Annotated in this window: 47 protein-coding genes and 1 tRNA gene (2 of these 48 only partly in view); 24 read left to right on the top strand and 24 right to left on the bottom strand. The window is 66.4% G+C overall.

The features are described 5' to 3' along the window. From B0I08_RS14075 to B0I08_RS14065, 3 genes are all read left to right on the top strand, one after another. Positions 1 to 307: the 3' portion of an acid phosphatase gene (locus B0I08_RS14075; RefSeq protein WP_106213907.1), read on the top strand. The gene continues 1,082 nt to the left of window position 1, outside the view; 307 of the gene's 1,389 nt are visible here — the last part of the coding sequence; its start codon lies off the left edge, out of view; it ends in the stop codon at positions 305 to 307. A gap of 181 nt (positions 308 to 488) precedes the next feature. Then, positions 489 to 1,037: a molybdenum cofactor biosysynthesis protein gene (locus tag B0I08_RS14070; protein ID WP_106213905.1), complete on the top strand. Its 549-nt coding sequence runs from the start codon at positions 489 to 491 to the stop codon at positions 1,035 to 1,037. 12 nt (positions 1,038 to 1,049) lie between these two features. After that, complete coding sequence (locus tag B0I08_RS14065) at positions 1,050 to 2,105, top strand: NAD-dependent epimerase/dehydratase family protein (protein ID WP_106213903.1); 1,056 nt, start codon at positions 1,050 to 1,052, stop codon at positions 2,103 to 2,105. A 56-nt stretch (positions 2,106 to 2,161) separates the two neighbouring features. Here B0I08_RS14065 and B0I08_RS14060 read toward each other — a convergent pair whose 3' ends face one another. Next, complete coding sequence (locus B0I08_RS14060; protein ID WP_245884819.1) at positions 2,162 to 3,796, bottom strand: molybdopterin-dependent oxidoreductase; 1,635 nt, start codon at positions 3,794 to 3,796, stop codon at positions 2,162 to 2,164. A 129-nt stretch (positions 3,797 to 3,925) separates the two neighbouring features. Between B0I08_RS14060 and B0I08_RS14055 the strand changes: the two genes are divergently transcribed. The 4 genes from B0I08_RS14055 to B0I08_RS14040 all read left to right on the top strand — a co-directional run bounded on the left by B0I08_RS14055 (position 3,926) and on the right by B0I08_RS14040 (position 6,837). Further along, positions 3,926 to 3,999 (top strand) — tRNA-Met (locus B0I08_RS14055). A gap of 601 nt (positions 4,000 to 4,600) precedes the next feature. Next, on the top strand, positions 4,601 to 5,275 hold the full coding sequence (locus B0I08_RS14050; RefSeq protein ID WP_106213901.1) for a glycosyltransferase family 2 protein: 675 nt from the start codon (positions 4,601 to 4,603) through the stop codon (positions 5,273 to 5,275). Between the two features lie 162 nt (positions 5,276 to 5,437). Further along, entirely contained in the window at positions 5,438 to 6,115 is a 678-nt protein-coding gene (locus tag B0I08_RS14045; protein ID WP_106213899.1) for a TIGR04282 family arsenosugar biosynthesis glycosyltransferase, read from the top strand. Beyond that, positions 6,115 to 6,837 carry a class I SAM-dependent methyltransferase gene (locus tag B0I08_RS14040; RefSeq protein WP_106213897.1) on the top strand — a complete coding sequence of 241 codons (723 nt, stop codon included), beginning with the start codon at positions 6,115 to 6,117 and terminating at the stop codon, positions 6,835 to 6,837. The genes B0I08_RS14045 and B0I08_RS14040 overlap by 1 nt, the downstream gene beginning before the upstream one ends. A gap of 37 nt (positions 6,838 to 6,874) precedes the next feature. Here B0I08_RS14040 and B0I08_RS14035 read toward each other — a convergent pair whose 3' ends face one another. From B0I08_RS14035 to B0I08_RS14005, 6 genes are all read right to left on the bottom strand, one after another. Continuing rightward, entirely contained in the window at positions 6,875 to 7,243 is a 369-nt protein-coding gene (locus B0I08_RS14035; protein WP_106213895.1) for a hypothetical protein, read from the bottom strand. A 13-nt stretch (positions 7,244 to 7,256) separates the two neighbouring features. Then, a complete protein-coding gene (locus B0I08_RS14030) occupies positions 7,257 to 8,411 on the bottom strand; it encodes a lactonase family protein (RefSeq protein WP_106213893.1) in 1,155 nt (384 codons plus the stop codon). Between the two features lie 160 nt (positions 8,412 to 8,571). After that, positions 8,572 to 10,938 (bottom strand): arylsulfatase, encoded by a 2,367-nt coding sequence (locus B0I08_RS14025; RefSeq protein ID WP_106213891.1) that lies wholly within the window; start codon positions 10,936 to 10,938, stop codon positions 8,572 to 8,574. A gap of 107 nt (positions 10,939 to 11,045) precedes the next feature. Then, a complete protein-coding gene (locus tag B0I08_RS14020; RefSeq protein ID WP_146134431.1) occupies positions 11,046 to 11,762 on the bottom strand; it encodes a hypothetical protein in 717 nt (238 codons plus the stop codon). A gap of 78 nt (positions 11,763 to 11,840) precedes the next feature. Next, positions 11,841 to 12,350: a hypothetical protein gene (locus tag B0I08_RS14010; RefSeq protein ID WP_106213885.1), complete on the bottom strand. Its 510-nt coding sequence runs from the start codon at positions 12,348 to 12,350 to the stop codon at positions 11,841 to 11,843. Further along, positions 12,350 to 13,594 (bottom strand): molybdopterin-dependent oxidoreductase, encoded by a 1,245-nt coding sequence (locus B0I08_RS14005; RefSeq protein WP_245884818.1) that lies wholly within the window; start codon positions 13,592 to 13,594, stop codon positions 12,350 to 12,352. The genes B0I08_RS14010 and B0I08_RS14005 overlap by 1 nt, the downstream gene beginning before the upstream one ends. A gap of 87 nt (positions 13,595 to 13,681) precedes the next feature. On the opposite strand from B0I08_RS14005, the gene B0I08_RS14000 reads away from it, so the two are divergent. From B0I08_RS14000 to B0I08_RS13985, 4 genes are all read left to right on the top strand, one after another. Then, on the top strand, positions 13,682 to 15,076 hold the full coding sequence (locus B0I08_RS14000) for a glycosyltransferase family 87 protein (RefSeq protein ID WP_106213883.1): 1,395 nt from the start codon (positions 13,682 to 13,684) through the stop codon (positions 15,074 to 15,076). A 107-nt stretch (positions 15,077 to 15,183) separates the two neighbouring features. After that, entirely contained in the window at positions 15,184 to 15,870 is a 687-nt protein-coding gene (locus tag B0I08_RS13995) for a hypothetical protein (RefSeq protein ID WP_106213881.1), read from the top strand. Positions 15,871 to 16,088: 218 nt separating this feature from the next. Next, positions 16,089 to 16,919, top strand: coding sequence for a hypothetical protein (locus B0I08_RS13990; RefSeq protein ID WP_106213879.1), 831 nt, complete (start codon positions 16,089 to 16,091; stop codon positions 16,917 to 16,919). Positions 16,920 to 17,055: 136 nt separating this feature from the next. Further along, a complete protein-coding gene (locus B0I08_RS13985; RefSeq protein ID WP_106213877.1) occupies positions 17,056 to 18,633 on the top strand; it encodes a glycosyltransferase family 39 protein in 1,578 nt (525 codons plus the stop codon). A gap of 60 nt (positions 18,634 to 18,693) precedes the next feature. On the opposite strand, the gene B0I08_RS13980 is transcribed toward B0I08_RS13985, so the two are convergent. Then, positions 18,694 to 19,629 (bottom strand): 4-(cytidine 5'-diphospho)-2-C-methyl-D-erythritol kinase, encoded by a 936-nt coding sequence (locus tag B0I08_RS13980; RefSeq protein WP_106213875.1) that lies wholly within the window; start codon positions 19,627 to 19,629, stop codon positions 18,694 to 18,696. A gap of 261 nt (positions 19,630 to 19,890) precedes the next feature. Here B0I08_RS13980 and B0I08_RS13975 point away from each other — a divergent pair, with 261 nt between their 5' ends. Then, entirely contained in the window at positions 19,891 to 20,550 is a 660-nt protein-coding gene (locus tag B0I08_RS13975) for a hypothetical protein (RefSeq protein ID WP_106213873.1), read from the top strand. Here the strand turns inward: B0I08_RS13975 and B0I08_RS13970 are convergent. The 6 genes from B0I08_RS13970 to metG form a co-directional block, all read right to left on the bottom strand. Continuing rightward, complete coding sequence (locus B0I08_RS13970; RefSeq protein ID WP_106213871.1) at positions 20,507 to 21,829, bottom strand: glycosyltransferase; 1,323 nt, start codon at positions 21,827 to 21,829, stop codon at positions 20,507 to 20,509. The two genes, B0I08_RS13975 and B0I08_RS13970, sit on opposite strands and share 44 nt — an antisense overlap. Then, entirely contained in the window at positions 21,826 to 24,024 is a 2,199-nt protein-coding gene (locus B0I08_RS13965) for a glycosyltransferase (RefSeq protein ID WP_106213869.1), read from the bottom strand. Before B0I08_RS13965 ends, B0I08_RS13970 begins: the two co-directional genes overlap by 4 nt. 198 nt (positions 24,025 to 24,222) lie before the next feature. Beyond that, complete coding sequence (locus B0I08_RS13960) at positions 24,223 to 24,717, bottom strand: CarD family transcriptional regulator (RefSeq protein ID WP_106213867.1); 495 nt, start codon at positions 24,715 to 24,717, stop codon at positions 24,223 to 24,225. Positions 24,718 to 24,777: 60 nt separating this feature from the next. Next, positions 24,778 to 25,608, bottom strand: coding sequence for a 16S rRNA (adenine(1518)-N(6)/adenine(1519)-N(6))-dimethyltransferase RsmA (rsmA, locus tag B0I08_RS13955; RefSeq protein ID WP_245884817.1), 831 nt, complete (start codon positions 25,606 to 25,608; stop codon positions 24,778 to 24,780). Next, on the bottom strand, positions 25,605 to 26,588 hold the full coding sequence (locus B0I08_RS13950) for a TatD family hydrolase (RefSeq protein ID WP_106213863.1): 984 nt from the start codon (positions 26,586 to 26,588) through the stop codon (positions 25,605 to 25,607). Before B0I08_RS13950 ends, rsmA begins: the two co-directional genes overlap by 4 nt. A 34-nt stretch (positions 26,589 to 26,622) precedes the next feature. After that, positions 26,623 to 28,212, bottom strand: a complete 1,590-nt coding sequence (gene metG / locus B0I08_RS13945; protein ID WP_106213861.1) for a methionine--tRNA ligase — start codon at positions 28,210 to 28,212, stop codon at positions 26,623 to 26,625. Positions 28,213 to 28,364: 152 nt separating this feature from the next. On the opposite strand from metG, the gene B0I08_RS13940 reads away from it, so the two are divergent. Then, entirely contained in the window at positions 28,365 to 29,018 is a 654-nt protein-coding gene (locus B0I08_RS13940; RefSeq protein ID WP_106213859.1) for a hypothetical protein, read from the top strand. A 232-nt stretch (positions 29,019 to 29,250) separates the two neighbouring features. Here B0I08_RS13940 and rsmI read toward each other — a convergent pair whose 3' ends face one another. After that, positions 29,251 to 30,066 carry a 16S rRNA (cytidine(1402)-2'-O)-methyltransferase gene (gene rsmI, locus B0I08_RS13935; protein ID WP_106213857.1) on the bottom strand — a complete coding sequence of 272 codons (816 nt, stop codon included), beginning with the start codon at positions 30,064 to 30,066 and terminating at the stop codon, positions 29,251 to 29,253. Positions 30,067 to 30,099: 33 nt separating this feature from the next. Here rsmI and B0I08_RS13930 point away from each other — a divergent pair, with 33 nt between their 5' ends. The 5 genes from B0I08_RS13930 (at position 30,100) to B0I08_RS13910 (ending at position 37,321) form a co-directional block, all read left to right on the top strand. Continuing rightward, positions 30,100 to 31,815, top strand: a complete 1,716-nt coding sequence (locus B0I08_RS13930) for a dolichyl-phosphate-mannose--protein mannosyltransferase (protein ID WP_245884816.1) — start codon at positions 30,100 to 30,102, stop codon at positions 31,813 to 31,815. 166 nt (positions 31,816 to 31,981) lie between these two features. After that, a complete protein-coding gene (locus B0I08_RS13925) occupies positions 31,982 to 34,345 on the top strand; it encodes a hypothetical protein (protein WP_106213855.1) in 2,364 nt (787 codons plus the stop codon). Between the two features lie 80 nt (positions 34,346 to 34,425). Beyond that, a complete protein-coding gene (locus tag B0I08_RS13920; RefSeq protein ID WP_106213962.1) occupies positions 34,426 to 35,760 on the top strand; it encodes an O-acetylhomoserine aminocarboxypropyltransferase/cysteine synthase family protein in 1,335 nt (444 codons plus the stop codon). Positions 35,761 to 35,767: 7 nt separating this feature from the next. Continuing rightward, entirely contained in the window at positions 35,768 to 36,334 is a 567-nt protein-coding gene (locus B0I08_RS13915; RefSeq protein WP_106213853.1) for a CoA-binding protein, read from the top strand. Positions 36,335 to 36,424: 90 nt separating this feature from the next. Continuing rightward, complete coding sequence (locus tag B0I08_RS13910) at positions 36,425 to 37,321, top strand: sulfurtransferase (RefSeq protein ID WP_106213851.1); 897 nt, start codon at positions 36,425 to 36,427, stop codon at positions 37,319 to 37,321. A gap of 594 nt (positions 37,322 to 37,915) precedes the next feature. Here B0I08_RS13910 and B0I08_RS13905 read toward each other — a convergent pair. Both B0I08_RS13905 and ald read right to left on the bottom strand, forming a co-directional pair. Beyond that, positions 37,916 to 39,838 (bottom strand): thioredoxin domain-containing protein, encoded by a 1,923-nt coding sequence (locus B0I08_RS13905; protein WP_106213849.1) that lies wholly within the window; start codon positions 39,836 to 39,838, stop codon positions 37,916 to 37,918. Between the two features lie 166 nt (positions 39,839 to 40,004). Next, positions 40,005 to 41,111 (bottom strand): alanine dehydrogenase, encoded by a 1,107-nt coding sequence (gene ald, locus B0I08_RS13900; protein ID WP_106213848.1) that lies wholly within the window; start codon positions 41,109 to 41,111, stop codon positions 40,005 to 40,007. 159 nt (positions 41,112 to 41,270) lie between these two features. Here ald and B0I08_RS13895 point away from each other — a divergent pair, with 159 nt between their 5' ends. Beyond that, on the top strand, positions 41,271 to 41,753 hold the full coding sequence (locus tag B0I08_RS13895) for an Lrp/AsnC family transcriptional regulator (protein ID WP_106213846.1): 483 nt from the start codon (positions 41,271 to 41,273) through the stop codon (positions 41,751 to 41,753). Positions 41,754 to 41,800: 47 nt separating this feature from the next. Next, positions 41,801 to 43,471, top strand: a complete 1,671-nt coding sequence (locus B0I08_RS13890) for a dipeptide ABC transporter ATP-binding protein (protein ID WP_106213845.1) — start codon at positions 41,801 to 41,803, stop codon at positions 43,469 to 43,471. Positions 43,472 to 43,637: 166 nt separating this feature from the next. On the opposite strand, the gene B0I08_RS13885 is transcribed toward B0I08_RS13890, so the two are convergent. The 4 genes from B0I08_RS13885 to B0I08_RS13870 all read right to left on the bottom strand — a co-directional run bounded on the left by B0I08_RS13885 (position 43,638) and on the right by B0I08_RS13870 (position 48,530). Beyond that, complete coding sequence (locus tag B0I08_RS13885) at positions 43,638 to 44,513, bottom strand: ABC transporter permease (RefSeq protein WP_106213843.1); 876 nt, start codon at positions 44,511 to 44,513, stop codon at positions 43,638 to 43,640. Continuing rightward, positions 44,510 to 45,523 carry an ABC transporter permease gene (locus B0I08_RS13880; protein WP_106213841.1) on the bottom strand — a complete coding sequence of 338 codons (1,014 nt, stop codon included), beginning with the start codon at positions 45,521 to 45,523 and terminating at the stop codon, positions 44,510 to 44,512. The genes B0I08_RS13885 and B0I08_RS13880 overlap by 4 nt, the downstream gene beginning before the upstream one ends. A 63-nt stretch (positions 45,524 to 45,586) precedes the next feature. Beyond that, a complete protein-coding gene (locus B0I08_RS13875) occupies positions 45,587 to 47,206 on the bottom strand; it encodes an ABC transporter substrate-binding protein (RefSeq protein ID WP_106213839.1) in 1,620 nt (539 codons plus the stop codon). Positions 47,207 to 47,279: 73 nt separating this feature from the next. Next, positions 47,280 to 48,530, bottom strand: coding sequence for an aminotransferase class III-fold pyridoxal phosphate-dependent enzyme (locus B0I08_RS13870; RefSeq protein ID WP_106213837.1), 1,251 nt, complete (start codon positions 48,528 to 48,530; stop codon positions 47,280 to 47,282). Positions 48,531 to 48,695: 165 nt separating this feature from the next. Between B0I08_RS13870 and B0I08_RS13865 the strand changes: the two genes are divergently transcribed. The 3 genes from B0I08_RS13865 to B0I08_RS13855 all read left to right on the top strand — a co-directional run bounded on the left by B0I08_RS13865 (position 48,696) and on the right by B0I08_RS13855 (position 51,479). Beyond that, positions 48,696 to 49,286 (top strand): TetR/AcrR family transcriptional regulator, encoded by a 591-nt coding sequence (locus B0I08_RS13865; RefSeq protein ID WP_106213835.1) that lies wholly within the window; start codon positions 48,696 to 48,698, stop codon positions 49,284 to 49,286. A gap of 86 nt (positions 49,287 to 49,372) precedes the next feature. Next, positions 49,373 to 50,206 (top strand): aldo/keto reductase, encoded by an 834-nt coding sequence (locus tag B0I08_RS13860; protein ID WP_219905678.1) that lies wholly within the window; start codon positions 49,373 to 49,375, stop codon positions 50,204 to 50,206. 1 nt (position 50,207) lies between these two features. Further along, positions 50,208 to 51,479 (top strand): Bcr/CflA family efflux MFS transporter, encoded by a 1,272-nt coding sequence (locus B0I08_RS13855; RefSeq protein WP_106213831.1) that lies wholly within the window; start codon positions 50,208 to 50,210, stop codon positions 51,477 to 51,479. A gap of 68 nt (positions 51,480 to 51,547) precedes the next feature. On the opposite strand, the gene B0I08_RS13850 is transcribed toward B0I08_RS13855, so the two are convergent. After that, on the bottom strand, positions 51,548 to 52,387 hold the full coding sequence (locus tag B0I08_RS13850; RefSeq protein ID WP_106213829.1) for an aldo/keto reductase: 840 nt from the start codon (positions 52,385 to 52,387) through the stop codon (positions 51,548 to 51,550). An 85-nt stretch (positions 52,388 to 52,472) separates the two neighbouring features. Between B0I08_RS13850 and hrpA the strand changes: the two genes are divergently transcribed. Continuing rightward, positions 52,473 to 56,279 carry an ATP-dependent RNA helicase HrpA gene (gene hrpA / locus B0I08_RS13845; RefSeq protein ID WP_106213827.1) on the top strand — a complete coding sequence of 1,269 codons (3,807 nt, stop codon included), beginning with the start codon at positions 52,473 to 52,475 and terminating at the stop codon, positions 56,277 to 56,279. On the opposite strand, the gene B0I08_RS13840 is transcribed toward hrpA, so the two are convergent. Together B0I08_RS13840 and B0I08_RS13835 are read right to left on the bottom strand one after the other, a co-directional pair. Next, positions 56,276 to 56,632: a GntR family transcriptional regulator gene (locus tag B0I08_RS13840; RefSeq protein ID WP_106213825.1), complete on the bottom strand. Its 357-nt coding sequence runs from the start codon at positions 56,630 to 56,632 to the stop codon at positions 56,276 to 56,278. The two genes, hrpA and B0I08_RS13840, sit on opposite strands and share 4 nt — an antisense overlap. Next, a protein-coding gene (locus tag B0I08_RS13835; RefSeq protein ID WP_106213823.1) for a hypothetical protein crosses the window boundary here: on the bottom strand, positions 56,629 to 57,671 show its 3' portion. 67 nt of this gene lie beyond the right edge of the window; 1,043 of the gene's 1,110 nt are visible here — the last part of the coding sequence; its start codon lies beyond the right edge, outside the window — the gene reads right to left on this strand; the stop codon is at positions 56,629 to 56,631. Before B0I08_RS13835 ends, B0I08_RS13840 begins: the two co-directional genes overlap by 4 nt.

The following is a 57,671-nucleotide window of genomic DNA, read 5'->3' as shown; positions in this document are numbered from 1 at the left end:
TAACCTGTCTGCGGCCATGGCTGCTGACGTCGTTGTAAACGCCGACGGCACCGTGTCGTTCGCCGCTGACGTCGTCGTCCCCACGCCGACCACGCCCCCGACTGAGAACCCGGCCGTGGTTGTCCCCGTTGACGTCGTCACCCCCGGTGGCACCACCGTAAACGACACCGCCACCGGTGCTGCTGCCGACGGCGAACTCGCCGCTACCGGCACCGAGGTCGGCGGCGCTCTTGCCGCAGCCCTCGCGCTGCTCGTCGCCGGCGCCGCGGTCATGGTGCGTCGTCGCCGTATCACCGCTCGCAACTAGTAACCAGCAACTAGTAACAACGCCTCGCCGGGGTAACTCCCGGCGAGGCCAACTCACCGCTCCACGATTCGGGCGCCGGCATGCACCACCGCCGGCGCCCGAACTCGTTCCGGTGCGAACGCACCAGGCTTGAACGCACGGGCTTGAGCGCGCCACTACTCTGGCGGGATGACTGACAGGGATGGCTGACACCGCGGCGACGGAGCTCCTGCCCCACGCGCGCGAGGTGGAGATCGTGCTGTTGCTGGCCTCCGCGACATCCCGCTACGAAGGACGACCGGCAGATGGACCCCTGCCGCCGGTGGGACCCGAGTCGCGCACGTCGATCGAGATCCGCGCGGGCCTCGGGGTGGTCGGCGATCGCTACTTCGGCAAGCCCGCCCACGTGCGGGCCTCGGTCACGCTGATGGCCGCGGAGGTCTTCGACCTCGTGGCTGACGATCTCGGCATCCCCCACACGCTGAATATGGCAGCCGCCCGCCGCAATATCGTGCTGCGCGGGGTCGACATCGACGCGATGCGCGGGCAAAGCTTGAGCCTGGACACGGGAGACGGCCCCGTAGTGTTTCGTGCGAACCGGCCGGCGAACCCGTGCGCCTGGATGGACATCGTGCTCGCCCCCGGTGCCAACCGGGCGCTGCGCGGGCGCGGCGGCATGCGCTGCGAGCCGCTGAGCAGCGGACGCCTCACCCTCGGGCCGGCGATTCTGCGCACCGAGCTGGCGGGCTGAAAGACTGGACCCATGCAGACACTCCTCGTAACCGGCGGCGCCGGCTTCATCGGCGGCACCATCGTGACCGCTGCGCTGGAGCGCGGCTGGCAGGTGCGGGTCTTCGACTCGCTCCGCTCCGACGTGCACGGCGACGTGCCGCGGCTTGATCCCCGGGTCGAGTTCGTGCGCGGCGATGTACGTGATGCCGCCGCGGTGGCCGACGTGCTGACCGGAATCGACGTGGTCTGCCACCAGGCGGCGAAGGTGGGTCTCGGCGTGGACTTCGCCGATGCCCCGGACTACGTCGGTTCGAACGATCTCGGCACCGCCGTTCTGTTGGCCGCGATGGCTGCGGCCGGAAAGAAGCGACTCGTGGTCGCGAGCTCCATGGTCGTCTACGGCGAGGGCGCCTACCGCGGTCCCGGCGGGATGACCCGGCCCGCCCCCCGCCGCATCAGCGACCTCGACGCTGGCCTGTTCGACCCGCGCGACGACTCCGGGGGCCTGCTCGAGCCCGAACTCATCTCCGAAGACGCCCCGCTCGACCCGCGCAACGTCTACGCGATCACCAAACTCGGCCAGGAGCAGCTCGCCACCTCGTGGGCGCGCAGCACCGGTGGCGTCGCCGCAGCGCTGCGCTATCACAACGTCTACGGACCGGGCATGCCGCAGAACACGCCGTACGCGGGGGTCGCGTCGCTGTTTCGCTCGGCCCTGCAGCGCGGTGAGGCACCCCGCGTGTTTGAGGACGGCGCCCAGCGTCGCGATTTTGTGCATGTGCGGGATGTCGCCTCCGCCAACCTCGCGGCCATCGAATGGACCGCGACGGCCGAGGAGAGCACCTCCCGCCCGTTCAACGTCGGCAGTGGCACCGTGCACACCATCGGCGAGATGGCGGAGCAGCTCAGCCGTGCCTCGGGGGGTCCGGTGCCCGTCGTCACGGGCGAATACCGTCGCGGCGACGTGCGACATATCACCGCATCATCCGCTCGCCTGAAATCCGAACTCGGCTGGAAACCCTCGATCACCTTCGAGGAGGGCATGAGGGAATTCGCGACCGCGCCACTGCGGGCGGCAGTGCAGTAGCGGCTCCGCCAGCCGCAGCGTCAGCGTCAGTCGCAGCCGCAGCCGCAGCCGCAGCGTCAGTCGACGGAAACCGTGACCGTGTGCAGGCCCGTGGAGCCATCCGGGGCGGGCGGCGCTTCCGACGCGGTCTGCACGGTCCCGTCGCGGTCGGTCGCGCGCACCCGCACCTCGTGATCGCCGGAGGTGGCCTCCCACGCGTACGACCACTGCAGCCAGGTGTCCGCCGTCACGGCGGTGGCGAGGGTAGCGGCGCGCCACTGCCCTCCGTCGATGCTGACCTCGACGGCGGCGATGCCGGTGTGCTGGGCCCAGGCGACGCCGGCGATCGCGACCGTTCCCGCGGAGACCGGGGTACGGGACGAGGGCGTGTCGATGCGGGATGAGATCTTGATGGGGCCGCGTGCGGTCCAGCCACGGGATGTCCAGTAGCCCTCGTCCTGCTCGAACGTCGTGACCTTCAGCTCGGTCACCCACTTGGTCGCGGAAACGTACCCGTACAACCCGGGAACCACCATTCTCACCGGAAAGCCGTGCTCCAGCGGCAGCGGTTCACCGTTCATCCCGACGGCCAGCAGCGCGTCGGTGTTCTCATCCGTAAGCACCGCCAGGGGGGTACTCGCGGTGAATCCGTCCTGGCTGGTCGACAGCACCATGTCGGCGCCGCTGTCCGGCTTCGCTCGCGCCAGCAGCTCGCGAATCGGGTAGCCCAGCCACAGCGCGTTGCCGATGAGGTCGCCGCCCACCTCGTTGGAGACGCAGGTGAGGGTGATCCACCGCTCCTGCAGGGGCAGCGCGAGCAGCTCGTCGAAGGTGATCTCGAGCTCTTCCTCCACCATGCCGGTGATCTTCAGGGTCCAGCTGCTCGAATCGATCGCGGGAACCTGCAGCGCGGTGTCGATCCGATAAAAGTCCGCGTTCGCCGTCACGAAGGGCGAGATGCCGTCGACGTCGAGTGTTGCATCCGTGCCAATGAGGGGGCCGGGGGATGCCGCGGCGGGCAGTCGCAGCGACTCGCGCACAGTGTTGGCGGCGGTAGTAGCCGCACTCATCGCCCGGGCCGCAGCGGCCACCACAGCGCTCGCCACACCCGCGACGATCAGCGTGGTGAGGAACTGCCGCCGGGGCTGGCCCGCACCACCGAAGCTGATCGCCGTGGCATCCGGTGTTCGCATGCTCGTGCCAGCCGCGCTCCTCGCGCCAGCCGCGCTCTCCCATGCTTCGAGCCGGCGCACGAGCAGCCGCAAAACAATGACACCCGCCGCCACCCCGATCAGCACGGGGGCGCCGTCGATGGCCGTGGCCTCTGAGCGGGTGACCGACGCGACCAGCGCGATCAGCCCGACCACCAGCAGCAGGGTGATGCCGTAGGGCGGTTTGCGCAGCTGCACGATTCCGACCGCGACGGCGAGCGCCACAACAACCAGGCCGAGCACGACGAAGAGAAAAATCTTGTCGGCCGTGCCGAACACGTCGATGACCAGGGTCTTCAGGCCGCCCGGGGTGAGATCGATGACGAGAGAGCCGACGGAGAGGATCGGGTTGCCGCGCCCTCCGAGCAACAATGACACCACTTCGGCGACCGCGAGGGTAACGAGGGCCGTGACGACCCCGACCAGACCGGCGAACAGCGTGATGCGTGCGGGCGCGGGCGAGGATGTAGTTGCCTGCCGCGAGGGTTCGGTCGTCGTCACCGGCTCAGCATAAGCGCGGTTGTTGAGCAAATGCCGGGATCGTGCGTCAGCGCAGCACGGCGTAACCTGCCGCAAGCGTGCGTAACATCGTGTGCAATCCCGCGCCGCCGGCCGTAGTGTCTTCTCAATCGCGACGTACCCAAGTGGTCTAAGGGAACGGTCTCATAACCCGTTAATCGCAGGTTCGAATCCTGCCGCCGCGTCTACTGAAAACCCTCCGACAGCAGTGTCTCCGGCCCTACGGGCCGACTCCGATGAGAAGCGTTTGGCGAGACAGTGCTCGAGCCGTGGTGTCTGCTTCAGGCTCTGAAGCGCCACGTAGCCCGTCGGCACGTAATAGTCGGCGCCGGTGAGGTACCAATGCACAAAAATGCCGTTCTGCGGGTGAAAGGCTTCTATTTTGACGGCGGGACCGGCGGGGTCTTCAACGACTCGAACGCGGGTTTTCTCGAGAGATTCACCAAGAATCGAATGGCTGCTTGTTGGTTGCGCCTCGGTATAGAGCGTTTGGCCGACCAGCAATGTCGCCTTGCAACCCTTGGTGTGGGACTCAGTACTGGATGCGTTCGCCGGGGCGGCTGGCAGAATCAATAGAGCGGCCATTGCCACAGCAGCGAGGACATGACTCTTCTTCATGTCAGTTTTCTCTTCTCATGAGCGTGGTTGCAAACTGGACGGTTGCACGATGATCGCGCGGACATTCCCTACGGCCCATGATGAGCCATCCGCCAGCTACCCGCTACGGGTTAATCCCCCCGCCGCGTCTACGACGAACCCTCAGCCACGGGCGTCTACTGTCAAGGAGTGACAGAGCCCACCCCCACCGTCGACGTGATCTTCCCCTGCCTCAATGAGGAAGGCGCGCTGCCGTGGATTCTCGGACGGCTCCCCGAGGGATACCGCGCAATCGTCGTCGACAACGGCTCGACAGACCGTTCCGCCGACGTCGCGCGCGAGAATGGGGCCATCGTAGTGACGGAACCACGCCGCGGCTTTGGCTCCGCCGCCCACGCGGGTCTCCTCGCGGCCACCGCGCCCATCGTGGCATTCTGCGACGCGGACGCCTCCATGGACCCCCGCGACCTCCCCCGCGTCGTCGATCCGGTCAGAGCCGGCACCGTCGACCTGATGCTTGGCCGCCGCCGCCCCACCACCCGCGGCGCGTGGCCGCTGCACGCCCGGATGGCAAACCGCGCGCTGTCCATCCTGATGCGCCGCGCCACCAAGCTGAAACTCACCGACCTCGGACCGATGCGCGCGGTCGGCCGCCAGGCGATGCTCGACCTCGACCTGCAGGATCGGCGCAGCGGCTACCCGCTGGAGCTCGTGCTCCGGGGCAACGCCGTCGGCTGGCGGATCGCCGAGGTGGACACCCCCTACTCTCCGCGCGTCGGCCGGTCGAAGGTCACCGGCACCCTGCGCGGCACCATCGTCGCGATCAAGGACATGTCGCGTCTGCTGGGCGCCCAAAAGCACTGATAGCTTGCACTGCCAGCGGAGGCACAAGAACGCACCGCATCATTGGGGGCAGTCTGAACCGCAACTCAGAACGCTCGCCAGCAATCTGTTTGACGCTACGGATACGAACAGTGGGAAACGGCACATCCGTGCCGCGTCCCCCCAACCATCTGGAGCGCTCTTATGACAACCCTGGTGCTCATTGCAAAAGAGACGCTCCCCGGCAAGGTCAAAACCCGCCTGACCCCGGCCCTCACTCCCGAGCAGGCCGCGGAGCTCGCGGCCGCCTGCATCGGCGACACCCTGGCCGCCACCGCGACCCTGCCCGCGACCCGCCGCATCCTCGCCTTCGACGGCACCCGGGTGCCGGCCGGCGCCGAGACTTTCGAGGTGCTGCACCAGGTCGGTGGCACGTTGGACCAGCGCCTTGGCGCGATTTTCGATGAGGTGGATGGCCCGCTCGTGCTCATTGGGATGGACACACCCCAACTCGACCACGACGACCTCGCTCCGGCGTTCGACTCGTGGCCAGAGGGAGTGGACGCCTGGTTTGGACCCGCCACCGACGGCGGGTTCTGGGCGCTCGGCATGAACGCGCTGTCGGTGGACCAATTGCGCGGCACGACCCGAGGCGACCTGATCCGCGGGGTTCCCATGTCGCAGGATGACACGGGCCGCCGTCAACTCGAACGCCTGGTGAACGCCGGCCTGAACGTCACAATGCTGCCGGAACTGACCGACGTCGACACCATCGCAGACGCTCACGAGGTCGCCGAGATCGCTCCGCATGGATCTTTCGCCGCGACACTGGCAGGCTTCCGCCAGCTCACCGCCGCTGGCCCCGCGCGTTTCTCCCGCTGATGAGCATCGCCGAGCGGGCCACCAGCTCGCGACCCGCAGCAGCCGCTTCACCCCACGCTCTGTTTGGAGCCGGTGGCAGCGAGCCGTACGCCAGGGCCCTCCGCCGCAGCGAGCAATCACCGCTCGTTCTCCGCGAGTCGCAGCACGGCACCCTCACCAGTCGGATCACCATGGACGTCGACCGCTGGCACGCCGACGCAGACGCCACCGACCTCGCCCTGCTGGGAGCGGTGACCGGCCCGGTGCTCGACATCGGATGCGGCCCCGGCCGGATGGTGCGCGGAGCGGCAGCGCTCGGCCTCGATGTGCTCGGCATTGACGTGTCCCCCGCTGCGATCGAGGTGGCTCGAGCCTCCGGTCTGACCGTGGTCGAGGCATCCGTTTTCGAGGAAGTGCCGAATGCGGGCCGCTGGCACACCGCCCTGCTCGTCGACGGCAACATCGGCATCGGCGGCGACGTGATCGCCCTGCTCGAACGATGCCGCGAACTGATCACGCCGAGCGGCGAGATCGTGGTCGAGCTTCACGTCGACCCGACCACCGACCGAGAGTACATCGCGTCGTTGGTCGACTCGGACGGCGGCGCGAGTGAGCTCTTTCCCTGGGCTGAGGTCGGACTCGACCGGATCGCGCACCTCGCACCACAGCTCCGGCTGGCGCTTCGGCACGCCTGGGTTAGCGAGGGCCGCAGCTTCTGCCGCCTGGTCGCGACTTGCACGTAGCCCCGAGCGATTGGCCGCGGGCAGCCGTTCGAAGCCGTTAGATCGGAATAAACGCGCCCGTCCACAGTATGGGGAGCGATAGCAGTGCCAGAAAGACCGCCATCGCCAGCGTCACCGAATTCTTCGCCGAGAGCGCTTTGTTCTGCACGAAGACGATCACGGCGAGAACAAGGCTCGCGATCGCGGCGATTTCTATCGGAACCCAAAGAACCAAAAAGATAGGGAAGAGAACGAGCCACCCTTGCTGGTTGGCAACGAATACGGGTAGCCACATCAGACCAAACAGCGCGAGGAACGCGACTCCACTCCCGACGGCGCCCCACCAGGCGACTCGGGCGAGTGCTCCCTTTCCCGTAAAACCAAGTGTCGCAACCCGAGTTTTTGTCGAACTAGTGCGTTCACTCATAACCGAATAGTAGTCAGTTACGGGGGGATGCCGAGCTCCGGGGAGACACAGCCCACACCACGAACCCAAGTGCGAGCGCCAGTGCCGAGTTAACGCCCAGCGGAAGGAACCCGCGATCAGCGGGCCGATCCGCAACCACCATGACCGAGACGAGATCACGGGCAAAATCTGCGCTTCCGAGCGCGGCACCCGTGAAGTTGGGGGTGTATTCGGAGAACCGCTCCGTGTCGCCTGATTCCGTGTCCACCCACGAAAACGAGGACCGGTTGCCTTCAGGATCATCGCTGGTGTGTAGCAGAACTGACGTGTCGTCGCGCCACCCGATCGCCGTCCCGAACTCGATCCCCGTGAGAGGAATTGCACGGTGGACCGGTTGAGCCTCCGAAACGGCGACAATGTGTAGTTCGTTTCCGCTGAGGAATGCCAGTCGCTGACCGTTCGGTGACCAGGCGTCACCATCGATGTACGGGGCGTCGATCACGGGTACGTCGAGAAGCTGCGCGCTGCCGTCCGCCACGTCGACGAGGACGATCCCGTCCCCAGTGTCTGCGACGATTCTGGCACCGTCGGGTGACAACGCGGCCGAATTGACATCGGTAAGGGTGGCGTACTCCCGCACGGCACCGGTGTCCAGGTTCAGACTGACGAGGGCGCCGTGAAGCCGAAAGGTGTAGTCCGTGTACCGGCTCAGGCTCCCCGTGCTCACGAGAAGCAGCACCTGCTTCCCATCCGCTCTGATGCTGACAGGAACGGCTGCCCGGCCATTTCCGATGTCGAGCGACCGTTGGCTATTGTCCCGCAGTGTCGCGACAGTGACTTCGCTGCCACCTCCCGCATTGCCGACGACCACGAACGTGCCGTCGGGCGACAACACACTCGGCGCCGGATCACCCTGGTCGTCCGCGATAGTCAACTCCTCGGACACTCCCAGCCGACGGTATGTGCTCCCATCCGACGCCAGCACGACAGCTTGAGGCGCGTCAAAAAACTCGACGCCCACCCCGTTTCGGTACATAGCAATCGCGGCGTCCATCTCCGATGCGGACAGACCAGAAGTCCACCAGTCATAAGCGGCGACTGTGCTGGGGAAAATCGGTTCCGCGGTGCCCGGGTGCGGCGCTGACCACACGTAAGGAAGGGCCACCACCAGCAAGCCGATTGCTGTCACGATGACGGCGGGCAGCCGCCTTCGACGCCTGCTGTGTCCTCGAGATTCCGTGTCGTTCACTAAGACCCCCAGAGTCAGCCACAATGTCTGCTGCTGCCAATCTTTGTTGGCGCGCAGCCTTCCCTCTCTGAAGCTTGAGGGAAGTCTTCGCGAACATTCCCTATTGCCGCGCCATCGCGATCCGTAGGCGTTCGTCTCCGTCGATCAGGTGGTCGTGGTCGTCCTCGCCCGTGTCGATCTGTACCCAGTGGATCTTGCCGGAGAAGCGGCTGGTCTGGGGCGCGTAGTCGGGGCTCACGGCCGTGCCGGACTCGAAGCCGACATCCGTCGTCTCGTCGGCCGAGAAGATCAGCGGTTGCGTCGCTCCGACTCGGCCCGTACCCGCCAACACACCGTCGTAGTACAGGGTGACGTCACCGCCCTTCGCGAGGCCGCCACCGTCGTAGGCAAACTCCATGCGAGCCTGATGCTTGCCCGCCTGAAGCGGAGCGTCTGCGGACGTCGTGAAGGAGTGGATACCGAGCACGTTGTAGACGAATTTCGCCTTGCCCGCAGAGAAGTAGAAGGCCCACCCGCCGAACCTTCCGCCCTGCGCGATCACTACGCCCTCGGCTCCGGCTTCGGGCACGTCGATCTCGGCCGTCACCGAGAACGACTTGTTTTTGATGCTGATCACGCTGTTCTCGGACAGTCTTCCCATGCCGGAGTAAAAGAGCTGGGAGTTTCCGCGGATGAGGGTGGGGCGTCCCGCCATCTCCGCGTTCAGGCGCTCGGCCGTGCGGTCGTCGATCGGCAGCACGTTGTACTTGACGGCCTCGATGAGCCACAGGCGCTGCAGTTCATGGAGCTTGTCAGGTTGCTCAGCGGCGAGGTTGCGCGCCTGGCTGTAGTCCACCGCTCCGTTGTACAGCTCCCAGACGTCGTCGTCGAAAGCAGGCACGGTGCCGCCCACCATCTGCCACGGGGTGCGGTGCTTGGTCACCGCACTGAGGCCCTTGAAGTACACGCCGCGATTGCCGAACATCTCGAAGTACTGCAAATCGTGCCGCTCCGCCGCGGCGGCCTGCGAGAAGCTGTACAGCATGCTCGTTCCCTCGATCGGAGACTGCTGCACGCCATTCACCACAGTGGGCTCCGGGAGCCCGGCGGCCTCGAGGATCGTGGGCGCCACATCTATGCAGTGGGTGAACTGCGTGCGCAGTCCGCCCTTGTCCTCAATACCGTTCGGCCAGTGCACGATCGTGCCATTGCGCGTGCCGCCCCAGTGGGAGGCGACCTGCTTGGTCCACTGGAACGGCGCGTTCATGGCCCATGCCCAGCCCACCGCGTAGTGGTTATACGAGGTGGGCGAACCGAACTCGTCTATTTTCGAGCGCATGAACTCGGGGGTCTCCAGGGCAGCCATTCCGTTGAAATTCGCCATCTCGTTGAAGGCGCCGTTCATCGTGCCCTCAGCCGAGGCCCCGTTGTCTCCGATGATGTAGTAGATGATCGTGTTATCGAGCACGCCCAGGTCTTCGATCGCGTCGATCACCCTGCCGACGTGGTAATCGGTGTGCTCAAGGAACCCGGCGTAGACCTCCATCTCACGCTCCAGCACTGGCTTCAGCTCGGCCGGCATGTCTGCCCACGCCGGGATCTCCGCGTGGCGGGGCGTCAATTCGGTACCGGCCGGGATGACACCCAGTTCCTTCTGCCGGGCGAAGGTCTTCTCGCGTTGGGCATCCCACCCGTCCGCAAACTTTCCTTTGTACTTGTCTGCCCACTCCTGCGGCACGTGGTGCGGGGCGTGCGTCGCACCGGGTGCGAAGTACGCGAAGAACGGCCGGTCGGGCATGAGGGCCTTCTGTGTGCGGATCCAGCTCACGGCGCGATCCGCGAGGTCCTCCGTCAGGTGGTATCCCTCCTCCGGAGTAGCCGGCGGCTCCACCGGGGTGGTGCCGTCGTACAGCGCCGGCTCCCACTGGTTGTTCTCCCCGCCGATGAAGCCGTAGAACGTCTCGAACCCACCCCCGGCCGATGGCCAGGCATCGAAGGGACCCATCGGGGAGGACTGCCACACCGGCACCTCGTGGCACTTGCCGAACTGCGCAGTCGAGTACCCGTTGAGCTTGAGCGTCATCGCTAGGGGCGCCTTCGTGTTCGGCCGCACGGAGCTGTTGCCCGGGGCCGACGTCGCGGTCTCGGTGATGCTGCCCATCCCGACCGAATGATGGTTGCGACCGGTCAGCATCGCCTGTCGCGTCGGTGCGCAGAGCGCCGTGGTGTGAAAGCGGTTGTACTTGAGGCCGCCAGCAGCCAGTTTGTCCGCGTTGGGCGTGTCACACGGACCGCCGAACGCGCTCGATGCCCCAAACCCCACATCGTCGAGCAGCACAATCAGAACATTCGGCGCTCCCTCGGGAGGAAGAAGAGGTTCGATCGGCAGGAACGACGTCGCCGGATCCTTCGCATCGTAGGTCGTCAAACCCGGAGCCTGAATGTCAGGAATCGGCAGCATAGCTCGTGCATGGCGATCGGGAATCATGAGGGTGCCTCCTGGTTTGGGTGTAGGTACACCCGCACGCTAACGCTCGGGGCGACTTAGCCGCCTCACCCCCTGCATGTGATGAGAGAGGACATCTCTGCGAGAAACTACGCCGCGTCGTACACGTAATCCGGAGACTTGATGAGCGCGATCGCGCCGCCGTCAGCACTTTCCACCGCGATCAGGCCGTAAGCGATGGATTCCTCGGAGTCGCCTTCTTCAACCTGAAGCGCCAGCGCGCGGGGTGGATAGTTCGGATCGCTGTATGTCTGGAAGGACGGAAGCCCGACGAGCGCCTCATCGAAGGAGTCACCAACCTGCGTGCCGTCGACGGCCGCGATTGCCACGCCGGAAGTCTCGTCCGCGGTCGCCTCGACGTAGAACTGAGTCTTGGGGGCGGACTCATCTGAGGGGCGTCGTACGCCGATCTCGAATCCGCCCCAGCGCGTGATGTCCGTTTCGAAGTAGTGGGGGTTCTCAGGGAGATTCTCGGTGCTCGTTGGGGCTCCGAGTAGGTCGGTGACGAGCGCGACGGCCTGATCCCCGTCGGAGGTGTAGTCAAGCGAGACGAGCACGGTGCCGGACGCGTCAACAACGTCGGTCGCCGCCAATCCGATGATGATGCTCGCTGGCGCCTGGGCAGTCTCGGCGGGACTGGGCGTCGCCGAGGAGGACGCTGCCATGGAGGGGCTGGGCGTCGCAGAGAAGGACGCTGTCGCAGAGGGCAACGATTCGGACGCGTTGCCGTCATCGGGTGTCGGGGTGCACGATGCAAGCAGCAACGATGACAGGACAGCGGTGACGATGACGAGCGGTGTGCGCAACGTAGCTCCTTGGCAGTTCAACCTCGGGGGAAGCCCTTGATCACTGAAGCTAGTCGATTACGCGCACTCCACACCGTACTAAGCTGATCGTTGCTCAACTGATATCTGCGAAGGCCTGAGGCGCAGATACACGCCCACGGTCGCCGCTGTGAGTACCGCGAGCACCGCGTACAGTCCGATAAGGCCGGCGCCGTAGTTGAGCGGCAGCAGGGTCGCATTCCCGGTGCCGATGCCCTGCTTCAGGATCTCGGGAAACACCAGCAACGTTGCGATGGCGCCGACGACAACCGCCCCCTGAACGATCAGCAGCACGGCAAACGGAATGCGCTTGCCCGCCCGGCGAAGCATCAGGCTGACGCCGAACACTATCGGCGCGAGGATGCCATCGTGCAGCACCAGTGCGCCCGCGAACCAGAGGAGAAGTCCGGGGTAGTTTTTCGCCGCGACATCCTGCACCAGCACAATCGCGCCGATGGCCAGCAGCACCAGGCCGAGGCCAATGAGGCCCTGCTGGATGCGTCGGGTGCTGCGGCCGACGGGAGCAGGCGCGCCGGGCGGGTTCACGACAGGTGGGGTTACGGCGGCCATCAGATTACCTCCAGGGTGCTGAGCCACTTGGTTTGCATCACGCCGGGGCGACCGGGAGCGATCATACGGGCGGGGTAGCCGTGGTCGATGTCGAGCGGTTGTCCGGCGAGTTCGAGGGCGACGAGGGTGAGCGCGTCGCGCGCGTATTCCGGCCCCATTTCGGTGACGGCGTAGCTGCTTTTCTGTTCGAGGCTGGTGAGGCGGATCCGCGCATCGGTGTCCGCGCCGACCGTGTCGAGCAGGTCCGACAGTCGTGGTCCCCGCCAGCTTGCGGTCTGGCTCCACCCCTCCACACAGGCGATGGGCAGATCAACCTGGTGCTGGGGCAGTGCGGCGAGCGCCGCCCGTGAGAAGCTGCGGGATGTCTCGCCGTTGGTCACCGTCAACGTCCAGTCGGGGGCCACCGCGGTTTCGGTGACCTTTGCGGCGGCGGCCGTGCGGTTGACGGGCAGCCCATTGGGCCCGATCCCGGCCTTCCGCGGAGCGAAGATGTTGGTGGGGTCGAGCACGCGAAACGACTGTCCGGCCGTGGTCACCACGAGCGCGGCGCTGGCGACGCCGACCGTGGTGAGGAACGCGCGGCGGCTGGCGCGCGGTGGTGCCGCCGGGGTTCGGTCGATCCATGCGAAGATGCGCCCGGTGACGCCCGCGGCAGCGGGGCTAGCGGCAGCGGGGCTCACGGCATCCCCCGTCTCGGCACTCACGGTCGTCGCCGACGCCCGCTTGGTCCAGTGGGCGGAGATTATCGGCAGCTTCAGGGCGATGTGGATGGCGAGCGACCCGATGATCACGAACGAGAGCGCGTAGTGCGTCTGGCGGAACGGAAACGGGAAGAGTGCGTACCACTGGTAGGTGTTGAGCATTCCGGTGACGATCTGCACGAGGGATGCCGCGACGAACAGCGCTATCGAGGCACGCTCCAAAAAATGGGGGAACGAGCGGATGGCGGGTGTCTGAAACAGTTCGGGAAAGACCGCGTACAGCTTGGCGAACAGGAGCGGAAAGCAGAGGATCCCGGCGGTGATGTGGATGCCCTGGGTCCACTGGTACAGGAATGTGGGCCGGGTCGGGAAGCGCATCCAGGGCAGTGGATCCTGCAGGTAGTGGCTGAACAGTCCCGTGCCGAAGCACAGGAGGAAGGCGATGGCGAGCAGCCGCCCGACGACCACCGCCGTGCGCGGGGTGCGCGAGGGCGCGGCGAGCGCCCGTCGGGCCTCCCCCATTAGTTGCTGCACGTCTGGCATGCTCTCTCCCCTGTTCACACACGAAGGCTTACGCATCAATCTGCACAGTATGTTCGTAACCGTGCCACATTCCGACAGGATGGGTTTGTGCGCACAGCCCTGACAGCCCTGCTCGTTGCCGCGGGAGCCGTTCTCACGGGCTTCTCGGTGGCTGGCCTGCCCTATTACGACGGCAAGTCCGATGAGATCGAGCCCCTCGTCTACATCACCGCGGTGCTGTGGATTCTTTTTGCGCTCGCCATCATCGCGCTGCGCGGGGTGCCCGCGAAGGCGGTGGTGGCGCTGGTGCTGGCCGGATCCGCCGCGATCGGGGGTGCGGCCCTGCTCGGCCCGCCCAACACGAGCACCGACTCCGCCCGCTACGCCTGGGACGGGATCGTGCAAAACGCCGGCATCTCCCCCTACGAATACGTGCCGGCGCATCCGGCACTGGAACACCTGCGCACCGACTGGCTTTTTCCGGCGCCGGTGGTGGATGCCGCGGGCGAGGCGTCCTGCGAAGGCGCGAGGGTCATGAAGGCAAAGGAGATCGTCACCGGCGACGTTCTCTGCACCACCATCAACCGGGCCCACGTTCCCACGATCTACCCACCCACCAGCGAGATCTTCTTCGCGGGGGTGCGCCTGCTCACCGGGCCTACCCCCGAATACTGGCCGATGCAGGTCGCCGGGCTGCTGATGAGCCTCGGCGTCACCGTTCTGCTGCTGCGCACCCTGCACACCACCGGCCGCGACCCCCGCTGGGCCGCGCTCTGGGGCTGGAGCCCGCTGGTCGCCACCGAGGGCGTCACCAACTCGCACATCGACATTCTCGGAGCGCTCCTTCTCTTAGGCGCGACAATTCTGGTGTCCTCCGGTAGGCGCATCGGCGGGGGTATCGCGCTCGGGGCGGCCATCGCCACCAAGCTGATTCCGGTCATCGGTGCCCCGGCATTGCTGGGGCGCCGCCCGTGGGCCATCATCGCGGCATCCATCACCACATTCTTCGTGCTGTATATCCCGTACATCCTCGGCAGCGGAATTGACGTGCTCGGCTACCTGCCCGGCTACCTGACCGAGGAGGGGTACAGCAGCGGCACCCGCTTCATCCTCATCTCGATGGTGGTGCCGGGCTCTGGCGCCCTCGTGGTTGCCGCCATCCTGATTGCCGCGACCGCCGCTCTCGTCTGGTGGAAGTCGGATCCCTACAACCCGTGGCTCGGGCAGCTCCTGATGATTGGCACCACCCTGCTCATCGTGACCCCGCGCTACCCCTGGTACGCCCTGCTGCTGGTGCCAATGATCGCCATGACCGGCCGGTGGGAGTGGCTGGCCGTGCCGTTGGCACTCACCGAACGACTTCTGATAGCGGATGTCACGCTCGCCAGAATCACCGCCGTTGCAGCGATCGCGCTCATCGTCACGATGGCGATCCACCGCGCCGGGCCGACCCGCCATCGCCAGTATCCTCCTGACATCCAGGCTGTCAGGAGAGTGTCTTAGAAAACACCGCGGCAGATAGTTTTGATCTTTTCCAATCCGATTGGACGAGGTGACCGAACTCTTATCAACACCAACAGTCACCTCCACTTCAGCCAAAGGAAAACATCATGCGCAAGGTCACCAAGCTCGCAGTCAGCATCACTTCCGCCAGCATCCTCGTTCTGGGCATGGCCGCCTGCTCGAGCACGGCAAGCACCTCGGAAAGCTCCCCCTCCTCTTCTTCCTCCTCCGAGGCTGAGACCAACCCCACGCCCCTGGCTTCGATCCCGGCCCTCGCCGGTGTTGACACCCAGGTCACGCTGGACGCCGGCTTCGTCGAGGCCCTCACCACTCTCGGCCTCACCCCCGGCGTGATCGGCGGCGCAACGCTGACCGACGGCGTCCTCGCCTTCCCGATCACGGGCGGAAACGTGGACTACTACGACCCCCAGGAGGACTACCGTCCCTACGTCCAGGGCTCGATCGAGCACGACGGATCGGGAATCTCCCTCACCGCCGGCGAGACCGTTGTTGAGCTGACCGACTTCCGCATTGACCCGGGAACCTCGCAGCTCTTCGGCACCGTCACCGCCAACGGCGCCGAGGTTGGCCAGGACATCTACATCTTCAACCTCGACGGTTCGACCCTGAACCCGCTCGACGAGGACGCTGAAGGCAACGCCGTACTCGAGGGCACCACCGTTCTCGTCAGCCCGGACGCCGCTGGCCTCCTGAACGACACCTTCGGAACCGACGCCGTCACCGACAAGCTCGTTGTCGGTATCGCGAAGATCACCGCCAAGGCTGCCGAGTAGTCGACAACTTCGACTAGCACCTCGTAGCTAATACCTCGTAGCTAGTACCTAGCACCTCCGGAAAGGCCCGATGCGCACCGCGCACCGGGCCTTTCCGCGTTTAATCCTGGGGTCGAACGGATCGCAAACAACTCGCAAACACCCCCCAGTTATGCACATCCCGGGATGTGGAGTTCCGTCGCCGGTGCTTTGATAGCGCCAGGGCGGAGGAAGCCGACATGGGCGTGCGAACCTGGGCGGCGCCCATCGCGATGGTCTGCTTGCTTGCTTTGGCTGGATGCGCCAGCGGGCCAACGGATCTGGGGCCGACCCTGACCGCGCCCACCGCCGCGGACGAACTGGCGTTCCGGCTCGACGTCACACCCAGCAGCCCCCAGCCGCCCGACGCCGGCTTCCGTATGCCGGAACTGTCGGTGTACGGCGACGGCCTCGTTGTGCGCTCCGCACCGGATATCGCAAGTACGGTAACTCGAGCGTGGCCGGTGACTACCCAGCAGCGGCTCTCCCCCGCGGGCATCGACCGCCTGCTCAACGCGGCCCGCGACGCCGGACTGGCCGCGCCCACCGACTTCGGCACCCCCAACGTCATGGACGCGCCCGCCACGATTTTCACCGTCCCGGGCCGGGTCACCACGGTCGTGCTCGTGGACGACGGCGCTGCCAGCCTGGACAGTTCACAGCGAGCGCCGTACGAGCGGCTTCAGACGTTCACGGATCGCCTTGCCGACCTCGACGCGTGGCTCGGCGACGACCTCACGGCGGCTGAGCCCTACAGCTACACCCAGGTGGCCGTCTCCGCCCGCGCAGCTGACTCCCGGGCGATGCAGTCGGTAAAGCCGTGGCCGCTCGACGATCTCGCGTACGCGGGCGTCCCGCACGGGTCGGGACGATGCGTGATAGTCGCCGGTGACCAACTCGACGCCATCGAGGACGTCGCCACGGACGCAGCTGCGAGCACCCGCTGGCTCAGCGCCGATGCGAGGTTTCACCTCACATTCCGGCCGTTGCTGCCCGATGAAGCAGGCTGCAACGCGATCGACGCCACCTAGCAAGCACGCCGGCATCGTGGTGCTGCGCGGGGCCGGGTAAGCGACGGCGGGCGAACTCTGAAAACGCCAGCCCGGGGAACTCCAAGGAGAGCTCGCCTACGCTCGAGGTATTGCCCGCTTGCCAGGAAGAAACCGTGTGATCACCTCTCTGCGCACCCCCCTTGGCGCCGCAGTCCTTGTCGGCTTGCTCGGGCTGGCTATCTCCCTCGCGGGCATCGGCACACCGTCGATCTGGTACGACGAGGCGGCCACCATCATCTCGTCGACCCGCACGTGGCCCGAGCTGATGCGGATGATCGGCACCGTGGACGCCGTGCACGCCCTCTACTACGCGCTGATCCACGTGGTGTTCGATGTGTTCGGCTACTCCCCCATTTCGCTGCGGGTACCGAGCGCGATCGCGACGGCCGCCGCGGGCTCACTCACCGTGCTCCTCGCCAACGAGCTGTTCCGGCTGAGAGTCGCTGTGATCGCCGGGGTCGTCTTCGCCCTGCTGCCGCGCACCACCTGGATGGGTACCGAGGGCCGCTCGTACGCGCTCACCGCGACCCTCGCCGTCGCGCTCACGTTCGTGCTGGTGCGCGCTCTGCGTTCCCCATCCCGCCGCCGCTGGATTCTCTATGGCGCCCTCGTTGTTGTCTCGTGTCTGGTGTTTTTGTACCTGGCACTGATCGTGGTCGCGCACGCCGTCGCGGTAGCGATCGTCTTCGCCGTCCGACGCCGCCGTGCTCGCTCCAGCACCGGCGCGTGGGTGGTCACCACCGCGGTCGCGACGGCACTCATCATCCCGTTCGCCCTGATGTCCATGGGGCAGAGCCAGCAGCTGCACTGGCTGGACCCGATCGGAAAGAACACCCTGCGCCAGGTTCTCGTCGGACAGTGGTTCTACACGAGCATCCCGTTCGCCGTGGTCGGGTGGGCGCTGATCCTCGGGGGCTGCGCCGTTCTGCTGTGGAGAGTTCGGCAGAGCCGCCAGAGCCGGCGGGACCCCCTCGCCGCCGCCGCTCCCGCCGCTCCCGCCCCGGCCCTCCTCGCCCCTGCCCTCCTGATCCCGCTGCTGCTGGTGCCCACACTCGCGCTGCTTGCCACCACGGCGCTCTACCTGCCGATCTACACCCCGCGTTACCTGAGCATGGGCCTGCCGTTCGTCGCGGTCCTGATGGCGCTCGCGATCGAGTCGGCGACGGCGAGGGTGATGCGGCTGGTGACAAAATCGTCCGAGGGCAGGCGGATGATTCTTGCCGCCACCCTCGCCTGCGCACTCATCGCCACCCTCGCGGTGCCCCAGATCGTCGAGCAACGCCAGCCGCAAGCCAAGGAGAACACCTCGTGGCGGGCGGTCGCCGACTCCATTGCGAGTGCCCGGCAGGCAGACGGCCCCGATGTGACCACCGCGATCGTCTACGGCGGCGTGCAGTTTCACCCGATCGCGACCGCACGGGTCATCGCGTATTCGTATCCGGAGGCGTTCGAGGGAACGGTCGACGTGACCCTGGACACCCCCGCAGGGCAGACCGGGCGACTCTGGGAGACCACGAAGCCGCTGTTCACCGCGCTCGACCGACTGGGTGACGCGGACGTCGTCTACCTGCTGGCCAGTTTCGCCCGTGACATCCGCCCGGCCACAACACGCATGCTCGAGGACGCGGGATGGCGCGTGGACGACGCCTGGGACATCACCGACGTGCACGTGGTGCGGTACGTGCGCGGCTGAGCGGCCCAGACTGCTCGACAGCTGTGCTGGTTAGACCGTGATGATTTAGACCGTGATGATTTAGACCGTGATGATGCGCGCGCCGTGCACGGGGCCGGTTGCGCGTACCGCGTTGATCCGCGCGGCGCTCAGCGCGATCTGAAGTTCGAGGGCGCCGTCGAGGTCGGCAGCCAGGAACGCGACCGTGGGGCCGGAACCCGAGACGATTCCCGCCAGCGCGCCATTCTGCTCGCCGAGTTCGAGTACCTCCGACAGCGACGGCTCGAGGTTCAGCGCGGGGGCCTGCAAATCGTTGTGCAGCGCCTCCGCAAGCATGTGCGGGTCGCCCGCGCGCAACGCCTGCAGAACGTTCGCGTCGACGGTGGGCTGCGTCATCGCCGGAAAAATGTCCTGTTTGTGGCGGTCGCGGTGCCGGTCGAGCTCCTGGTACACGGCGGGCGTGCTCAGGCCGAAGTCGGCGAGCGCGAGCACCCACTGGTACTGGCCCTTGGCGAGGGCGGGGCTCAGCTCGTCCCCGCGGCCGGTGCCGATCGCGGTGCCGCCGACCAGCGCAAACGGAACATCCGCGCCGAGTTCCGCGGCCAGGGCAAGCATCGAGTCGCGGGCCAACTCCGTGCCCCACAGGGCGTCACACGCCAGCAGGGTCGCAGCGGCATCGGCGGACCCTCCGCCCATTCCCCCGGTGACCGGCACGTGTTTGTCGATCTCGAGGCGCACGCCCCCACGAAACCCGGTGCGGGCCGCGAGCAACCGTGCTGCTTTGATGGCGATGTTCGACCCGTCGGTGGGTACCCGCGAGAGATCGACGGTGCCCGTAACCGTGACAGAGAAGGAGTCGGATGGGTAGGCGCGCACGTCTTCGTACAGCGACACTGCCTGGTACGCGATGGCTACGTCGTGGTATCCGTCGTCGAGCAGCGAGCCGACTTTGAGGAATACGTTGATCTTGCCGGGCGCACGCGCGTGAACCATGGTGGATACGGCCGCGGTGGTCATGACTCCAACCTAGCCGAGCCAGTCGGGCAACTTTGCCAGAGCGAACCGTTCGTCCGGATGATTTCGGGCCGCGTTCGACGTCGTGGCCTCACTCGTCGCCGCGCCGTTCAGTGAAACACCCATGCCTCGACCGTATTTCACGTTTCGCACCCTGTCGAGGTCGCGGACGCGTCCGCCCCTTTTCCGGGCGTTCACCCGAGGTGCATCACGGGTTCATGCCGAGAGTCGACTACACCGACCCATTCCATGAGATTCTGTCAGGTGACTATTTCGCACCCCTTTGCGCCCTGGTGGGTCCGCCCGCGGATTCAGATCATCCGCATCGCGGTCATCGCGATCGTCTTTATGGCGCTCTGGGTTCCGTTCCTGTTCTGGTTTGCGGAGCCGGACAGGCAGCTGATGCCCAACGGAGCCGAGCTTTTTGTTTTCGGTACCGCAGCGTTCCAGGTGATCTCGATCGTCACGGCCGCGATCTTTGTGGCCCTGATGACGGAATGGGATGAAGTCCTGTGTCGCAAAGCGGCGCGGTTCTGGCGGTGGATCTCCCTTCTCCCCGGGCTCGTCATCGCCTTCCTGCTTCTGATCACGATCAGAGATGACGTTCCGCTCGGCGACACGGGAGAACTCATGGCGTCGGCGGCGGCGTTCGCACTCATGATCGCGGTCGCTTTGGTCAGCTCGCGGTGGCCACGAACGTTTGTCATCGTTGGCCTTGCCCAGTCGACTCTCGTCGTCGTCACGATCGTCGCGCTCACCCAGGGGCCCATTTCCCCGGCATTCGCCGGCCCCGCGACCGCGTACGTGGTCGCACTCGCCCTCGCGGCCACCGCCGCGGGCTACGAGCACTCGTTCAGGCTCTCGCTTGAGTTACGCTCCGCTACCCTGCCGTCACCCGCGGCGCAAACGACGACACCGCGCTAAACGCTCGGCTGCGGCCAGGCGTCGCCCGCAGCGACTCGCCGAGTTGAGCCAACGCGCGCGCGGAGTCGTCGGGTAGCGACAGGATCTGCTCGACCGCCGCCCGGATCGCGTCGATGGTCGCCGCGTTCGGGTCGAGCGAGAGGCCGAAACCGACACGCTCGATCGCCGCCGCACCGGCGAACTGGTCCGTGGAGAACGGCAGCACCAGCAGCGGAACCCCGTGGGTCATCGCCTCGGTGACGCTGTTGTTTCCGCCGTGGGTGACGGCCGCGGCCGCCTGCGACAACAGGGTGACCTGCGGAAGGAACTCGCGCACCAGCCAGCTTTCCGGCAGCTCACCGAGCTCCGTGCGGTCGGCCGACCCGATCGCGATCGCGGCGCGGATGCCGACGGTCTCGAGCGCCGTCGCCACCCGGGCAAGCACATCGGCGCGTACCGACAGAAAACTGCCGAAGCTGACGTACACAAAGGGTGCGTCGCTGGAGTCCAGCCACTGCTGCACCTCGGCATCCGCCGGCTCGCTGCGCACGGCCGAGCCGAGAAACTCGTGCGGGGGAAGCAGCTCGGTGCGCGCGGGCTCGTGCAGTTCGTGCGGGTAGTTCAGCAGCAGCAGGTCACCGTGCTCGGCGAAGGCGTTTGCGCTGGGCACCGCCCCCGGATTGAGTTCTGCCAGTGCGGTGTTCCACTCGAGGGTGAAGGAGGCACTGACGCTGTCGCAGAGCTCGCGCAGCTCGGCCAGCTCGACCGGGTCGGGGCTGAACCGGGCGGGCCAGGTCGGCGGGTAACCGTAGACCTCGCCGGCGACGGGCAGCGCAGACGGGTGCCCGAGCACCACGTCGGTGTACGCGACCCCGTGCGCCTTGAGCGCGAGACGCGCGCTGAACGCCAGGTGGTCCACGATGATGTGGTCGGGTTGCACCTCGTCGATGACGGCCTGCACCGCGCGGGCCGTGGCCACCGGCTCCCACATCAGGTCATTTTTGCGAGCGGATGCCTGGAACGCCAGTGTCGCCACGAGCCCGTGGCGCGTCGCCTCGAAGAAACCGCGCAGTGCATCGTCCTCGCCGGTGGGCTGGTCCTCCGCCCGGATCACGCCGGGATTCGAGCCGCGTCCGAGCTGAAGGTGGATGCGCTCGAAACCGAAATCATCGACGATCGATGCGGTGGCGGGGCCGGTGGCGACGGCCACGCGGTGGCCCGCCTCCTTCCACGCCGTGCCGAGGGTCGCCAGCGGCAGCAGGTGCGATGCGTAATCGGGACTGATGATGAGCAGGGTCATCGCGCCGTCACCGTCCAGTTGTCGCGCTCGAGGCGGGCGAGCTCGCTTTCGGCCGCTCCCACCCCGGCGTACACCGAGCTGAGGGCAAACGCCATGGCCTCGATCGTGAAGTGGTCGGCGACCGTCGCGCGCGCCTCATCGGCCCGTTCCGGTCCGGTCTCGGTGGCGACCGCGTCAAGCGCTGCCCCGATGGCGGTCGCGAGAAGACCCACGTCGCTCGTGCGCACGAGGTAGCCCGTGCCGCCCTCGCGAACATAGGTGGCGGGTCCGCCGCCCTCGGGTGCGACGACCATCAGGCCCGCCGCCATGGCCTCGAGCAGGGCGATACCAAACTCCTCTTTCACGCTGCCGCAGACGTACACTCCGCCGGGCCCGGCGAATCCCGCAATGCCGAACCGGGTCGCCGCGACCCAGCGGGCAACGGTGTCGTTGGGCTGGTGGCCCGCCAGCAACAAACCGGCGTTGTGCTGCTGCGTCGCGGGAACGAGCGCCTCGATACGGTCCAGCTGTTCCCGCTCGTCCGCGGACGGCGAGGAGAGGTTGCCTCCGACAATGAGCAGGTTCGCGCGGTGCCGCAGCGGGCTCGTCGCCCAGGCCTCGACGATGGCGGCCATTCCCTTGACGCGGTGCATGCGCCCCACACTAAGCAGCAGCGGCAACCCACGGCGCTCGGGTGGAAGCTCGGCAAGCAGGCCCTGCAGCTGTCGCAGCGGCTCGGTCGGCTCCGCCCCGGCCACGGTGGCCACGGTCTCCGCCACCGCGAGGTCGACGACGGCAAGGTCGATCCCCTCAGGCACGATCGAGTGCCGCTCCGGGTGGGAGGTGATGTCGATGCCGACCAGCTCTTTCATGTCCCGCTGCAGGGCGGGACGGGGGAACAGCACCGTGTGCGCGGCGTCTCCGGCGAGGCGTTGCACCAGCCGCGCGCGGAACCAGTAGTGCTCGCGGGCGTCGATGTCCCCGAAGTTCTCGCGGGTCAGCGCGCCAGAGAGCTCCAGCGAGTTGATGACCGCGTGGGGGTCGGGCGCGACCGTGAAGACCACCGGGATCCCGAGCTCCCGCGCCACGTTTGACGCGGCGAGGCTGCCGACATCCGCCATCCTCAGGTGCAGCACGTCCACCGTTCCGGCCGCGCGCAGGATCCGACGGATGCCGCGTTCCGCAGCCACCCGCAGCGGCCACGCATCCGGCGACGGCACGGGATCGCTCAGCAGCGGCACCGCCGCGTACGAGTGCCCCTGCACGGTGGACCCGACCTGCGACAGGCTGTCGAGTGCCCCCTCGGCGCTTCCCCGGGACAGGGTGAGCACCCGCTGCACCGGGAATGCCGCGGTCGGGTCGTCGGGGTGAGCCGGCGCCTCCGCGGTGAGCGCATCGCCGAGGCGAACGAGCAGGGTGGCGATGCCGCCGTTGTCCCCACTGCCCGCGCGGGTGAGTTCCGGGTCGATGTCCGCGTGCAGGAACAGCTGCGCGACGGTCAGCCCGGTCTGCCAGGGGGCACGGGGGGTCGCTTCGGTGGTGAGGTCCACGAGGGCGAGGCGCGCGACATCCCCCAGATATCCCTCGACGGTGGCGAGTTCACGAACGAGTTCGAGGACCGAGCGGATGCCGGTGCGCTCCCCCAACCCGGCGACCGCCGCAGCACGAACGCGCTCGGGTTCGAGCGCGTCCGCCGCGATCCGGCTGAGCACCGTCGTCGCGATCGAACCGGGCACCAGCGACAGCGTCTCGGTGAGCCGGTAGCGGGAATCCGTTTCGCGCACGCCGAGGAGGGCGGTCTCGAGCCCCACCGCGACGTGGTCGGGGGCGGAGGTTGCCCATTGCCCGAGGGTGCGCTGGGCCAGCATCCCGCTGAACGAACCGGCAATGACCGAGCCGACCAGCCGGCCGATCGTGTCGAACCGGGGCAGGCGCGCCCCGAACGCCCAAGCCGCGTGTTCGCGCAGGTAGGCACGATTGCTGGAGAGAAGTGCAGACAAGACGGCGTCGGCCTCTTCGTCGAAGACCTGGGCGAGGGCGTGCACGGCCGCGATCGCGGTGATCTGGTCTGGACCACTGAGGGCCCCGGCCAACACGCGCACGGTGCGGGCTCCGGCATCACGGCTGGCGACAAAGGCCAGTTCGTCGGCGGCCCGCATGGCCTCCACGATGTGTTCGGTCGCGCGGAGCTCGTCCAATGAAGTTTGAATGCCCATGAGTTGCAACTTTCGTGAAAAGGGATTCCCCGTGAACGGAGGTGGTGCCGGTGCTACTGCCAAACCAGCTCACTCTGGCCCCGAAAGATGAACGGAGGCTGAGCGCACAGCGAAAAGGCCCGCGTCCCCGGGGGAGCGAGCCTTTTCGACGAGGTGAGCTGAGGGGTTACGCCTCGCTACACCCGATTGTGGTGTGCCTTACGCCGCGACGATGGTGGCGAGAACGCCGTCGAGTACCTCGGTGGCCTCTTCGCCGGTCGACTTCTGTGCGAGCGCGAGTTCGGAGACGAGGATCTGGCGAGCCTTGGCGAGCATGTTCTTCTCACCCATGGAAACGCCCGAGACGTGGTCGCGACGCCACAGGTCGCGGACGACCTCGCTGATGCGGTAAACGTCGCCGCTTCCCATCTTCTCGGAGTTCGCCTTGAAGCGACGCGACCAGTTGGCCGCCTCCTCTTCGACGTCGCTGCGCAGGACCGCGAAGACAGCCTCGACGCCGGCCTGGTCGATGACGTCGCGAACGCCAACGAGTTCGGCGTTGTCGATCGGGAGTTCGATTGCGAGGTCACTCTGGTGCACGTTCAGGGTGATGTACCTCTTCTCGACACCCTTGATCGTGCGGGTCGTGACGGCGGTGATCGTTGCAGCACCGTGGTGGGGGTAGACGACTGTCTCGCCAACTTCGAAAATCATCTGATTCTGCCTTTGATCCTTATTTTATATATGCTGCTCTTAGACGAGGCCTGGAGGCACTCAACCGTCGGTGCGAGCAATGGCCAAAAAGTCGCGCACCGTCAATTCCTCGCCGCGGGACGTCGGTGCGAGACCGGCGGCTTCAATGCGAGCGGATGCCGTCGCGGAGTCCCCGAGGACCACCGACAATGCCTGCCGCAGCATCTTCCGCCGCTGCTGAAAGGCCGCGTCAATGAGCGTAAATGTGGCTAAACGCTCAATTTCGGTGCCAGGCAGCTCGCGCCGTTCGAACCCAACGAGGATGGAATCTACGTTCGGTACAGGCCAGAATACCTGACGACTGACGGTTCCGGAGGTTTTCCACTCCCCGTACCACGCCGCCTTCGCGCTGGGAGCACCGTAGACCTTCGATCCGGGAGGCGCTGCGAGGCGTTGGCCGACCTCCGCCTGCACCATCACCAGCGCGCTCTGCAGCGCCGGGAAGGTCTCCAGGAAGTGCAGCAGAACGGGCACGGAAACGTTGTACGGCAAGTTCGCCACGAGCACAGTCGGATCCCGCGGGAGGCTGTCGATGACCATCGCATCCTGGGTGATCACCGTCAGACGGGCGTCGGGCTGCAGCTGCTGCACCGTGGTGGGAAGTTGGGCGGCGAGGCGCTTGTCGATCTCGACGGCGACCACTTCCGCACCGGTCTCCAGCAGCCCCAGCGTGAGCGATCCGAGGCCGGGTCCGACCTCCACCACCACGGTGTCGGCGGTGACCCCGGCGACGCGCACGATGCGCCGAACGGTGTTGGCGTCGATGACAAAGTTCTGGCCCAGCTTCTTCGTTGGCTGGATGCCGAGCAGCTCGGCGAGGTCGCGGATCTCCGCGGGCCCAAGAAGGGTCACAGGTTGCCCCTCGGGATTACAGATTGAGTATTGTGCTGGTCAGAGTAGGTATCCATGACCGGCGCCGGCGGCTCGGTTACGGATTCGGCATCCCAGCGCCCGTACACTTCCTCGGTGTTCGAGCTGATCAGGGCGGCCAGCATCGAGACGTCGGTGCCGAGGTGTGCCGCCATCGCCCGCAGCGTGTGGGGAATCAGGTAGGGCGAGTTCGGACGACCTCGGAACGGCATGGGAGTGAGGAACGGGGCATCCGTTTCGACCAGCACCAGACGACGCGGCACCACCTCGAGGGCGTCCCGGAGGTTCTGCGCATTTTTGAAGGTGAAGGTGCCGGCAAACGAGAGGTACCAGCCGTTGTCCGCGCAGATCCGCGCGAGCGCGGCGTCACCGCTGAAGCAGTGGAACACCGTGCGCTCGGGCGCGCCCACCCGCAGCAGCGTCTCCACGACCTCGGCGTGCGCATCACGGTCATGAATCTGCAGAGCGAGGCCGTGGCGCTTCGCGATTTCGATGTGCGCTTCGAACGATTGGTGTTGGGCCGCACGCCCATCTTCGCCGGTGCGAAAAAAGTCAAGCCCCGTCTCCCCGATGGCTCGCACGCGCGGCCGGGTGGCGAGCTCGTCGATTTCGGCGAGGGCAGCGTCGAGCATTCCCTCGGCCGCGTAGCGCGGAGCCTCGTTGGGGTGGATGGCGACGGCGGCGAGCACCCGCGGCTCGCGCGCGGCGATCTCGGCAGACCAGCGTGAGGTCTCCAGATCGTTGCCGACCTGCACCACTCCGCGCACGCCCACCGCAGACGCACGATCGAGCTGCTCGCGATAGTCGAGCGGGTTCTCGCCGTCGCTGATCTCGAGGTGGGTGTGGTTGTCGTAGATGCCGACCACCAGCGCCTCGGGCAGGGGCGGATACTCGAGGTTGCGGGTCTGACCGTCTGCGGGAGACGTGTCACGGGAACGAACGTGGGAAGCCGGTTCGGTCATCTCGCCCTCCAGAGCTGGGTTGGGTTGGCGACACTCACCCTGCGGCGGCGTCGGTTTCGATTCTCGGAAATAGAGCCTCAAGTTTGCCTACTGTGCTGCCCGCGGGAAGCTGTCCCCAGGTGCCTGCGTCGGTCACCGTCTGGTCCGCCAGACCGCCGAGCCCGGCCGGGGCGCCGAGGGCGTCCCAGAGCTTGGTGGTGGAATCGGGAAGAACGGGAGACAGCAGCACCGCCAGCGCACGCAGCCCCTCCATCGCCGTGTACAGCACGGTTCCGAGGCGCTCGCGGGTCTCGTCCGACTTGGCGAGTACCCACGGCTCCTGGAGCGTGATGTAGCCGTTGAGTTCTTCGACGATGGTCCAGATCGCGGCGAGGGACTCGTGGATGGCGAGGCGCTGGATAGCGGCATCCGCATTCATCGCAGCGTCCGCGACGGTCTTCTGCACAACCAGGTCAGCCTCGGAGGCCTCAGCCGGGGCCGGCACAACGCCATCGAAGTACTTGTTGACCATCGCGATGGTGCGGGAGGCGAGGTTGCCGAAACCGTTGGCGAGCTCGGCCTGGTAGCGGGCGCTGAGGTCTTCCCAGCTGAACGAGCCGTCCTGCCCGAAGCTGATGGCGCGCATGAAGTAGTAGCGGAACGCGTCGATACCGAAGGTGTCGGTGATCTGCTGCGGGGCGATTCCGGTCAGCTTCGACTTCGACATCTTCTCGCCGCCGACGAGCAGCCAGCCGTGGCCGAACACCTGCTTGGGTGGCTGCAGCCCAGCGGCCATCAGCATCGCGGGCCAGATCACCGCGTGGAATCGGGCGATGTCCTTGCCCACCAGCTGCGTGGCGGGCCAGCGCCGGTTGAAGTTCTCGTCGTCGGTGCCGTAGCCGATCGCGGTGATGTAGTTCAGCAGCGCGTCGAACCAGACGTAGAGCACGTGGCTGGAGTCCCAGGGAATCTGGATTCCCCAGTCGAAGCTGGAGCGCGAGATCGAAAGGTCGCTCAGGCCGCCCTTCACAAACGAGATGATCTCGTTGCGCACGCTCTCCGGCTGGATGAAGGTGGGGTTCGTCTCGTAGAGGTCGAGCAGCCGCTGCTGGAAGTCGCTCATCCGGAAAAAGTAGTTGGTCTCCTTCAGGATCTCCACCGGGCGACCGTGAATCTTGCAGACCAGCTGGCCGGCGAAGTCGCCGTGCTCGTTCTCGAGCAGGTCGTCGAGCTGCTTGTATTCCTCGCAGCCGACGCAGTAGTAACCCTCGTAGTCGCCCGAGTAAATGTACCCGTCGTCGTAGAGCTTCTGCAGGAAGATCGTGACGGCCTTCTCGTGGCGCTCGTCGGTGGTGCGGATGAAGTCGTCGTTGCGGATGTTGATCGTCTGCAGCAGGGGCAGCCAGGCGTCGTTCACGAGCTTGTCGGCCCAGGCCTTGGGCGTGGTGTCGTTCGCGACCGCGGTGCGCAGGATCTTCTGCCCGTGCTCGTCCGTGCCGGTCAGCAGCCAGGTGTCATCACCGCTCTGACGGTGCCAGCGAGCGAGAACGTCAGCCGCAACTTCGGTGTACGCGTGCCCGATGTGCGGCACGTCGTTGACATAGAAGATGGGCGTCGCAATGTAAAAGGAATCACCGGCGGCCATTCGTCCATCCTAAAGGTTGGCTGTACCCCCGGTCGTCCGGGTTACGCCTCCCGGTACGTGTGCCGGTTACGTGTGCCGGTTAGGCCTGCCGGTTACCTGTGCCGGTCAGGGCTGCCGGTTACCTGTGCCGGTTTCGTGCTTAGGCTGAGCGGATGACTCGTGCCCGCAGTTTTCTCGTGGTCGCCGCAGTCACGCGTGTCCCCACGCTCATCTCCGTGCTCTTGCTCGTGCTCGTGCTCTCTCTCACGCTCGCCGTCACGCTCGCTCTCACGGGCTGCGCTCCCGCAGAACGCAGCCCGCTGGTCGCGCGTGGTGACGGACTCGTGGACTGCCTCCCTGCCACGGACAACTCCCCCGGCGTCATCACGGTGCCGATCGAGAACGCCGGACCCGACCCGATTGTGCTGTCCGGGACATCCCTCCATTCGATGACGGGCTCACGCTTGGTCGCCAGCTGGGTGCTCCCGGCTGGCGACGGTGTTCAACGGGAAGCTGCCGGGGATGCCGGGGATGATGCGACAGGGGAAGCGGCAGGGAATGACGCGGGGATCACGTACTTCGGGCGGACCGCTCCGTCGCTTTCACCGGCGTGGTCGGCACGCACTCCCGCGCTGGGAGCGACAATCCCCGCCGACGACACCGCCACGCTCGCGTTCGAGGTCGGGAGGGAGGTCAGTGGCCCTACTTCCACGCTGGTCGGGGCGACCATCTCGTACAGCGGGTCGGCGAGCGGATCGGTGCTCACGCGATCCTCGCTCTACTTCGGCTTCAGAACCATCCCCGGCGAATGCATCGCGCCTGACTAGCGACCTCGCGGTGCCGAAAGGACAGCCGTCGACGGTACCGACGCCCAGAGGACAATTCGCGAGAAAACCCGCTCATCGACCGGGCACTCGTGGGGGTCTTCCGCGAGAAAAACGCCCAGAACTGACCTCTCGGCGAGGGGTGAAACGTGCACACGACGACAAGTGGCCGGTCGAGACTTTCAGGTCGCGCTGAAAGCCGAAACTCGCGCTCGCAGCCGCAGCTAGCGCCTGACTAACCCTTGCGAGCGGCGAGCGCTCCTTCGTAGAGGTCGCGGCGGCTGAGCCCGGTGGCGTCGGCAACCTCCGAGGCAGCCTCTTTCAGGCGTGAGCCCTCGGTAACCAGAGACAGCACCTGGGCGATGCCCGTGGGCAGGTCGGATGTCGCGGGGGCGGCGCCCTCGACGACGATACAGATCTCGCCCCGGGCCCCCTCCGCGAAGTACTCGGCCAGTTCGGCGGCGGTTCCGCGGCGCACCTCCTCGTGCAGCTTCGTGAGCTCGCGGCAGACCACCACCCGGCGGTCGTCGCCGAGGGCCGCCGCTAGGTCGCGGAGCGCGTCGCTGAGGCGGTTCGGCGACTCGAAGAACACCATCGTGCGTTCCTCGCGGGCGAGAACGGTGAAGTAGGCGACGCGGCTCTTGCGCGGGAGGAACCCCTCGAACGAGAAGCGGTCGGTGGGAAGGCCCGACAGGGCGAGCGCGGTCAGCACGGCGCTCGGCCCGGGCAGGGCGGTGACGGTTACCCCCGCGGCAGCCGCTGCCGCCACCAGCGGAAACCCGGGGTCGCTGATCGCGGGCATGCCGGCATCCGTCAGAACAAGCACGTCGCTTTCGCGGGCAAGCTCGACAATCTCGGAAGCCTTCTCCACCTCGTTGTGCTCGTGCAGGGCGATCAGCCGCGGCCGGTTTTCGATGCCGAGCGCCCGCATCAGGTGAATGGTCGTGCGGGTGTCTTCTGAGGCGATTATCTCGGCGTTGGTCAGAGCTTCGACCAGTCGACGGGAGGCGTCACCGAGGTTTCCGATCGGCGTTGCCGCGAGGATTATCACGTCGTCATTCTCCCACCCCTCTACGATTGCGATGTGGACAGCAGGCAGAGTAAAGACTTCGAGGCGCTGCTGACGAAGGAGCAGAAGGCGGCGGACGCGACATCCGCTGCCCGAAAGACGCAGCAGACACATCAGGCGCAGCCGCCGCGTGAGCCGCGGGCGGCGCAGCAGCCGCGTGAGCCGCGTGATGACCGCACGCTGCCCGACCGACTGTGGGACCGCCTGGCGACCACCCCGCGTCGCGAGACGCTGCTGCGCTGGCTCGGCCCGGCGCTCGTGGTGCTGCTGGCCGCCGGCACGCGCCTCTGGAACCTGTCCAACCCGCACTCCCTGGTCTTCGACGAGACCTTCTACGTGAAAGACGCGTACTCGCTGCTGAATCTCGGCTACGAGGCATCCTGGCCGGCCGAGCCCAACCCGAGTTTCGAGGCGGGCGACACCGACATCTTCACCACCGACGGCTCGTTCGTGGTGCACCCGCCGCTCGGCAAATGGCTGATTTCGCTCGGTTTCCTGCTCTATGGCGCCGACAACTCGCTGTCCTGGCGCATCTCGACCGCCGTCGTCGGCATCCTCGCCGTGGTCCTGCTGATGGCGATCACGCACGGCCTGTTCAAGTCGCCGCTCGTCACCACGGTCACGGGCCTGCTGATGGCGATCGACGGCAACGCCATCGTGATGAGCCGGGTGTCGCTGCTCGATAACTTTGTGATGTTCTTCGCGCTGCTCGCTTTTGGTGCGATCCTGCTCGACCGCAGGCACAGTGCCATTCGCCTTGCAATGTGGATGTCTCGGCGGCAGCAACGGGACAAACCCACCGACTGGGGCCCCGCTCTATGGTGGCGTCCGTGGCTCATCGCCGCGGGGGTGGCCTGCGGGCTCGCGGCCGCGGTGAAGTGGAACGGCCTCTACTTTCTCGCCGGGTTCGCGGTGTACACGCTCCTGGTCGACGCGATCGCCCGCCGCCGCGCCGGTGTGCAGTTCTGGGCGAGCGGCACCGTGCTGAAGCAGGCCCCGGTCAGCTTCGTGCTCACGGTGCCGATCGCGCTGGCCACCTACCTGGTCAACTTCACCGGCTGGTTCGTGACCGCCGGCGGCTACGGGCGGCAGTGGGCGGCGCAGCCGGGCAACGCCTGGGAGGGCACATTCGCGTGGGTTCCGACCGCGTTCCAGAGTTTCTGGCACATGCAGTCCGACGTGTACAACTACCACGTCAACGAGCACAGCCCCCACCCATACTCGGCGAACCCGCTGGCCTGGCTGCTGATGATCCGCCCGACCAGCATGTACTTCGTCGGGGCGGCCAAGGGCGAGGCAGGCTGCGCGGTGGACTACTGCGGATCTGCCATCGCTGGCATCGCCAACCCGTTCATCTGGTGGGCTGGCGGCCTGGCCGCGATTTACCTGCTCTACCGCCTGGTGCTCTTCCGCGAGTGGCGGGTGGGGCTGATCCTCACCGCGATCGCGATCGGCTACCTGCCCTGGCTGCTCTACCTGGAGCGCACGGTGTTCCAGTTCTACACAATCGTGTTCGAGCCGTATTTGCTGCTCGCTATCGCGTTCGTGGTCTGGCAGCTCTTGGGGCGCAGGGGTGATCCGCCCGCTGCTCGCGAACGAGGCATCCGCATTCTCGCCGTATTTCTGGCCCTGGTCGTGGTCACCAGCATCTTCTTCTGGCCGATGTGGACGGGAATCCAGCTCGACTGGCGCTTCACCCAGGTGCACTACTGGCTGCCCAGCTGGAAATAGGCACGGCGTGAGCGCGTTTGCCCCCAACTGGGGCCAGAACTGACGGGATTCGGCACCACGGGCGCAACCTGATTCCGATTCACTGGGTGATACACACCCACCGGGTCCCTGAGCCGCGCCAAATCCGTCGGGCGCGCTGCGGCCCCACAGTTACGGAGCCGTCGGCATGCGGAAACACACCCTGGGATCCACAGCGCTCGCGCTCGGCATATTGCTGTCTACCGTGCTCGGTGGAGTCGCCGCCTCCTCCGCCGTGGGCGCCGCGCCCGACCCGTTGCCCGCCGCGCCAACGGTCGAGCTGAACTTCACGCCGGGCGTACTCACGGCACGACTGTCGGTCGAGGACGGGGCAAGTGTGCAGGCCTACCTCTACGTGGGGTCGGCAGACGGGGTCGGCTCCGGCGGCGAGGCGGTGGACTCCTGCTTCACCGAAGCACCCTCGGGGAGCACCACGGTCAGCTGCGTGTTCCCCGGGCTCACAGCGGGCGACTGGGCGCTGCAGGTGATGCAGGCGAACTCCGCCGGGGTGTCCGAGAGTGACACCGTTGTGTTCACAGTGCCCGATGCCCCGGCAATCACGCAGGCGCTGCAAATGACCGAGCCCGACCCCGTGTCTGGGTCCCCCGCCACCGGCGACCTGACGCTGACCGGCACCGGTCCTGCAGGCCACTCCGTGCGTGTGACCGAGGGAGACACCGAGTTCTGCCGCGTAAGTCTCGGGGAATCCACCCAGTGGTCGTGCACGGGAAGGGTAGCCGCGGGCAGCCACCTGCTGCAGGCGTACGCGCTCAACGCGGCCGGAACCCCCTCGCTGTACAGCGAAACGTTCGAAACCAGCACGGTCGAGGTCGTGGTGGAGCCCACCCCGGAGCCCACGCCGGAACCCACCCCGGAACCCACCCCGGAACCCACACCCGAACCCACGCCAACACCCACACCCAACGAATCGCCCGCGCCACACCCCGAGGCGGCGCCTGCATCCACCACACCCAGATCCACCACATCCACTCCCACGTCCACTCCCACTCCCAGCCGCACTCGCAGTTTGAGCCGCACGACCGGCCCGCTCAGGTGGACACTCGAGATCGGCGGTGTCGACGGCACAGTGCGCCCCGGGCAGACCGTCACACTCGGCTCCACGGGGCTGCCGCCGGCAAGCACCGTCGAGGCTGAGTTGCACTCCACGCCGGTCAACCTCGGTGCCACCACCGTGGGCGAGGATGGCGCGTTTTTTCTCACCGTTGTCGTGCCCAACACCGTCGAGCCAGGGGACCACCACTTTGTGGTCACGGTGACCGCTCCCGGAGGCGTCCCCTCCACCTCGGAAACCGCCGTGACCATCGCAGCAGCCGATCCAGCGGCATCCAATTCGTCACCATCCGACGGCACCCCCGCGATCACCGCTCAGGGCGCGCCGGCCGGCGACCTCGACCGGCGATCCGAGGCGAGTGACCCTGCGGGTGACCGCGATGACGCGTCATCGCCCAATTCCCTGTCAAACTCCCTCGGAACGGTCGCCGCAGTCTTCTCCAGCCCCATAGCGATCGGCAGTTCGGTGCTCGCGGGCCTCGCCTTCCTGGTGCTCGTCGCCTTCCCCGCAGAGCTCCTCAGCGCGGCCGTCAAAGATCGCTACGTCTTTATGAACAGGCGGATGCCGCGGGCGCCGGGCCACTGGCTGGCGCTGCGCGCGTGGCTCGAGGTTCGTCCGCAGCTCAGCGGAATCCTGCTGATCTCCGTCGTCAGCCTGGTGCTCTGCTTCGCCGACCCGGGATTCGGGTTCGACGTGGTCTCCGTGCGCCTGTTCCTCGCCTGCCTCGTCGGCGCGCTCGTTTCGTCGTACGGGAGCTACCTGCTGACCGCCCGGATCCTTCTCCACCGCTGGGAGCTGCCGTACACGCTGCGGCTGCGTCCAATGACCCTGGTGCTGACCGTGGCGGGGGTGGCCGCCTCCCGACTGCTCGACTTCACCCCGGGATTTCTGTTCGGGCTGATGCTGGGGCTCAGCTTTCCCGCCACGGCAACCATCGCGCTGCGCGCTGCGGCGCGGGTGGTGCGCACGGGCATCATCCTGGCTACCGCTCTTGTCTCCTGGGTCGGCTACAGCGTCGCGGTCGCGGTCGGCACACCCGGCGGGTTTGGCACCGCGCTTGTGCAGGACTCGCTCGCCGCCCTCTCCACGGAGGGGCTGACGGGTGCCGTCATCGCGATGCTGCCCTTCCTCCTACTCGAGGGGGAGGACATCTGGGGGCACTCCAAGCGCCTGTGGGCGGTCACGTATGCAACCGTCGCGACCGTGTTTTTCCTCGTGATCGCCCCCAAACCCGACAGCTGGGCTGACCTCGGCGACCGGTACGGCACCTGGATGTGGGTGCTCGCCGGGTTCGGTGCGGTGGCCATGGCCGCGTATCTCGCGCTCCGAGTATCCGAGCGGCGCGCCGCCGGCGCATTAGAACGTGAGATTCGCGCCCCGGAACGCGAAATCCACTTCCCGGCAACCGAGGCGGAGACGACCCGCCCGGGCATCCACTGAGCCGTACCCGATGAATTGTTACGCCGAGACCGGCGGCAAGTGGACACCTCGGGTAGCGTTTCGGCATGGCTGAACACGACATCTCCGACCGCAATTGGGGATTCCGCACCCGGGCAATCCACGCTGGCAACATCCCCGACCCCGTGACGGGCGCCCGCGCGCTCCCCATCTACCAGTCGAGCGCGTTCGTTTTCGACGACACCGCCGACGCCGCCGCAAGGTTTGCGCTGCAGAAGTACGGCAACATCTACTCGCGCCTGGCCAACCCGACGGTCGCCGCGTTCGAGGAACGGGTCGCCAGCCTCGAGGGCGGGCTCGGCGCTGTGGCCACCGCGAGCGGTCTCAGCGCGCAATTCATCACCTTCGCCTCGCTCGCCGGCGCCGGGGACCACATCGTCGCCTCGGCGAACCTGTACGGCGGATCGATTACGCAGCTGGATGTCACGTTGCGACGTTTCGGAGTCGACACCACCTTCGTCCACAGTTCAGACCCGGCCGACTACGCCGCGGCCATCACCGACAAAACCAAACTGATCTTCGCCGAGACCATCGCGAACCCGTCGGGCGAAATCGCGGACCTCGAGGGACTCGCCGATGTAGCCCACGCCCACAACCTGCCGCTCATCATCGACTCGACCATCGCCACCCCCTATCTGAACCGTCCGATCGAGTGGGGCGCAGACGTCGTCATCCATTCCGCGACCAAGTTTCTCGGCGGGCACGGCACCACACTCGGTGGTGTCGTGGTCGAAAGTGGGCGGTTCGCCTGGGCGAACGAGCACTTTCCGCTGTTCACCCAGCCGGTGCCGTCGTACGGCGGGCTCAACTGGGACGGCAATTTCGGCGAGTACGCGTTCCTCACCCGGCTCCGCGCGGAGCAGCTGCGCGACATCGGCCCGGCCCTCTCCCCGCACTCCGCCTGGCTGCTCGCGCAGGGAGTGGAGACGCTCCCGTTCCGGCTGCAGGCGCACGTCGACAACGCCCGCGTGGTCGCCGAGTGGCTCGACGCCGACCCCCGCATCGACTACGTCAACTGGGCGGGGCTACCCGCGCATCCGCACCACGACCGTGCGAATAAGTACCTCCCCAAGGGTGCGGGCGCGGTGTTCAGCTTTGGCGTCAGTGCTGGCAAGGGCAGTGCCAGCACGGGCGGCGCTACTGCAACCCGGAGCGCGCGGGAGGCCGGCCAGAAGTTCATCGAATCGCTCGACCTTGCCAGCCACCTCGCCAACATCGGCGATGCCAAGACTTTGGTGATCCACCCGGCATCCACCACCCACGCCCAGCTCTCGGCCCAGCAGCTCGCCGACGCCGGTGTCGAACCGGGGCTGGTCCGCATCAGCGTCGGGATCGAAGATGTGGAAGACATCATTTACGATCTCGACCAGGCGCTCGACGCGGCGCTGAAGGGATAATCGGGCTATGACCGACACCGTCACCACCCAGTTGAGCAACGGGCTCACCTGCGACCTGCCTGCCAGCTCACCACTGGCCAAGCTATTGCGCACCCAGCGCACCTGGGTCGGACCTTCGGCGAAGGAACGCCTCGCCATCCTGCGTCGCGCCAAGTCGATCGCGATTGTCGGGGCCTCCCCCAACGCGACGCGGTCGAGCTACTTCGTCGGTACCTACCTGCAGCAGTCGAGCGACTATCGCGTGTACTTCGTGAACCCGAACGCCGACACCATCCTCGGCCAGAAGGCATACCCCGATCTTGCCTCGCTGCCCGAAATTCCTGACATCGTCGACGTGTTTCGTAAGGCCAGCGACATCCCCTCCGTCATCGACGACGTGGTCGCCGCCGGGTCCAAAACTGTGTGGATCCAGCTCGGCATCTGGAACGAGGACGCAGCCGTCTACGGCGAGAGCAAGGGCCTTACCGTTGTGATGGATCGCTGCATCAAGGTCGAGCACGCCCGCTTCCACGGCGGGCTGCACCTCCTCGGGTTCGACACCGGCCAGATCAGCGCGCGCAAGACCATCCGCTGACGCACGTTCGCGCCCCAATCGGCGCCCCCGTGTTACCTCAGAAGGCGGGCGACCTGTCCGTCTGTCGGCAGTGGTGGCTAGCGTGGAGTCATGACATTCGGACCCACACTCCACTCCCCCGTGGTGTCCACGCAGTGGCTCGCTGACTACCTGGGCGCCGACAAACTGGTCGTTCTCGATACCACCGTACTTTCGCATCCGTTGGCCGACGGCAGCACCGGCTACCTGAGCGGCCGCGATGCCGACGTGGCGACCGGCCACGTGCCCGAGGCCCGGTTCGTCGATGTGATCGATGCCCTCTCCGATCCCGACGGCGCCTACCCATTCACCCGTCCGAGCGCGGAACGATTCGCCGACGCTATTGGTGCGCTGGGCGTCGACAACACCACGACGGTCGTGGTCTACGACAGTCTCGTGGGCCAGTGGGCCGCGCGCGTGTGGTGGCTGTTCCGCGCCTTCGGCTACGATCGCGTCGCCGTGCTCGACGGCGGCCTCACCAAGTGGCGGGCCGAAGAACGACCGCTCGACATCGGCCATCCCGCAGAACCGGCGATACCGTCGACCTTTGTCCTCAGCGGTGGCGAGCGCCCTGAGTTGTGGGTCGACAAGGGGTACGTCGAAGCGGTGGTGCGCGGCGAGATTGAGGCGACGCTGGTGTGCGCGACACCGCCGCGGGAGTTCAGTGGCGAAGATGTGACGCGCGAGCGTGCCGGGCACATTCCCGGCAGTATCTCCATACCGGCAGCGAGCCTCGTCGACGGAGAAACGAACGCCCTCGCCTCAGACGCCGAGCTGCAGCACATCCTCGAGCCCACGCGCGTGTCGGCGCCGCACCGACCGATCGTCATCTACTGCGGCGGCGGCATCGCCGCGGCAGCGACCGCCCTCGCCCTCACTCTGCTCGGCGAGCGCCGGGTCGCACTGTACGACGGGTCGCTCAACGAATGGGCGGCAGACCCGGCGGCCGAACTGGTCGTGACACGCTAGCTGTCCTGAGTCGGGACGGTGGTGAAAGTCGGCTGACCAGTTCCGTGTTGGGATCGCGCGCAATGAAATCCGACGTGCTCCTCTGTCGCCATCGTCGGTCGCGCGCGTCGGTCAACGGCGTGGCCGTTCGAGCCGCCACCCGGGACGCACGCTCGTGCTGCCCAGTAGACCGAAGCGCCACATCACTGCCCTGCGAGCTTAATGCGCCGCCATCTCACTGCGCCGCCATCCCGGGCTCTTGCACCCCGAACGAACGTTGAGGCGCCCGCCATAAACTTGCGCCATCGACCAATCGTGACACCTCGCGCTCGCCCCCGCAGGCCCGCGCTGAGGCGCCACAAGTGGTCGCAACTTGTTAAGACGTTGCGACCAATCGCGCCACCTCGGCGCCGACAATCGACGAAACGGGACACTTCAGCCAAGTCGCTTCGACGAATTGTGGCACTTCGTTTCTCAGCCAGCGACACATCACGACACCTGAGGCAATGTCACTTCACCGACGCGAAAGTTACCCCGGTCCGCGTCCGCGGCGTCTTCCGCAGCGCCCTGTTTCCGCAGCGCCCTGTTTCCGCAGCGCCCTGTTTCCGCAGCGCCCTACTTCTCCAGCGCCGCGCGCAGGTCTGCGGCCGAGGTCACCGGAAGCCGACAGACGAAGTTCTCGCAGAGGTATGCGCTCGCCTGCCCGTCGCGGAGGGTGCGCCCAACGTAGAGCTCGAACCCTGCTTCGGCGAATGCCTTCGCTTGCCCCGCGGTGACCACACTCACCAGACTCCCGCTGCGCTGAATGGAGCGCGCGAGCGCAACCAGCGCGTCGGCCCGCTGGATAGCGGAGGCAACGTCGGCCTGCGCGGTGGCTGGGGAGTCGGCTTCTTGGGACGCGGGCGCGATGCCGGCCTGCTGGGTGGCTGGCGCCGAGGCATCCGTCACCACAACAAGCTGACCCGCCCCGGCGTCGAGGGCGCTCATGACTGCGAGCGCCGAGCCGAACGAGATCGGGCGAGCAACGGCGAGCGGCGCGAGCACCTCCATCGCGGACGCCGCTGCGTCGCGAAACTGCGGGTCTCCAGACATAAGGTGCAGGTTGACCGCGGCGGTGGCCGCGGCACTCAAGCCGCTCGGGTACGCGCCTTCGCTCGGGTCTACGGCGAGCGCGAGTCCGTGCCCGGCGAGCACGGGGTCGGCTCCTCCGGGAACTCCGAACGCGACGGTGTCCGCCGCGGCCATCGAGTCGGAGAGAATGGCGCGCGCCCGCTTCGAGTAGCGAACCTCTCCGGTAGCCAGAGCGACCTCCAGCAAGCCGTTCGCGAGCATGCCGTAATCCTCCAGCGTGGGACGCGCGGCCGAAATAGTCTCGCGGATTCGCGCCCGGATCACGGGGCCCTCCATGAAGTTGTCCGCCCCTGCGGCCGCGGCGGCGATCCAGGCGGGCCGATCCAGGCGAACGCCGGCCGACGCCAGGGCGCCGATCGCCAGTCCGTTCCAGCCGGTCAGAACCTTGTCGTCGAGCGCGGGCGGAACCTGGCGGGAGCGATGATCCGCGTCGAGAGCGTAGTACCCGCCCTCGACCCGGACGCCGTCGACGGTGCTCTCGCTGTCCTGAGCCGACGCGAAGCCGCCGTCGGGGAGGCGCATCACTCCGAGAAGGAACGAGGCGATGCCGTCCGCGACATCCGCCCGCCCCACCCTCGCGTAGGCGTCAAGCAGCAGGGCATTGTCGTAGAGCATGCGCTCGTAGTGCGGTTCGGCCCAGTCGCGCTGCACGCTGTAGCGAAAGAACCCGCCTTCGACCGGGTCGCGCAACTCTGAGGCCGCCATCGCGTCCAGGGTGCGGCGCGCGAGGGCCTCGGCGTCCAGGTCGCCCACGCTGCCGCGCTGCAGCAAGAGCCCGATCACGGTCGCGACCGGAAACTTCGGGGCGTTGCCGAATCCGCCGAACTCGACGTCTTCGTACCCGCGCAGTTCAGACACGATGGCGGCGAAGTCCGGCGCGCTGGGCAGCACACCGGGCTTGCCGCTGCCTTGCGCGGCCAGCGCGCCTGCGATCTGCGCCGCGTTGTCCTCGACCTCGTCTCGGCGTTGCACCCACGCGTCTTCTACCGCATCGAGCACCTGCCGGAACGAGGGCAACCCGGAGGTCGGAACCGGCGGGAAGTAGGTTCCCGCGTAGAAGGTACGACCGGCCGGCGTCGCGAACACGGTCAGCGGCCAGCCGAGTTGCTCGGTGAACGCACCGGCCGAAGCCAGGTAGGTGGAATCCACATCGGGGTATTCCTCGCGGTCGACCTTGATGCTCACGAACCGCTCATTGAGGTGCGCCGCGAGCTCTGGGTCGCTGAACGTTTCACGGGCCATCACATGGCACCAGTGGCAGGTCGAGTAGCCGATCGAAATTAGCACGGGCACCTGGCGCCGGGCCGCCTCAGCGAACGGCTCTGGACCCCATTGCTGCCACGCGACCGGATTAGCGGCGTGCGAGCGGAGGTAGGGGCTGACGGCATCGGCGAGTTCGTTGCGCATCTCTCCATGCTTGCACCGCTTCATTGGTGGATGCCGCGATTGGGGTGAGTACAACGGTTTTCCCAGCCCCCGGTAACCAACTTCCAAACCCGAGGCCCGCTAACCGAGCGCCGAGCAGCATCGGGCCGTCGGCGGTGCCCGCCACCACGGCGAGCACCGCCGACGGTCAGTCGGTGAGGGTGTGCAGCTTCAGCCCGAGGCCGGCAGCAACACCGGCGTTGTAGATGGCGCCGTCGTGCACGTTGAGACCCAGGGCGAGCGCGGCGTTGCCGGCAACCGCCGCACGCCACCCCTTGTCCGCCAGCTGCAGAACGTACGGCAGAGTGGCGTTGGTCAGGGCCTGGGTCGAGGTCTGCGACACCGCGCCGGGCATGTTTGCCACGCAGTAGTAGACGCTGTTGTGCACCATAAAGGTGGGGTCGTCGTGGGTGGTTGGGCGGCTGTTTTCGAAGCACCCACCCTGGTCGATCGCGATGTCGACCAGCACGCTGCCCGGCTTCATCGTTGCCACCATCGCGTCGGTGACCAGTTTCGGCGCCTGCGCTCCGGGGATAAGCACCGAGCCGATGACCAGGTCGGCATCACGCATTAGTTCGGCAATGTTGAACGCGGTGGACACCCGGGTGGAGACCTGGCCGCCGAAGCGAACCTCCAGCTCACGCAGGCGCGGAATCGACATGTCAACGATCGTGACATCCGCCTGCATACCCAGGGCGTTCGCCGCAGCGTGCTCGCCGGCAACACCGCCCCCGATCACCACCACCTTCGCCTTGGGGGTTCCGGCAACCCCACCCATCAAAATGCCGGGGCCACCCGCTGAACTCATCAGCTGCGTGGCCCCGACCTGGGCTGCCAAACGCCCGGCGACCTCACTCATCGGAGACAGCAACGGCAGCGAACGGTCGGCCAGCTGCACAGTTTCGTACGCGATCGCCGTGGTTCCGGCGGCCAGCAGCGCGTCGGTGCAGGGGCGGGAGGCAGCGAGGTGCAGGTAGGTGAACAAAATCTGATCGCGGCGCAGGCGCGGGTATTCCTCGGCGATCGGCTCCTTCACCTTGAGCAGCAGGTCGGCGGCAGCCCACACCTCGTCGGCGGTCGCGGCGATGGAAGCGCCGGCGGCGACGAACTGTTGGTCCGAAATTCGTGAGCCCACCCCGGCCGCGGCCTCGATCAGCACCTCGTGACCGCGGCGCACCAGCTCGTGCACTCCCGCCGGGGTAATGGCGACGCGGTTTTCGTTGTTTTTGATTTCAGTGGGGATACCGATGCGCATGGGGTGATCCATTCAAGGTCTGGAGAGGTAGCTCGAGCATTGGCTGGAGCGAACGACGTGGCTCTAGCGTGGGATCGATTCGTTACAGCTAGATTTCAACCGCGGATAATTCGGCAGCAACGCCATATGGTTTGTGAATATTCATTTGAGAGCGGAGAAATGGTGTCAGAAGCGGAGATCGTTCGGTCGGTAGGCGCTCTGGACGAGATCGACGGCCAGATTGTGCGGCTGCTCAGCGCCGACGCGCGGATACCCAACGCGACACTGGCGGCGACCGTCGGCATCGCGGCATCCACCTGCCTGGCCCGGGTGCGGTCGCTGGTCGCGCGGGGAGTGATTCGCGGCTTCCACGCCGACATCAGCCCTCGCGCCCTCGGGCTCGGTTTGGAAGCGCTGATCAGCATCAACATCAGGGTGGGCGCCCGGCAGGCGATCGCTGCCTTCTCCGAAGAAATGCGGGAGCTGCCCGAGGTGGTGCAGGTGTTTTTCCTCGGTGGGTCCGAAGACTTTGTGGTTCACGTCGCCACCCGAGACTCCGACCACCTGCGCCAGTTTGTGGTGAACAACCTGTCGGCGCACACCTCGGTTGCTTCCACCCGCACCAGCCTGATGTTCGAGCATCACCAGAATTTACGTGACTGAAACACCCTGAGCGATCAGGAGAAACGCGCGGGATTTATTTTGGTCGCATGTCCGATAAAAACGTACTCATCGACGCGCGTCCCCGCACCACAGAGGCCAACCTGGGCCAGCCGCTACTGCGGGTGCGCGACCTGACAGTCAGTTTCAGTACGCGGGCAGGCGAATTCACCGCCGTGCGCAACGCCTCACTCGATTTACATGCCGGCCGCACCCTGGCCATCGTTGGCGAGTCGGGCTCGGGCAAGTCCACCCTCGCGGCGGCGATTAATCGCCTGCTGGCCCCGAACGCCACTATCGCCACCGGCGAGGTACTGTTCGAGGGCGTTGACCTGACCCGGGTGACCGCAGCGCAGATGAGGGCCGTGCGTGGCGCCGGTATCGGCCTGGTGCCACAGGATCCGATGTCAAACCTCGACCCGGTGTTACGCATCGGTAAACAGATCACCGAGGTTCTCGAAACTCACGGCCTCGCCAAGGGCGCTGCGGCGAAGGCCCGCGCGATTGAACTGCTCACCATGGTGGGCATCCCCGAGCCGGAACGCCGCTTTCGCCAGTTTCCGCACGAGTTCTCCGGCGGCATGCGCCAGCGGGTACTCATCGCCATGGGCCTGGCGTGTGAGCCGCGCCTGCTGATCGCCGACGAGCCTACCTCCGCCCTCGACGTCACCGTGCAGCGCCAGGTGCTCGACCAGCTGGCCGAGCTCACCGCACGGATGGGCACCTCCGTGATTCTGATCACCCACGATCTCGGGCTCGCCGCCGAGCGTGCAGACGAGGTGCTGGTGATGTTCCGCGGCGACATCGTCGAGCACGGTCCGGCCCGGCAGATTCTGGAAAATCCCCAACACGAGTACACCCGCCGGCTGCTCGCCGCGGCACCCAGCCTCACCAGCCACCGTCCCACCTCGCGCCGCCGCCACGAGAGCGCCGTTGGAGATGTGATCACGGTGCACGGGCTGTCCAAGGAGTACCAAGTTCGCGACAGCACCTGGAGTCCCAAGCGCGCCTTTGTTGCGGTGGATGATTCGCGATTCAGTATTCCGCGCGGGCACACCGTCGCGATCGTTGGGGAAAGCGGGTCGGGCAAGTCGACAACGGCCCGGCTGGTACTCGGGTTGGAGAAACCTACCTCCGGACGCATCGAACACGGCGGAAGCGACATCGCGTCCCACTCGCGGGCGGAACGATTCGCGTTCACCCGCAAGGTGCAGCCGGTGTTCCAGAACCCGTTTGCGTCGCTCGACCCGCTGTACACCGTCGGCGCCACCATCGGCGAACCGCTGGTGGTGCATAAAATTGGCACCCGCCAACAGCAGCGCACCCGGGTGGAGCAGCTCGCCGACCAGGTCGCCCTTCCGCTGGCACTGCTCGACCGTCACCCGCACGAGCTCTCCGGCGGGCAGCGGCAGCGGGTGGCGATCGCCCGTGCGCTCGCTCTGGAACCCGAGCTGATTGTGCTCGACGAGGCGGTGTCTGCCCTCGACGTTCTGGTGCAGGCCCAGATTCTCGACCTGCTCACCGAGCTGCAGGAGCAGATGGGACTGAGCTACCTCTTCATCAGCCACGACCTCGCGGTGGTGCGGCAGGTGAGCGACATCGTGCACGTGATGCGCCGCGGCAGGATCGTGGAGACCGGCACCCCGGAGCAGATCTTCGAGAACGCCCAGCACGAATACACCCGCGAGCTTCTGGCCGCGATTCCCGACCCGCGCGCCTGAGCACCGTCCCGGTGCCGGCCGCACTGCCGCGCGCCGGACACCCCGCAGCAGACAAAGGGCCGCGCCCCCTCCCCACATGATGTGCTGCGGGAGGGGCGCGGCCCTTTGTGCGTACCGGTGACGATCGGGGTGCCGCGGCTGGCTGCGTGCGCCGCACCGCCGTTGGTTACTTGCGGCGGGCCTTCACGTCGAGGGCGTCACGGAGCCCGTCGCCCAGGAAGTTCACCGCCAGCGTGACGGTCACCATGGCCAGGCCCGGAGCTGCGGCGATCCACGGCTGGTAGAAGTTTTTCGAACCATCAGTGATCATCGCACCCCACTCCGGCGACGGCGGCAGTGCGCCGAGGCCGAGGAAGCTGAGAGAGGCAACCAGGAGAATGATCTGGCCAAGGTCCATGGTCGCGTTCACCAGGATCGGGGTGGTGGAGTGCGGCAGAATGTGTTTTGCCAGGGTGCGCCAGCGACCGGATCCGATCGCGGTGGCAGCCTCCACATGCTCGCGCTGCTTGATCGACAGCACCTGGCCGCGGGTTAGCCGCGCGTAGATCGGCCACCACACCGCAATTATGGCGATGAGTGCATTGCCAAGACCGGGCCCAAGCCCCGCGGCGACGGCCATGGCCAGCAGGATCGCCGGAAAGGCCATGGTGATGTCAGCCACGCGCATAATCACCGCGTCGACCGCACCCCCAAAAAATCCGGCGATGGCACCGAGACCACACCCCACAACCACTGCACCGAGGATGGCGCCGAGGGCGATGGGTAGTGACTCCCTCGCCCCGTAGAGAGTGCGGCTGAGAACGTCGCGGCCGAGCGAGTCGGTGCCGAACCAGTGTGCAGCGCTCGGCGCGGACAGCCGGGTGCCGACCGCAGCGAGCGGTTCAAATGGGGCAATCCACTGCACCGCGAGAAGAACCAGGATCCAGAACGCCAGCACGATGTAAGCAAAAATCATCGGTGCGCTGGCCCACGCGGTGCCGCGTGAGGCGCCGACCGCGCGCGAAGCACGCCCCAGCACGGAAAGGGATGATGCGGAGGTCATACGAGTCTCACTCTCGGGTCAACAACGGCGTAGGTGACATCCGTCGCGAGGTTGGCAAGCAAAAACACGGCGCCGCCCAGCAGGCTCACCCCGTTGATCGCGGGGTAGTCGAGAGCACGGGTGGCCTCGACCGCGTAGGAACCGATGCCATTCCAGGAGAAAATTGTCTCCACCAGCACAGCGCCCATCAGCAGTGCACCAAACGCGAATCCGAGCACGGTCACCACCGGGGTGAGCGAGTTGCGCAGTACGTGGCCGCGCATCAGCTGGCCTTCGCTGACCCCCTTCGCCCGCACGGTGCGCACGTAGTCGGCGCCCAGCTCGTCCAGCATGGAGGCGCGTACCAGGCGGCTGATGGTGCCCATCAGGCCCCAGCCCATAATAAAAGCGGGCAGCAGCAGATGGCTAAAAGCATCCCAGAACAGGGCGGGGTTACCCGCGACGAGTGCATCCACGGTGTAAAAGCCGGTGACGTGAGGCGGCGGGACAACGCGGGAGGAGAGTCTGCCCGGGCTCGGCGCGATGCCGAGCTGGGCGTAAAACACAAACAAGAACAGCAGGCCGGTCCAGAAGATCGGCAGGCTGGAGCCCACGAGGGCAAACAGGCGGCTGAGGTGGTCGGCGAACTTGTCCTTGCGGCTGGCGGACACAACCCCGAGGATCACGCCGCCCACCGCGCCGATGACCAGAGCCATCAACGCCAGCTCCAGCGTCGCCGGCAACCGGTCAGCCAAGTCAGACAACACCGGGGACTTGGTCACAAACGAGGTGCCAAGGTCCCCCCGAAAAAGGTTGCCGATGTAGTTGAAGTACTGCACAATCAGCGGCTGGTCGAGGCCCCACTTCCTCTCGGCGGCAGCGACGATAGCCTCGTTGCCGAGGTTACGTTGTCCCACAATCGCCGCTATCGGATTGGCGGGGAGCAGGCGCGAGATCACAAAGGCGATCGTCACCACTCCCAGCAGCAGCAGCGGCATTACCGCGATGCGTTTGAGCACAAAACGTGTCATGGGTACCTCTGACGGGGTGGGCCGAAGCCCACCCCGACTCTCTCTGATGGGTGAAGGGTGGTGTTACTTCAGGCCGAGCGCGGCGAGGTCAAGGTTGCAGCAGGGGCTGTACTCGACACCGGTGACATCACTGGCGTAGGCGAGCACCAGCTGCGGGTTGACGATCGGCAGGATGATGAGATCCGATGCCATTTCCTTGCCCAGCTCGGTGTAGGTTGCGGCGCGATCGGCGCCACTCTGGGTCAGCGCGGTGGCCAGACCCTCCACCTCGGCCTGGTTGGTGACCGGGCCGGCCACACTTGCCGTTTCGCTCCATGCCCCGCTTGGCACCATGCCGAAGTACGACACGTACTGGCTCGAGTCGGTGTGGTCCGGAGCGAAGTACACGGCGGTCAGCGGCGATCCGTCGGTCCCGAGGATCTCGGCCCACTGGGTGTACTCGAGCGGCTGCAGCTCCAGCGTGATACCGACCTCAACCAGATCCTGCTGGATCGACTGCATCATCACGTCGAAGTCGACGCCGTAGACGGCGAACTTCGGGTACGCCGCGGGGAGGGTGAAGCCGTCGGCGAGACCGGCCTCCGCGAGGAGCTCCTTGGCCTTCTCGACGTTGTACTCGGGCAGGACCTGGTCTTCGCTGCCCTCAAAACCATTGGGAATCGGAGAGCCCTGGGTTTTGCCGTTGCCGCCGACGGTCGCGTCAATCACCTTGTCGTAGTCAATGGCGTACTTGATCGCTTCGCGCACCCGCGGGTCGTCGAGCACCTCGCCGCCCACCGCGCCGGGCGCGAACTCGAGGTAGATGTAGTTAAACGAGTCCACCAGTTCGGTCGTGACGTCCGCATTGCCCGCGAGCTGCTCGATCGAGTCAGAGGAGACCTGCATCGCGATGTCCACATCGCCCTGCTGCAGTTGCTGCAGCTGCGAGCTGGAGTCGGTGACCTCATTGATCAGCACCGAGGGGAACGTGGGCGCCGCACCCCAGTACTCGTCACTGCGGGTGAGTTCGACCGACTGGCCGGCTTCGTACCCAGCCAGTGTGTACGGGCCACTGCCGGCAGAATTCTGGAGGAACCAGTCCTCGGACACGTCCGCGGTAGCGGCATCCGCCGCGGCCGAGGCGCCGTTCTCTTCGGCCAGTTCGCTGTTGACGATGCCGGTGTAGGGCGCGGCGACGATGGCGAGGAACGCGGAGTTGGGCGCACTGAAATTGACCGTCACCGTGGTCGCATCCGGGGTGTCGATGGAGGCGAGGCCCGCCATCAGGAAGGAGGCCGAGCCCTGCAAGTTGAGCAGGCGCTCGAAGGTCCACTTCACATCCGCAGCTTCCACCGCAGATCCGTCGGCGAACGTTGCCTCCGGGTCGAGGATGAAGGTGAACGAGGTGTAGTCCTCGTTGTTGGTCCACTCGGTGGCCAGGCGCGGGAGAATCTTGGTGGTGTCCTCGGGGTCGACGGTCACCACGGTTTCGTACAGGGCACTGAGCACAATCTGGCAGGTGTCGCAGTAGCCGCGCTGCGGGTCGAGAGTGCTCACATCCATTGCCCGTGCGATTACCAGCTGGCGCTCTCCGTCGGCGACGGTGGCCGCTCCGGTGGAGCAGGCGGTGAGGGCGAGCACGGCGACGGCAGCTGTGGCGATGGCAGCTTTCCAGGCGATGCGCCGGGGGCGTCGAACATTCATCAAATCTCCTTCAGGACAGGTGGTGAGGACAGGTGGTGAGGTCAGGTGGTGCGCTGGTGTGGGTGGTGCGCTGTTACAGGGGAAAGAGTGAGCGGGTTTCCGCGAAAGCTTCGTCGGTGCGCTCGAGGGCCGTGGCCACGTCGTCGAGGGTGTGGGCGGCGGAGAAAAACATGTTGTGCCACGGGTGCAGCAGCACTCCCCTGCGCACGGCCGCGTCGGTAAACGCAAACACCTGGCGGAGCTCGGCGTCGTCGTCAAAGCGCATGAACGGCATCACCACCGGGCCGGTCTGCACCAGCCCAAAACCGTGCGCTGCCGCCTGGCTCTGGAGCCCGGTGCGGAACGCGGATCCGGCGGCGTTCATTGTGCGGATACCGTTGGTGTCGCGCAGCAGGGTGAGGGTGGCCACGGCGGCAGCCATCGCGACGCCGCCCATCCAAAACGAGCCCGTGACGTAGATGGAGGCGGCGGCCTCTTTATACGCTTGCCCACCAACCACGGCGGCGAGAGAGTAGCCGTTCGCTATGCCCTTACTAAAGGCGGTCATGTCGGGGCGCACCCCAAACTGCTCCCACGCGCCGGCCATGTCGAGCCGGAATCCGGTGCGCACCTCGTCGAGGATAAAGGCCGCACCGATACGGGTGGCGATGGCGCGAACACCCCTGGCGAACTCGGCCGTGGCCAGTTCCTGATCGTAGAGGGCGTCGTGACGGAACGGCGGAACAATAATCGCGGCCACATCTCCCTCGGCTTCGGCGACGGCCGCTTCGAGCGAGGCGAGATCGTTGTACTCAAATTCGATGATGTCGGCACGGTCCGCGGCGGTGACCCCGGCCGGGTTCGGGGTGAACCAGGCATTGGCACCGTGGTACGCCTTTCGGGCCTTGAGCAGTTTCGTGCGACCGGTCTCCGCCCGGGCGGTAACTACGGCGATGGACGTGGCGTCCGTTCCGTTTTTGGCGAACATGGCCCAGTCAGCGTGGGCGACGGTGTCGACCAGCAGCTCAGCGAGCTCTACAAAGTGACGGCTCGGGCCCGCCAGGGCATCGCCCTTCACCTGCTGGGCAGCTGCGGCAGCGTCAATGACGGGGTTCGCGTATCCGGCGATCATCGGCCCAAAGGCGCACATAAAGTCGATGTACTCGTTGTCGTCCACGTCCCAGACCCGGGCACCGGCGCCGCGGCTGTAAAATTGAGGGTAGCTCGGTGGCATCTGCTGCAGCACAGTCATGTGGCCATAGACGCCGCCGGGAACAACGGCGAGCGCGCGGTCACGCAGGGCCGAGTCTGCGGTGCGCAGCCGGGGTGTTGTCAGTAGTGTCATCGAGATTCCTTTGGTGTTGACCCGCGTGGAGACACGGTCGGGGTATGCACCTAGTTTTTCGGACGCGTGTTCAGAATAAATATCGGGACTGTTTCAATCAGGTAAATTAAGTCACGCGTCCAAAATAAAGATTTGTCCGATTCGCGGCCCGGGAGAGGCACCAGAATGCCCAAGATTGTCGACCACGACCAACGTCGCCGCGAGATCCTCCAGGCCACCTGGCGTGTGATCGCCAACCAGGGCATTGATGCGGCGACCATTCGCGAGATCGCTCGCGAAGCTGGCTTCTCCAACGGCGTGCTCTCGCACTACTTCACCAACAAGGAGGAGATCCTGATCTCGGCCCACCGGCTGGCATTCCAGCAGGTCTACGACCGAGCGAGCAAAGCTAATGAGGGAATTGTGGGCATCGAAGCTGTGCGCCGCGCACTCTACGAGGCCCTCCCCCTCGACGCGGAGCGGCGCATCGAGGCCATCCTCGATGTGAGCTTCTGGTCGCAGGCGCTGGTGAACGATCGGCTCAATGCCGTGCGCCGCGACTCCATCATGGGCGGCCGCGAATGGTGGAAGGCGATGCTGCTAGACGGACGAGCGCGCAACGAGATCGTGGCATCACTGTCGGACGACGTGCTCTGCGACGAGATCCAGGCCCTGATCGACGGGATTTCGGTGCAGGCTGTGATGTACCCCGACGACATGATCCCCTCACGCCAGAAAGCCATGGCCGACGCGTTCCTCTCCCGCATCACCGCCTGACCCCACGCCACACGCATTGCACCCCGAGCACAACGTGTGCTATTTCTCTTTTTAGGACAAGCGTCCAATAACGAGAGGTGGAGGCAGTGCAGGCAACATCGATGCAGGCGTCACAGGAGTTGGCCCTGGGTATTTTGATGCCCCGGATGGGCCTCGGGGTTTTCGACATGGACAACGAAACCACCGCGTCCATCGTCTGCGCCGCGATCGAGCTGGGCTATCGGTCGATCGATACCGCCAGCATCTACGGCAACGAAGTGGGCGTCGGCGAGGGCATCCGACGGTCAGGAATTGACCGCGGCGACCTGTTTGTCACCACCAAACTGTGGGTGGATGCACACGGTGTGCAGCCCGCTCAGCGGGCCGCCGAGGCCTCGCTGGCGCGGCTCGGCCTGGACTACCTCGACCTGTACCTCATCCACTGGCCCTACAGCGTCGGCGGACAGCACCGTCAGGCGTGGCTGGGATTGGAGACAGTGAAAGAACGAGGACTCACCCGCCAGATTGGCGTGTCCAACTTCTCCCCCACCCAGCTGAACGAGCTAGTCGAACTGGGCGGCTCCATTCCGGTGATCAACCAGATTGAGCTGCACCCTTTCAACACCCGGGGGGATGACCGCGCCAATCACACCCGGTTGGGGGTGGTGACCGAATCGTGGTCACCACTGGCGCGGGGCCGCATCTTTGACAATCCGGTGATCGCCGCGGTGGCCGCCAAACACGGGGTGAGCGCGGCACGGGCAGTTCTGCGCTGGCACCTCCAGCACGGCCTGGTGACCGTGGCAAAAAGCTCGAGCCCGGCACGTCTGGCCGAGAACCTTGCGGTGTTTGACTTTGTACTGGATGACGACGACATGGCGGGTCTCAACGGGCTTGACCGCGGCGAGAGCATCGAACCCGACTACTACAAGCTGAGTTGACGTGAGCCTGCCTGCCGCGCCGACCGCCTCGGGCCACGCCGGCGACCTGCTGTCGCGCGGCGCGCGCCTGCGCCTGACCTTTGTGCTCGGTGCCCTCACCGCGCTTGGTCCATTCACCATCGACCTGTATCTGCCCGCGTTTCCCGCCGTCGCCGCGAGTCTGGAAACTACGGCCGCGGCGGTGCAGACCACCCTCGCGGGCACCACTTTGGGCATTGCGATTGGAGTGCTGGTGATGGGCCCGTGGAGCGACCGCGTCGGCCGACGGATGCCGCTGCTGCTCGCAACCAGCGCCCACGTGCTCGCCTCGCTCGCGTGTGCGGCCTCGCCCGATATTCTCGCGCTGACCATCGCCCGCTTCATGATGGGCGCCGCTGCCGCGGCCGGCGGTGTGGTGGCCGCAGCAATGGTGCGCGACCTGTACAGCGGGCTACCCATGATGAAACTGTCGTCGCGCCTGGCAATGATCAACGGGGCCGCCCCAATCATCGCGCCCGTGCTCGGATCGGTGCTGCTCAACTGGGTCGACTGGCGCGGAATTTTTGTGGTTCTCGCTGCCTATGCGGTTGTGGTGGTGGCGGCCACCGCTGCGATGATCCCAGAGACCCTGCCCCCGGCTCAGCGCTCCGCCGGCGGATTCCGTGCCTTCGGAACCAGCGCCGTGTCTCTGCTGCGCGACCGTATCTTCCTGTCCCTGATGATTGTGGGCGGAATGGTGTGGGGCAGCGAGTTCACCTACCTGGCGGGCTCGGCGTTCTTGTTTCAGGACCACTACGGCTTCAGCGCGCCCGAGTACGGACTGCTGTTTGCCGTGAATGCGGTGGGGTACGTCGCAGGAACCCAGCTCGGCGCGCGAATTGCCCACCGGTTCGCCCCGCAGAAACTGCTGACCCTGGGCACAGCGGTGATGACGGCCGCCGCCGTGGGCATCACCATTGGCACCGCCGTCGACTCGCTCGGCATGGTTCTCGTGACGGTGTGGTTTTCTGTCGCGGCCGTGGGAGTGAGTGTGCCCTGCGCCAACGTGCTCGCACTCAACCGGGTGCATCGCAACGCGGGAACCGCCGCCGCGCTGCTCGGAGGAGCCAACTTCGGCATCGCCGCGCTTGTGACTCCGCTGGCCTCGCTGGGCTCCGGTAGCTCCGGCAGCGGTATGGGGCTGGTGATGCTGGTCACCTCGGCAGTCGCTTTCGCCCTCGCCCTGATGCTGCGGCGCCGTAATGTCGGCTGGCCCGTAGCCGAGCCCCGGTCGGCACCGGCCGTTCGGGTGTAGCTACCCCCGAATCGCGGCGGGGCACTGGGCCCCGCCGCGGAGGCGCGTTCACCAGAGGCGCTGCGCTGCTAGTTGACCTCGTCCGGGTGGCCGCCGACGCGACGGCCTGCGTCGAGAGAATCGATGGTGGCCATCTCGGCGGCGCTCAGCTCGAAGTCCAACACGTCGAAGTTCTCCGCGATGCGTGCTTTGGTGCTCGACTTCGGAAACACGATGTTGCCGGTCTGCAGGTGCCAGCGGATGACCACCTGGGCCGCCGACTTGCCGTGTGCCGTGGCCGCGGCCCCGACCTCGGGAAGCTCGAGCAGGGGGTACTTGCCCTGGCCGAGCGGGCCCCAGGCCTCGATGGCGATTCCGTTCGCCCGGGCAAAGGCCGTCACATCGCGCTGGGCGAAGGCCGGGTGCAGCTCGATCTGGTTCACCGCGGGCACGGTGTCGCTGCCGGCGATGACCTTCTCGAGGTGCTCGATCTGAAAGTTGGAAACGCCGATCGACGTGGACTTGCCCTGCGCCTTGATCTCCTCGAGCGCCAACCAGCTGCGCAGGTAGAGATCCTTCTGCGGGGTGGGCCAGTGGATCAGGTACAGGTCGACGTGGTCGAGACCAAGCTTCTCCAGGCTCGTGTCGATCGCGGCATGCGCGGTCGCGGTGCCCTGGTCGGCGTTCCACAGCTTTGTGGTGATGAACAGTTCGTCGCGCGGAATGCCGGAGGCGGCGAGCGCGCGGCCCACACCCTCTTCGTTTCCGTAGATGGCGGCGGTGTCAATATGGCGGTAGCCGGCCTCGAGGGCGTCGGTCACGATTCGTTCTGTTTCGGCCGGGTCGACCAGGAAAACGCCGAAGCCCAATTGCGGGATGTCACGGCCGTCGTTGAGGGTGAGTGTGGGAACGGGAGTCGAAGTACTCATCCATCCATCGTTGCACGCAGTGCTGACAGTACGCAGTGCCGACAGCGCGCGGGCGACGGACCTTCTCACTTAAGATAGAACGCTGATGTCTTCCCCTAATCCCCTCCCGCAGACCGAGCTCCCGGTGATCACCTACCCCGAGGACCTCCCGGTCAGCCAGCGACGGCAGGACATCGCCGACATCATCTCCGCCAACCAGGTCGTCATCATCGCAGGTGAAACCGGCTCGGGTAAAACGACACAGCTTCCGAAGATCCTGCTCGAGCTCGGCCGCACCAGCATCGGCCACACCCAGCCGCGCCGGATCGCCGCCCGCACCATCGCCGAACGCATCGCCGAGGAACTCGGCCAGGAAGTCGGCGACCTCGTCGGCTACCAGGTGCGATTCACCGACCGGGTCGGCAAGAACACCCGCATCAAGCTGATGACCGACGGCATCTTGCTCAACGAGATCCACCGCGACCGGTTGCTGCGCAAATACGACGCGATCATCATCGACGAGGCCCACGAGCGCAGCCTCACCATCGACTTCCTCCTCGGCTACCTGAAACAGCTGCTGCCGAGGCGTCCCGACCTCAAGGTCATCGTCACCAGTGCCACTATCGACCCGGAGAGCTTCTCGAAGCACTTCGAGGGGGCTCCCATCATCGAGGTCACCGGGCGCACCTACCCGGTCGAGGTGCGGTACCGTCCGTTGGTTGCAGAGGCCATTGAGACGGATGATCCGGACGAGGTTCCTGCGAAGGACGCAGTCGACCGGGACTATCTGGAGGGCATTAACGCGGCACTGGATGAACTCGCGCGCGAGTCATCCGGCGACGTCCTCGTATTTTTGAGCGGCGAGAACGAGATCCGCGACGCGGAGGACTCGATCCGCGGGCGCAACCTCCCGCACACCGAGGTGCTGCCGTTGTACGGCCGGCTGTCCGCCGCTGACCAGCACAAGGTGTTCCAGCCATCGAACTCTGCCGGCACCCGGCGTCGGATCGTGCTCGCGACCAACGTCGCCGAGACCAGCCTCACCGTGCCCGGAATCAAGTACGTGATCGACGCCGGAACCGCACGCATCAGCCGGTACAGCGTGCGCTCGAAGATCCAGCGGCTGCCCATTGAGGCCATCTCGCAGGCATCCGCCAACCAGCGCTCCGGCCGATCCGGCCGCACCAGCGCCGGTATCGCGATCCGCCTCTACTCCGAGGAAGACTTCACCAAGCGCCCCGAGTTCACCGAGCCGGAGATCCTGCGCACCAACCTCGCCGCAGTGATCCTGCAGATGATCTCGCTGGGCCTCGGCGACATCGCGAAGTTCCCGTTCCTGCAGCCCCCGGACTCCCGCGGCATCAAGGACGGCCTCGACCTGCTGCGCGAACTCGGCGCGGTCACCGCAGCGAGCAAAGACGCCGACCCCCAGATCACCCGCATCGGCAAGCAGCTCAGCCAGCTGCCGATCGACCCGAGGCTCGCCCGGATGGTGCTCGAGTCGAAGCAGCACGGCACCACCCGCGAGGTCATCGCGATTGTGGCGGCGCTGAGCATCCAGGACCCGCGCGAGCGCCCTCTCGAACGCCGCGCCCAGGCAGACCAGCAGCATGCCCGCTTCAACGACGTCACGAGCGACTTCCTCACCCTGCTGAACCTCTGGAACTACCTGGAGGAGAAGCAGGCCGAGCTGAGCAGCAGCGCGTTCCGGCGCCTCTGCAAGGCCGAGTACCTCAACTACCTGCGCATCCGCGAGTGGCAGGATGTCTACCGCCAGCTGACCCGCCAGGTGAAGCAGCTCGGGCTGCACCTCGGGTCGCCGAGTGCGAACCCCGACGGCATCCACCGATCCCTGCTTGCGGGCTTGCTCAGCCAGATCGGCATCCGCGACGCGGTGAAGCGGGACTACGTCGGTGCCCGGCAGGTGCGGTTTGTGATTTTTCCCGGCTCCTCCGTCAACAAAAAGCAGCCGGCCGCCGTGATGAGCGCCGAGCTGGTAGAAACCAGTCGCCTGTTTGCGCGCATGAACGCCTCGATCGACCCCGCCTGGGCCGAGCCGATCGCCGGCGACCTGCTCAAGCGCAGCTACAGCGAACCGCACTGGGAGAAGAAACAGGGCGCCGCCGTCGCCTGGGAGCGGGTCACCCTGTACGGGGTCCCGATCATCCTGAAACGCCGGGCCCAGTTTGTGCGCATTGACCCGGCCTACGCCCGGGAGCTGTTCATCCGGCACGCGCTGGTCGAGGGCGAGTGGCCGACCGACCCGAAGAACGACCGCAACTACGACTTCGACCGTGCCAACCGGGCTCTTCGCGCGGAGCTGGCCGAGCTGGAAGAGCGAACGCGGCGCCGCGACATCCTGTTCGATGATGAAGCGGTCTTCGAGTTCTACCACCGGCGCATCCCGGAAGACGTCCACTCGGTGCGCAGCTTCGAGGGCTGGTGGCGCAAGGTGCGCAAAGACACCCCCGACCTGCTCGCGATGACCGCGGAGAACCTCGCCGGCGACAACACCACGGTCGACGAGGACGCGTTTCCGACCACCTGGCAGCAGGGTGACCAACGCCTCAGCCTGACCTACCGGTTCGAGCCGGGCGCAGAAGACGACGGCGTCACCGTGCAGATCCCGCTGGCGGTACTCGCGCGGCTGTCGCCCGCGGGCTTCGACTGGCAGGTTCCTGGCTTGCGCGAAGATCTCGTCACCGGGCTGATCAAGAGCCTGCCCAAGGCGATCCGGCGCAACGTGGTGCCCGCGAACGACTGGGCGAACCGCCTGCTCGAGGCGCTGCCGACCACCGACCCCGAAGAACTCGAGCAGATGTCGCTCACCGAGTTCCTCGCCCAGACGATCCAGCGCAAGACGTACACCCCGGTCACCGTCGAGGACTTCGAACAGGAACGCGTTCCCGCGCACCTGCGCATGACCTTCGCCGTGATCAACGACCGCGGCCAGGAGATCGCGCGCAGCAAGGACCTGCCCTCGCTGCAGCAGAAGCTGAAAACCCGGGTGCGGGAGTCCCTCGCGGTCGCCTCCACCCCACACGCCCTCGAGCGCGACGGGATCACGGCCTGGGACTTCGACGAGCTTCCCAAGCTCGTCGACACCCGGCGCGCCGGCACCGTGATCCGCGCCTACCCGGCCCTCGTAGACCGGGGCACCAGCATCTCCATCCGGCTCATGTCCACCCCCACCGATCAGGCACGCGCGTCGGCGGCGGGCATTCGGCGGCTGCTGCTGCTCGGAATCCCTTCCCCCCTCGGCTACGTGCGCGAGCACCTCTCCCAGGCCGAAAAACTTGCCCTCGCCACCAGTCCGTACCAGAACATCCAGGCCCTGTTCGATGACTGCCTTGTTGCAACGGTGGATGCCGGGCTGCGCGAGCACTCCCCAGACGCGCTGATCTGGACGCGCGACGAATTCGAAGCGGCGCGTCTGGCCATCTCGGCGGGGCTGGTCGAGGGCCTCTACGCGACCGTGACCACCGTGACATCCACCATGGCCGCCTATCGCGACGCCGAACGCGCCCTGCGCAGCTCCACCACCATGAGCGCGCTGCCCGCCCTCTCGGACGCCCGGGAGCAGCTCGCCGGCCTCATCTACCCGGGTTTCATCTCCCGCACGGGAACCACGCAGCTGCGCCACCTGCCGCGCTACCTGCGGGGCATCACCAGCCGGATGGAGAAACTGCCGTCCGACATCGCGCGCGACCACGTTTGGATGACCCAGGTGAAGGCGGCGACCGCTAAGTACACCGCGGCGAAGGGCGCGATCCCGCTGCCCGCCGAGGCTCCGGAGAATCTCGTCCGCGTGCGCTGGCTGCTCGAAGAATTCCGCGTCAGCCTGTTCGCGCAGCACCTTGGAACGGCGGAATCGGTGTCGGTGCAGCGCATCCAGAAGGCGCTGCTCGGCTAGCTTTCGCTCTCGGCCTGGCCCCACACCGCGCGCAGGATTCCCACGGCGTCATCGAGCGACACCTGTGAGGTCGCGGCAGCATCTGCGAGCGCGCGAGCCTGTTCCACGACGAGTTTCGGCGCTCGCGAAGCGCCGGCGGCGACGCGAGTACCCGCCGCGGTGCGGGTGACGACGAGCCCGTCTTGCTCAAGGCTCTTGTAGGCCTTCGCGGCGGTTGCCTGCGCGATCCCGAAGTCGCGCGCGGTCTGGCGAACTGTCGGCAGCCGTTCGCCGTCGCCCAATTGCCCGGATTGGATCGCTCCCCGAAAAAGTTCCGCGATGTCCTCGGCGGATCGCGGTGCGAGTGGGCTCATCGGCGCGCACCCGGAGTGAGCGCGGCATCGTCGACGTCGCTCGGCGCATCCGTTCCCGCCCGGCGCAGCTTCAGCGCTGACCGGGTCGTGTCCGTCGCGATTCTGAGCAGGAGGGCAACGCCGATTCCCTGGAAGGCGTACCCCGCGAGGTTCAGGGGGCGCGCGAATGCGTCGTAGCCACCGCCGAAGTGGATCCTCGGGTAAGAGACGTCCTCGGACACCCATCGTTGATCGAAGCTGACACTGACCTGACCGATGGACCCCGCGTGCATCCACACAGCTCCCAGCGTTGTCACCAACCCACCGAGCACAATCAACGTGAGCAAGCGCGCGGTCTGTTCGCGCTCGACGCGCACGCCCACGAAGGAGGAACGGGCGAGCACCGGGCGGTTCGCATCGGACCGCAGTGCCAGGAAGAGAACGACAGCTGCGATCGCGAGAACAACGAACGTGGCGAGATAGTTCGGCCACCCAACCCCCGCAATGTAGCCGTAGCCCTGGTTGAAGGTCATGTAGATCGGCAAATCGGTATGGTCCGTGGTCCGTCCAAAGAAGGGACCAGCTTCGGGAGCGACCATTCCGATCACCGACTGCCAGAGCGCGGTAAGGGCGACGAGGGTGGCAAGGACGGCCGTCGCCCACAGCACCGGCCGCGGCGCGAATGCGTGCCATGGCCGTCGCGGAGCGATCCCCCGCGCGCCTGGCTCGGGAAGTCGGCTGCGGCGGAGAACCAGAGCGGCGACGGCGACAACGGTGATTGCGGTAAGCAGCGGCGCCGGGCGACCCAGCCAGCCGTCAACGCCCGTGTACTGGTACTCCCCGCGCCGGGCGGCAAGTGCACTGGCGACGGTCGCAACCGCAACAACCAGAAGGGATCCCGCAATTCCGGTCCACACCAGAATCGAACGGCGAGCGACGGTTGCGGGCAGCGTGGTGGCGGACAGCGTGTTTACGGGCAGCGTCATTACAGACGGCGGGATTACGGGCAGCGTGATCAACCGACGCGGCATGACCCATGACAGGGCGAAGAAGATCAATC

This window comes from Glaciihabitans tibetensis (genome assembly GCF_003003265.1).
In the GTDB taxonomy this organism is placed as follows: Bacteria; Actinomycetota; Actinomycetes; order Actinomycetales; family Microbacteriaceae; genus Glaciihabitans; species Glaciihabitans tibetensis.
The sequence above is the reverse complement of the archived record's forward strand: the minus strand, read 5'-3'. Positions and strand labels throughout refer to the sequence as shown.

Bases quoted from the DNA above. Each gene is read 5' to 3' on its own strand.
- B0I08_RS14070 (WP_106213905.1), top strand. From the start codon at position 489: ATGGCTGACACCGCGGCGACGGAGCTCCTGCCCCACGCGCGCGAGGTG.
- B0I08_RS14065 (WP_106213903.1), top strand. From the start codon at position 1,050: ATGCAGACACTCCTCGTAACCGGCGGCGCCGGCTTCATCGGCGGCACC.
- B0I08_RS14045 (WP_106213899.1), top strand. From the start codon at position 5,438: ATGACAACCCTGGTGCTCATTGCAAAAGAGACGCTCCCCGGCAAGGTC.
- B0I08_RS14040 (WP_106213897.1), top strand. From the start codon at position 6,115: ATGAGCATCGCCGAGCGGGCCACCAGCTCGCGACCCGCAGCAGCCGCT.
- B0I08_RS14035 (WP_106213895.1), bottom strand. From the start codon at position 7,243: ATGAGTGAACGCACTAGTTCGACAAAAACTCGGGTTGCGACACTTGGT.
- B0I08_RS14025 (WP_106213891.1), bottom strand. From the start codon at position 10,938: ATGATTCCCGATCGCCATGCACGAGCTATGCTGCCGATTCCTGACATT.
- B0I08_RS14010 (WP_106213885.1), bottom strand. From the start codon at position 12,350: ATGGCCGCCGTAACCCCACCTGTCGTGAACCCGCCCGGCGCGCCTGCT.
- B0I08_RS14005 (WP_245884818.1), bottom strand. From the start codon at position 13,594: ATGCCAGACGTGCAGCAACTAATGGGGGAGGCCCGACGGGCGCTCGCC.
- B0I08_RS13995 (WP_106213881.1), top strand. From the start codon at position 15,184: ATGCGCAAGGTCACCAAGCTCGCAGTCAGCATCACTTCCGCCAGCATC.
- B0I08_RS13990 (WP_106213879.1), top strand. From the start codon at position 16,089: ATGGGCGTGCGAACCTGGGCGGCGCCCATCGCGATGGTCTGCTTGCTT.
- B0I08_RS13980 (WP_106213875.1), bottom strand. From the start codon at position 19,629: ATGACCACCGCGGCCGTATCCACCATGGTTCACGCGCGTGCGCCCGGC.
- B0I08_RS13970 (WP_106213871.1), bottom strand. From the start codon at position 21,829: ATGACCCTGCTCATCATCAGTCCCGATTACGCATCGCACCTGCTGCCG.
- B0I08_RS13965 (WP_106213869.1), bottom strand. From the start codon at position 24,024: ATGGGCATTCAAACTTCATTGGACGAGCTCCGCGCGACCGAACACATC.
- B0I08_RS13960 (WP_106213867.1), bottom strand. From the start codon at position 24,717: ATGATTTTCGAAGTTGGCGAGACAGTCGTCTACCCCCACCACGGTGCT.
- B0I08_RS13950 (WP_106213863.1), bottom strand. From the start codon at position 26,588: ATGACCGAACCGGCTTCCCACGTTCGTTCCCGTGACACGTCTCCCGCA.
- metG (WP_106213861.1), bottom strand. From the start codon at position 28,212: ATGGCCGCCGGTGATTCCTTTTACATTGCGACGCCCATCTTCTATGTC.
- B0I08_RS13940 (WP_106213859.1), top strand. From the start codon at position 28,365: ATGACTCGTGCCCGCAGTTTTCTCGTGGTCGCCGCAGTCACGCGTGTC.
- B0I08_RS13925 (WP_106213855.1), top strand. From the start codon at position 31,982: ATGCGGAAACACACCCTGGGATCCACAGCGCTCGCGCTCGGCATATTG.
- B0I08_RS13915 (WP_106213853.1), top strand. From the start codon at position 35,768: ATGACCGACACCGTCACCACCCAGTTGAGCAACGGGCTCACCTGCGAC.
- B0I08_RS13910 (WP_106213851.1), top strand. From the start codon at position 36,425: ATGACATTCGGACCCACACTCCACTCCCCCGTGGTGTCCACGCAGTGG.
- B0I08_RS13905 (WP_106213849.1), bottom strand. From the start codon at position 39,838: ATGCGCAACGAACTCGCCGATGCCGTCAGCCCCTACCTCCGCTCGCAC.
- ald (WP_106213848.1), bottom strand. From the start codon at position 41,111: ATGCGCATCGGTATCCCCACTGAAATCAAAAACAACGAAAACCGCGTC.
- B0I08_RS13895 (WP_106213846.1), top strand. From the start codon at position 41,271: ATGGTGTCAGAAGCGGAGATCGTTCGGTCGGTAGGCGCTCTGGACGAG.
- B0I08_RS13890 (WP_106213845.1), top strand. From the start codon at position 41,801: ATGTCCGATAAAAACGTACTCATCGACGCGCGTCCCCGCACCACAGAG.
- B0I08_RS13885 (WP_106213843.1), bottom strand. From the start codon at position 44,513: ATGACCTCCGCATCATCCCTTTCCGTGCTGGGGCGTGCTTCGCGCGCG.
- B0I08_RS13880 (WP_106213841.1), bottom strand. From the start codon at position 45,523: ATGACACGTTTTGTGCTCAAACGCATCGCGGTAATGCCGCTGCTGCTG.
- B0I08_RS13875 (WP_106213839.1), bottom strand. From the start codon at position 47,206: ATGAATGTTCGACGCCCCCGGCGCATCGCCTGGAAAGCTGCCATCGCC.
- B0I08_RS13870 (WP_106213837.1), bottom strand. From the start codon at position 48,530: ATGACACTACTGACAACACCCCGGCTGCGCACCGCAGACTCGGCCCTG.
- B0I08_RS13865 (WP_106213835.1), top strand. From the start codon at position 48,696: ATGCCCAAGATTGTCGACCACGACCAACGTCGCCGCGAGATCCTCCAG.
- B0I08_RS13850 (WP_106213829.1), bottom strand. From the start codon at position 52,387: ATGAGTACTTCGACTCCCGTTCCCACACTCACCCTCAACGACGGCCGT.
- hrpA (WP_106213827.1), top strand. From the start codon at position 52,473: ATGTCTTCCCCTAATCCCCTCCCGCAGACCGAGCTCCCGGTGATCACC.
- B0I08_RS13840 (WP_106213825.1), bottom strand. From the start codon at position 56,632: ATGAGCCCACTCGCACCGCGATCCGCCGAGGACATCGCGGAACTTTTT.